The organism is Pseudomonas sp. 05N36 (assembly GCF_056397385.1).
The window spans coordinates 56,765-114,031 of record NZ_JBFTNH010000004.1 but is presented as its reverse complement, the minus strand read 5'-3'; the positions used below and the strand labels follow the sequence as shown (position 1 = coordinate 114,031).

The 57,267-nt window shown below is 60.2% G+C and carries 56 protein-coding genes and 2 pseudogenes (2 of these 58 only partly in view); 12 read left to right on the top strand and 46 right to left on the bottom strand.

What is annotated here, in order from left to right:
* Positions 1-330 carry the 5' portion of an electron transfer flavoprotein subunit beta/FixA family protein gene (locus AC1DIH_RS07185; RefSeq protein ID WP_477771161.1) on the bottom strand. The gene continues 420 nt to the left of window position 1, outside the view, so 330 of the gene's 750 nt are visible here — the first part of the coding sequence; its start codon is at positions 328-330; its stop codon lies beyond the left edge, outside the window.
* Between the two features lie 546 nt (positions 331-876).
* Here AC1DIH_RS07185 and AC1DIH_RS07180 point away from each other — a divergent pair.
* Positions 877-2,541 (top strand): electron transfer flavoprotein-ubiquinone oxidoreductase, encoded by a 1,665-nt coding sequence (locus AC1DIH_RS07180; RefSeq protein WP_103317628.1) that lies wholly within the window; start codon positions 877-879, stop codon positions 2,539-2,541.
* Positions 2,542-2,644: 103 nt separating this feature from the next.
* Positions 2,645-2,866: pseudogene (locus tag AC1DIH_RS07175) on the top strand (NAD(P)-dependent alcohol dehydrogenase); the annotation flags it as partial.
* Between the two features lie 143 nt (positions 2,867-3,009).
* Here AC1DIH_RS07175 and AC1DIH_RS07170 read toward each other — a convergent pair.
* Complete coding sequence (locus AC1DIH_RS07170; RefSeq protein ID WP_477771160.1) at positions 3,010-3,792, bottom strand: SDR family NAD(P)-dependent oxidoreductase; 783 nt, start codon at positions 3,790-3,792, stop codon at positions 3,010-3,012.
* Between the two features lie 210 nt (positions 3,793-4,002).
* Between AC1DIH_RS07170 and AC1DIH_RS07165 the strand changes: the two genes are divergently transcribed.
* Positions 4,003-5,151 (top strand): aldose epimerase family protein, encoded by a 1,149-nt coding sequence (locus AC1DIH_RS07165; RefSeq protein ID WP_477771159.1) that lies wholly within the window; start codon positions 4,003-4,005, stop codon positions 5,149-5,151.
* A gap of 78 nt (positions 5,152-5,229) precedes the next feature.
* On the opposite strand, the gene araH is transcribed toward AC1DIH_RS07165, so the two are convergent.
* From araH to araD1, 6 genes are all read right to left on the bottom strand, one after another.
* Entirely contained in the window at positions 5,230-6,198 is a 969-nt protein-coding gene (araH, locus tag AC1DIH_RS07160; RefSeq protein WP_123583067.1) for an L-arabinose ABC transporter permease AraH, read from the bottom strand.
* A gap of 9 nt (positions 6,199-6,207) precedes the next feature.
* Positions 6,208-7,752 carry an L-arabinose ABC transporter ATP-binding protein AraG gene (araG, locus tag AC1DIH_RS07155; protein WP_477771158.1) on the bottom strand — a complete coding sequence of 515 codons (1,545 nt, stop codon included), beginning with the start codon at positions 7,750-7,752 and terminating at the stop codon, positions 6,208-6,210.
* A gap of 63 nt (positions 7,753-7,815) precedes the next feature.
* Entirely contained in the window at positions 7,816-8,826 is a 1,011-nt protein-coding gene (locus tag AC1DIH_RS07150) for a substrate-binding domain-containing protein (RefSeq protein ID WP_477771157.1), read from the bottom strand.
* 64 nt (positions 8,827-8,890) lie between these two features.
* Positions 8,891-9,766: an SMP-30/gluconolactonase/LRE family protein gene (locus tag AC1DIH_RS07145; RefSeq protein WP_477771156.1), complete on the bottom strand. Its 876-nt coding sequence runs from the start codon at positions 9,764-9,766 to the stop codon at positions 8,891-8,893.
* A 51-nt stretch (positions 9,767-9,817) separates the two neighbouring features.
* On the bottom strand, positions 9,818-11,398 hold the full coding sequence (locus tag AC1DIH_RS07140; protein WP_477771155.1) for an aldehyde dehydrogenase (NADP(+)): 1,581 nt from the start codon (positions 11,396-11,398) through the stop codon (positions 9,818-9,820).
* Positions 11,399-11,408: 10 nt separating this feature from the next.
* Positions 11,409-12,401 carry an AraD1 family protein gene (araD1, locus tag AC1DIH_RS07135; protein ID WP_477771154.1) on the bottom strand — a complete coding sequence of 331 codons (993 nt, stop codon included), beginning with the start codon at positions 12,399-12,401 and terminating at the stop codon, positions 11,409-11,411.
* 272 nt (positions 12,402-12,673) lie between these two features.
* Between araD1 and AC1DIH_RS07130 the strand changes: the two genes are divergently transcribed.
* Together AC1DIH_RS07130 and AC1DIH_RS07125 are read left to right on the top strand one after the other, a co-directional pair.
* Positions 12,674-14,410 carry an IlvD/Edd family dehydratase gene (locus AC1DIH_RS07130; RefSeq protein ID WP_477771153.1) on the top strand — a complete coding sequence of 579 codons (1,737 nt, stop codon included), beginning with the start codon at positions 12,674-12,676 and terminating at the stop codon, positions 14,408-14,410.
* 90 nt (positions 14,411-14,500) lie between these two features.
* Entirely contained in the window at positions 14,501-15,223 is a 723-nt protein-coding gene (locus AC1DIH_RS07125; RefSeq protein ID WP_477771152.1) for a FadR/GntR family transcriptional regulator, read from the top strand.
* Between the two features lie 12 nt (positions 15,224-15,235).
* On the opposite strand, the gene AC1DIH_RS07120 is transcribed toward AC1DIH_RS07125, so the two are convergent.
* From AC1DIH_RS07120 to AC1DIH_RS07095, 6 genes are all read right to left on the bottom strand, one after another.
* Positions 15,236-16,039: an IclR family transcriptional regulator gene (locus AC1DIH_RS07120; protein ID WP_477771151.1), complete on the bottom strand. Its 804-nt coding sequence runs from the start codon at positions 16,037-16,039 to the stop codon at positions 15,236-15,238.
* Positions 16,040-16,099: 60 nt separating this feature from the next.
* A complete protein-coding gene (locus AC1DIH_RS07115; RefSeq protein WP_477771150.1) occupies positions 16,100-17,410 on the bottom strand; it encodes an MFS transporter in 1,311 nt (436 codons plus the stop codon).
* A gap of 178 nt (positions 17,411-17,588) precedes the next feature.
* On the bottom strand, positions 17,589-18,737 hold the full coding sequence (gene dgoD / locus AC1DIH_RS07110; protein ID WP_427528436.1) for a galactonate dehydratase: 1,149 nt from the start codon (positions 18,735-18,737) through the stop codon (positions 17,589-17,591).
* Positions 18,738-18,800: 63 nt separating this feature from the next.
* A complete protein-coding gene (locus tag AC1DIH_RS07105) occupies positions 18,801-19,421 on the bottom strand; it encodes a 2-dehydro-3-deoxy-6-phosphogalactonate aldolase (protein WP_427528438.1) in 621 nt (206 codons plus the stop codon).
* Positions 19,422-19,430: 9 nt separating this feature from the next.
* Positions 19,431-20,432: a 2-dehydro-3-deoxygalactonokinase gene (locus AC1DIH_RS07100; protein WP_477771149.1), complete on the bottom strand. Its 1,002-nt coding sequence runs from the start codon at positions 20,430-20,432 to the stop codon at positions 19,431-19,433.
* A 221-nt stretch (positions 20,433-20,653) separates the two neighbouring features.
* On the bottom strand, positions 20,654-21,136 hold the full coding sequence (locus AC1DIH_RS07095; protein ID WP_477771148.1) for an N-acetyltransferase family protein: 483 nt from the start codon (positions 21,134-21,136) through the stop codon (positions 20,654-20,656).
* 107 nt (positions 21,137-21,243) lie between these two features.
* Here AC1DIH_RS07095 and AC1DIH_RS07090 point away from each other — a divergent pair, with 107 nt between their 5' ends.
* On the top strand, positions 21,244-21,891 hold the full coding sequence (locus tag AC1DIH_RS07090) for an HD domain-containing protein (RefSeq protein WP_477771147.1): 648 nt from the start codon (positions 21,244-21,246) through the stop codon (positions 21,889-21,891).
* A 138-nt stretch (positions 21,892-22,029) separates the two neighbouring features.
* Positions 22,030-22,902 (top strand): esterase/lipase family protein, encoded by an 873-nt coding sequence (locus tag AC1DIH_RS07085; RefSeq protein WP_427528452.1) that lies wholly within the window; start codon positions 22,030-22,032, stop codon positions 22,900-22,902.
* A gap of 63 nt (positions 22,903-22,965) precedes the next feature.
* On the opposite strand, the gene AC1DIH_RS07080 is transcribed toward AC1DIH_RS07085, so the two are convergent.
* The 4 genes from AC1DIH_RS07080 to AC1DIH_RS07065 all read right to left on the bottom strand — a co-directional run bounded on the left by AC1DIH_RS07080 (position 22,966) and on the right by AC1DIH_RS07065 (position 26,145).
* Positions 22,966-23,526: a DUF1285 domain-containing protein gene (locus tag AC1DIH_RS07080; protein WP_477771146.1), complete on the bottom strand. Its 561-nt coding sequence runs from the start codon at positions 23,524-23,526 to the stop codon at positions 22,966-22,968.
* A gap of 17 nt (positions 23,527-23,543) precedes the next feature.
* A complete protein-coding gene (locus AC1DIH_RS07075) occupies positions 23,544-24,149 on the bottom strand; it encodes a DUF4823 domain-containing protein (protein WP_477771145.1) in 606 nt (201 codons plus the stop codon).
* Between the two features lie 248 nt (positions 24,150-24,397).
* Positions 24,398-25,366, bottom strand: coding sequence for a GTP 3',8-cyclase MoaA (locus AC1DIH_RS07070; protein ID WP_427540496.1), 969 nt, complete (start codon positions 25,364-25,366; stop codon positions 24,398-24,400).
* Positions 25,367-25,506: 140 nt separating this feature from the next.
* Complete coding sequence (locus AC1DIH_RS07065; RefSeq protein WP_019689364.1) at positions 25,507-26,145, bottom strand: TetR/AcrR family transcriptional regulator; 639 nt, start codon at positions 26,143-26,145, stop codon at positions 25,507-25,509.
* Positions 26,146-26,224: 79 nt separating this feature from the next.
* Between AC1DIH_RS07065 and AC1DIH_RS07060 the strand changes: the two genes are divergently transcribed.
* Positions 26,225-27,358 (top strand): aminotransferase class V-fold PLP-dependent enzyme, encoded by a 1,134-nt coding sequence (locus AC1DIH_RS07060; protein WP_477771144.1) that lies wholly within the window; start codon positions 26,225-26,227, stop codon positions 27,356-27,358.
* A gap of 238 nt (positions 27,359-27,596) precedes the next feature.
* Here the strand turns inward: AC1DIH_RS07060 and AC1DIH_RS07055 are convergent, their stop codons facing one another.
* The 13 genes from AC1DIH_RS07055 to AC1DIH_RS06995 all read right to left on the bottom strand — a co-directional run bounded on the left by AC1DIH_RS07055 (position 27,597) and on the right by AC1DIH_RS06995 (position 37,786).
* Entirely contained in the window at positions 27,597-28,385 is a 789-nt protein-coding gene (locus tag AC1DIH_RS07055) for a TatD family hydrolase (protein ID WP_477771143.1), read from the bottom strand.
* Positions 28,386-28,397: 12 nt separating this feature from the next.
* The gene (locus AC1DIH_RS07050; protein WP_103317654.1) at positions 28,398-28,754 is read right to left on the bottom strand and encodes a PilZ domain-containing protein; all 357 of its coding nucleotides are present in this window, start codon (positions 28,752-28,754) and stop codon (positions 28,398-28,400) included.
* A gap of 42 nt (positions 28,755-28,796) precedes the next feature.
* Complete coding sequence (locus AC1DIH_RS07045; RefSeq protein WP_477771142.1) at positions 28,797-29,783, bottom strand: DNA polymerase III subunit delta'; 987 nt, start codon at positions 29,781-29,783, stop codon at positions 28,797-28,799.
* On the bottom strand, positions 29,776-30,408 hold the full coding sequence (gene tmk / locus AC1DIH_RS07040; RefSeq protein WP_477771141.1) for a dTMP kinase: 633 nt from the start codon (positions 30,406-30,408) through the stop codon (positions 29,776-29,778). The genes AC1DIH_RS07045 and tmk overlap by 8 nt, the downstream gene beginning before the upstream one ends.
* A gap of 19 nt (positions 30,409-30,427) precedes the next feature.
* Complete coding sequence (gene mltG, locus AC1DIH_RS07035; protein WP_477771140.1) at positions 30,428-31,618, bottom strand: endolytic transglycosylase MltG; 1,191 nt, start codon at positions 31,616-31,618, stop codon at positions 30,428-30,430.
* A 3-nt stretch (positions 31,619-31,621) separates the two neighbouring features.
* Positions 31,622-32,437, bottom strand: a complete 816-nt coding sequence (gene pabC, locus AC1DIH_RS07030) for an aminodeoxychorismate lyase (RefSeq protein WP_477771139.1) — start codon at positions 32,435-32,437, stop codon at positions 31,622-31,624.
* Positions 32,437-33,681 carry a beta-ketoacyl-ACP synthase II gene (gene fabF / locus AC1DIH_RS07025; RefSeq protein WP_477771138.1) on the bottom strand — a complete coding sequence of 415 codons (1,245 nt, stop codon included), beginning with the start codon at positions 33,679-33,681 and terminating at the stop codon, positions 32,437-32,439. Before fabF ends, pabC begins: the two co-directional genes overlap by 1 nt.
* A 110-nt stretch (positions 33,682-33,791) precedes the next feature.
* A complete protein-coding gene (gene acpP, locus AC1DIH_RS07020; RefSeq protein WP_003175607.1) occupies positions 33,792-34,028 on the bottom strand; it encodes an acyl carrier protein in 237 nt (78 codons plus the stop codon).
* A 197-nt stretch (positions 34,029-34,225) separates the two neighbouring features.
* Positions 34,226-34,966 (bottom strand): 3-oxoacyl-ACP reductase FabG, encoded by a 741-nt coding sequence (gene fabG, locus AC1DIH_RS07015; RefSeq protein WP_007997043.1) that lies wholly within the window; start codon positions 34,964-34,966, stop codon positions 34,226-34,228.
* A 17-nt stretch (positions 34,967-34,983) separates the two neighbouring features.
* Positions 34,984-35,922 carry an ACP S-malonyltransferase gene (gene fabD / locus AC1DIH_RS07010; protein ID WP_477771137.1) on the bottom strand — a complete coding sequence of 313 codons (939 nt, stop codon included), beginning with the start codon at positions 35,920-35,922 and terminating at the stop codon, positions 34,984-34,986.
* A gap of 126 nt (positions 35,923-36,048) precedes the next feature.
* On the bottom strand, positions 36,049-37,059 hold the full coding sequence (gene plsX / locus AC1DIH_RS07005; RefSeq protein WP_477771136.1) for a phosphate acyltransferase PlsX: 1,011 nt from the start codon (positions 37,057-37,059) through the stop codon (positions 36,049-36,051).
* A 3-nt stretch (positions 37,060-37,062) separates the two neighbouring features.
* Positions 37,063-37,245 (bottom strand): 50S ribosomal protein L32, encoded by a 183-nt coding sequence (gene rpmF, locus AC1DIH_RS07000; RefSeq protein WP_003179396.1) that lies wholly within the window; start codon positions 37,243-37,245, stop codon positions 37,063-37,065.
* Between the two features lie 13 nt (positions 37,246-37,258).
* A complete protein-coding gene (locus AC1DIH_RS06995; protein WP_008152342.1) occupies positions 37,259-37,786 on the bottom strand; it encodes a YceD family protein in 528 nt (175 codons plus the stop codon).
* Between the two features lie 105 nt (positions 37,787-37,891).
* On the opposite strand from AC1DIH_RS06995, the gene AC1DIH_RS06990 reads away from it, so the two are divergent.
* A complete protein-coding gene (locus AC1DIH_RS06990; protein WP_477771135.1) occupies positions 37,892-38,470 on the top strand; it encodes a Maf family protein in 579 nt (192 codons plus the stop codon).
* 50 nt (positions 38,471-38,520) lie between these two features.
* Here AC1DIH_RS06990 and AC1DIH_RS06985 read toward each other — a convergent pair whose 3' ends face one another.
* From AC1DIH_RS06985 to rluC, 3 genes are read right to left on the bottom strand one after another with little or no spacing between them, the layout of a single operon-like run.
* On the bottom strand, positions 38,521-39,510 hold the full coding sequence (locus AC1DIH_RS06985) for a S49 family peptidase (RefSeq protein ID WP_477771134.1): 990 nt from the start codon (positions 39,508-39,510) through the stop codon (positions 38,521-38,523).
* 21 nt (positions 39,511-39,531) lie between these two features.
* Positions 39,532-40,194, bottom strand: coding sequence for an HAD-IA family hydrolase (locus tag AC1DIH_RS06980; RefSeq protein WP_477771133.1), 663 nt, complete (start codon positions 40,192-40,194; stop codon positions 39,532-39,534).
* Positions 40,184-41,143 (bottom strand): 23S rRNA pseudouridine(955/2504/2580) synthase RluC, encoded by a 960-nt coding sequence (gene rluC / locus AC1DIH_RS06975; protein WP_477771132.1) that lies wholly within the window; start codon positions 41,141-41,143, stop codon positions 40,184-40,186. Before rluC ends, AC1DIH_RS06980 begins: the two co-directional genes overlap by 11 nt.
* 740 nt (positions 41,144-41,883) lie before the next feature.
* Here rluC and rne point away from each other — a divergent pair.
* Positions 41,884-45,054, top strand: a complete 3,171-nt coding sequence (gene rne / locus AC1DIH_RS06970; RefSeq protein ID WP_477771131.1) for a ribonuclease E — start codon at positions 41,884-41,886, stop codon at positions 45,052-45,054.
* A gap of 47 nt (positions 45,055-45,101) precedes the next feature.
* Here the strand turns inward: rne and AC1DIH_RS06965 are convergent, their stop codons facing one another.
* From AC1DIH_RS06965 to AC1DIH_RS06915, 11 genes and pseudogenes are all read right to left on the bottom strand, one after another.
* Positions 45,102-45,707: a nucleotidyltransferase family protein gene (locus AC1DIH_RS06965; RefSeq protein ID WP_477771130.1), complete on the bottom strand. Its 606-nt coding sequence runs from the start codon at positions 45,705-45,707 to the stop codon at positions 45,102-45,104.
* Complete coding sequence (locus tag AC1DIH_RS06960) at positions 45,707-48,022, bottom strand: xanthine dehydrogenase family protein molybdopterin-binding subunit (RefSeq protein ID WP_477771129.1); 2,316 nt, start codon at positions 48,020-48,022, stop codon at positions 45,707-45,709. Before AC1DIH_RS06960 ends, AC1DIH_RS06965 begins: the two co-directional genes overlap by 1 nt.
* Positions 48,019-48,489, bottom strand: coding sequence for a (2Fe-2S)-binding protein (locus AC1DIH_RS06955; protein ID WP_347927556.1), 471 nt, complete (start codon positions 48,487-48,489; stop codon positions 48,019-48,021). The genes AC1DIH_RS06960 and AC1DIH_RS06955 overlap by 4 nt, the downstream gene beginning before the upstream one ends.
* A gap of 136 nt (positions 48,490-48,625) precedes the next feature.
* The gene (gene murB / locus AC1DIH_RS06950; protein ID WP_477771128.1) at positions 48,626-49,645 is read right to left on the bottom strand and encodes a UDP-N-acetylmuramate dehydrogenase; all 1,020 of its coding nucleotides are present in this window, start codon (positions 49,643-49,645) and stop codon (positions 48,626-48,628) included.
* Entirely contained in the window at positions 49,642-50,106 is a 465-nt protein-coding gene (locus tag AC1DIH_RS06945; protein ID WP_477771127.1) for a low molecular weight protein-tyrosine-phosphatase, read from the bottom strand. Before AC1DIH_RS06945 ends, murB begins: the two co-directional genes overlap by 4 nt.
* Positions 50,106-50,870, bottom strand: coding sequence for a 3-deoxy-manno-octulosonate cytidylyltransferase (gene kdsB / locus AC1DIH_RS06940; protein WP_477771126.1), 765 nt, complete (start codon positions 50,868-50,870; stop codon positions 50,106-50,108). Before kdsB ends, AC1DIH_RS06945 begins: the two co-directional genes overlap by 1 nt.
* The gene (locus AC1DIH_RS06935; protein WP_019689343.1) at positions 50,867-51,052 is read right to left on the bottom strand and encodes a Trm112 family protein; all 186 of its coding nucleotides are present in this window, start codon (positions 51,050-51,052) and stop codon (positions 50,867-50,869) included. Before AC1DIH_RS06935 ends, kdsB begins: the two co-directional genes overlap by 4 nt.
* Before the next feature lie 24 nt (positions 51,053-51,076).
* Complete coding sequence (gene lpxK / locus AC1DIH_RS06930; protein ID WP_477771125.1) at positions 51,077-52,087, bottom strand: tetraacyldisaccharide 4'-kinase; 1,011 nt, start codon at positions 52,085-52,087, stop codon at positions 51,077-51,079.
* Complete coding sequence (locus AC1DIH_RS06925; RefSeq protein ID WP_019689341.1) at positions 52,087-52,515, bottom strand: ExbD/TolR family protein; 429 nt, start codon at positions 52,513-52,515, stop codon at positions 52,087-52,089. Before AC1DIH_RS06925 ends, lpxK begins: the two co-directional genes overlap by 1 nt.
* A complete protein-coding gene (locus tag AC1DIH_RS06920; RefSeq protein ID WP_019689340.1) occupies positions 52,512-53,147 on the bottom strand; it encodes a MotA/TolQ/ExbB proton channel family protein in 636 nt (211 codons plus the stop codon). Before AC1DIH_RS06920 ends, AC1DIH_RS06925 begins: the two co-directional genes overlap by 4 nt.
* A gap of 110 nt (positions 53,148-53,257) precedes the next feature.
* Positions 53,258-55,492, bottom strand: a pseudogene (locus AC1DIH_RS06915) (DNA internalization-related competence protein ComEC/Rec2).
* A gap of 135 nt (positions 55,493-55,627) precedes the next feature.
* Here AC1DIH_RS06915 and AC1DIH_RS06910 point away from each other — a divergent pair.
* On the top strand, positions 55,628-56,143 hold the full coding sequence (locus AC1DIH_RS06910) for a DUF2062 domain-containing protein (RefSeq protein WP_054593363.1): 516 nt from the start codon (positions 55,628-55,630) through the stop codon (positions 56,141-56,143).
* Between the two features lie 395 nt (positions 56,144-56,538).
* The gene (locus AC1DIH_RS06905) at positions 56,539-56,913 is read left to right on the top strand and encodes a DUF6124 family protein (protein WP_019689337.1); all 375 of its coding nucleotides are present in this window, start codon (positions 56,539-56,541) and stop codon (positions 56,911-56,913) included.
* Between the two features lie 290 nt (positions 56,914-57,203).
* Here the strand turns inward: AC1DIH_RS06905 and AC1DIH_RS06900 are convergent, their stop codons facing one another.
* Positions 57,204-57,267, bottom strand: the 3' end of a protein-coding gene (locus AC1DIH_RS06900) for an ABC transporter permease (RefSeq protein ID WP_019689336.1). The gene runs 716 nt beyond the window's last position; the window shows 64 of its 780 coding nt (coding positions 717-780); its start codon lies off the right edge, out of view — the gene reads right to left on this strand; its stop codon occupies positions 57,204-57,206.

Sequence of the window (57,267 nt, the reverse complement as noted above, 5' to 3'; positions counted from 1 at the left end):
AGGCTGTTCCTTGTCGACAACAGCCTTGAGCAGCTTGGCAACGGCCAGGGAAGTCAGGTCTTCGGCGGATTCGACGAGGATGGCGCGGTCGGCACCCAGAGCCAGCGCGGTGCGCAGTTGCTCTTGAGCGGAGGACGGGCCGATGGAGACGACGACGATTTCAGTCGCAACACCTTTCTCTTTCAGGCGTACGGCTTCTTCCACTGCGATTTCGCAGAAAGGGTTCATCGACATCTTGACGTTAGCGAGATCGACGCCGGAGTTGTCCGCTTTGACGCGAACCTTGACGTTATAGTCGACCACTCGTTTGACAGCTACAAGAACCTTCATGGATTCCTCGTTACTCTCCGGTGAAAAGAAAGTCGCCTAGGCGAACCTGGCGGTTGATGCTCATCGGGCACAAGGGCACCTCTAAAAACGCCGGCATTTGTAATGGTGACCCAGCTCACGAAGCGTGATGACCGTTCGTCAGTGGTGACTAACGAGTCATTCTGTGTCGCGACGTGTAAACTTCGCGCCAAACTTGCGCTGCGCGTCACCTTGTACTGCCTTCGCCCTGTTTTTAGAGATGCTCTTGAAACCAACAGTCAGCCTACGGCGAGCGCAAAACCGCCCGTATCTTGACCGGAACACCTATTCCGGTCAATACGCCAAAATGGCCAGTCATAAGCCGCGCTTCTTTGATTTCTCTGGGCTGGAGCAAATTCAAACAAACGTTTGTATTGGACGCTAAGAGTGGTGTAGATATAATGCGCCGCCTAGAGAGAAAGGTGGCTCATCGATTGTCCTCTCCCAGCGTTGTGCAGGGATTCATGGATGCGACACCAAACCTCCAATTAGAAAAAAAACTGTTGAGCCTTGAGTAGGAGATAACCTGTGGAACGCGAATACATGGAATTCGACGTGGTCATCGTCGGTGCCGGCCCCGCTGGTCTTTCCGCCGCCTGCCGATTGAAGCAGAAGGCCGCCGAAGCCGGTAAGGAAATTAGCGTCTGCGTGGTCGAAAAAGGCTCCGAAGTCGGCGCTCACATTCTGTCTGGCGCGGTGTTCGAACCTCGGGCGCTGAACGAACTGTTCCCGGACTGGAAAGAACTCGGCGCACCGCTGAACACTCCGGTCACTCGCGATGACATCTTCGTTCTGAAGAACGCCGATGGCGCGATCAAGATTCCAGACCTCTTTGTGCCCAAGACCATGCACAACGAAGGCAACTACATCATCTCCCTGGGCAACCTGTGCCGCTGGCTGGCCCAGCAGGCCGAGAACCTGGGCGTAGAGATCTACCCGGGCTTCGCCGCTCAGGAAGCACTGTTCGACGAAAACGGCGTGGTTCGCGGGATCATCACCGGCGACCTGGGCGTTGACCGTGAAGGTAATCCGAAAGAAGGCCTGTACACCCCAGGCATGGAGCTGCGTGGCAAGTACACGCTGTTCGCCGAAGGCTGCCGTGGCCACATCGGCAAGCAACTGATCAAGCGCTTCAACCTCGACACCGATGCCGACGCCCAGCACTACGGCATTGGCCTGAAAGAAATCTGGGAAATCGATCCGGCCAAGCATCAGCCAGGCCTGGTGGTACACACCGCCGGTTGGCCGCTGGACATCATGGGCACCGAAAACACCGGTGGCTCGTTCCTCTATCACCTGGAAAACAACCAGGTTGTAGTCGGCCTGATCGTCGACCTGTCCTACAGCAACACTTACCTGTCGCCGTTCGACGAGTTCCAGCGCCTCAAGCATCACCCGGTGCTCAAGCAGTACCTGGAAGGCGGCAAGCGCATCAGCTATGGCGCCCGCGCCATCTGCAAAGGTGGCCTGAATTCGCTGCCGAAGATGGTCTTCAAGGGCGGCGCACTGATCGGTTGCGACCTCGGCACCCTGAACTTCGCCAAGATCAAAGGCAGCCACACCGCGATGAAGTCCGGCATGCTCGCCGCTGACGCCGTGGCCGACGCCCTGTTCGCAGGTTCCGAAGGCGCTGATGAACTGAACAGCTACGTTGAATCGTTCAAAGCCAGCTGGCTCTACGAAGAACTGTTCGCCAGCCGCAACTTCGGCCCGGCGATCCACAAGTACGGCGCTATCGTCGGCGGTGGTTTCAACTGGCTCGACCAGAACATCTTCGGTGGCAAACTGCCGTTCACCTTGCACGATACCAAGCCGGACTACGCTTGCCTCAAGCTGGCTGCCGACAGCAAGAAGATCGACTACCCGAAACCGGACGGCAAACTCAGCTTCGACAAGCTCAGCTCGGTGTTCATCTCCGGTACCAACCACGAAGAAGAACAGCCTTGCCACCTTAAGCTGGCCGACGCGAGCATCCCGATCAGCAAGAACCTGCCGCTGTACGATGAGCCTGCTCAGCGTTACTGCCCGGCTGGCGTATATGAAGTAATCACCAAGGAAGACGGCGAGAAGCGCTTCCAGATCAATGCCCAGAACTGTGTGCACTGCAAGACCTGTGACATCAAGGACCCTGCGCAGAACATCACCTGGGTAACCCCGGAAGGTTCTGGCGGCCCGACTTACCCGAACATGTAAGTCGTAGACTTGAACATCAAGGCTCCCGAACGGGGGCCTTTTTGTTGCCTGGAGCAAACGACACCGCCCTCTGTAGCAGCGCCTGAACCGGATTACGCTCAAAGTCCACGCCGCCAAACTGGTGTTGGGTTGTGGGGTGCTGGCCGGTTCGTTGATCGGCGGTATCGCAGAAACCCAGGAAGTGCTGGATTTCTGCGCCGAGCACAACATCACCTGCGACATCGAAATGCTCGACATCCGCCAGATCAACGAGGCTTACAGCCGCATGATCGCCGGTGACGTGAAGTACCGCTTCGTCATCGACATGGCGACCTTGAAAGTCTGAACAGACTTTAGCGGCCTAGCCCTTCAAGCCGAGCTCCCCCGACAGCCGAGCCGTGCCCCCTTTGACCAGGGGATCAGCTCGGCCATTTTTCCAGCGGCATGTACGGCACGGTGCTGGTGCTTTTTTGAGGCTGCCCCAAACGCCTAGACCCAACCACCATCGACGATGAAGTTTTGCGCCGAACACATGGAAGACGCCTCGGAGGCCAGGAAAAGCGCCATGTTTGCGATATGGAAAGGTTCCACGTTACCCGGCAGGCATTGGCTGCGGCTAATCAACTCCCTGGCGGCATCGTCAACCCAGAACGCGAGCTGCTTTTCTGTCATCACCCATCCTGGAACCAGGGTGTTGACCCTGATGCGCCATGGCCCCAACTCCCGTGCCAACGCCCTGGTCATGCCGTGGGTTGCCGCTTTACTGGCCGCGTAGACCGGGTATCCACTGGAGGCCATCATCCAGCCAATGGAGCCCAGATTGATGATCGCGCCCTCCCCGGCGGCCTTCATCATGGGGACCACCGCCCGGGCGGCAAAAAAAGCATGCTTCAAATTGACGGAAATCAGTTTGTCGAAAGTCTCCGAGTCAACTTCATCCAAGGTGTGCCTGACATCATTGGCGGCATTGTTCACCAGGACATTCACAGGCCCCAGGGTCTGCGCAAAGCGTCCAATCGCCTCCTTATAAGCGCTCTCGTCAGTGATATCACAGTGAGCGAACCCGACCCTATGGCCCTCAGCCAACAACTGGGCCGCCAACTGCTCACCTTGGCTTTTGGCCATGTCCACGAACGCAACCTTTGCTCCCTGCCGGGCAAAAGCGCAAACCATGGCTTCACCGATCCCCGAGGCACCGCCGGAAATCAATACGGTTTTATCTTTGAGGTCGGTGTACACGGCCGGCACGCCGGCGCCCGTTTCATTAGTCATATGACGGTTACTCCACAGTAGGCACTTCGATTCAAGCAGCGGGACTCAAGGTGCGCTCGGGCACTCATGGATCATCTTCGCCAGCCACCAAATTAGTCTTACTTTATATTGAAAATTCAGTCTTTCAGACTATAAATTTACTGCTGTTTCGACAAAATATCGCTAATTAGTAGAACTATTAAACTCAAAACAACAAAAGGACGTTCAACCATGCCGCAATCCCGACACCTGCTTTCCGGCCTCGGCCTTTCCCTGATGATGGCCAGCCTCGGCGTCCAGGCCGGTGGCCTGTCCAGCGAACACAAGGCGTTTGGCAAGACCCATGATGGAACCGCCATCGAGCAATATGTATTGCGCAACAGCCATGGCATGCAAGCCACGGTCATTACCTACGGCGGCGTCTTGCAATCGTTGAAAGTGCCGGACAAGAACGGCAAGTTCGAAGACGTGGTACTGGGCTTTGACGATGTCCAGGGTTATCAGAGCGGCAAGGCATTCTTCGGCGCGACCATCGGACGCTACGGCAATCGCCTGGCTCAGGGTGCCTTCGAACTGGACGGCAAGCGTTACCAGATGCCGCTCAACGATGGCCCCAACTCGCTGCACGGTGGTGCGCTGGGTTTCGACAAGCGCGTCTGGAAAGCACAACCGCTCAACAGCAAGGACTCGGTCGGTGTGACCTTGAGCTACCTGTCGCCAGACGGTGAGATGGGCTTTCCCGGCAACCTGAAGGTCGAGGTCACCTACAGCCTCAACGACCATAACGAGCTGCGCATCGAGTACAAGGCCTCCACCGACAAACCCACGGTGCTGAACCTCACCAACCACAGTTACTTCAACCTCGCCGGGGCCGGTAACGGTGACGTGCTCAAACAGCTCGCCACCTTGCACGCCAGCCATTACACACCGGTCAACGGCACCTTGATTCCAACCGGTGAACTGGCCCCGGTAGCCGGCACACCGATGGACTTTCGGCAACCGACCGCCATCGGCCAGCGCATCAAGGATGATCATCCGCAACTCAAATTCGCCGAGCCTAAACAAGGCGGTTTTGACTTCAACTGGGTCCTGGATGCCAAGGGTGATGTCAGCCAACTCGCCGCCGATGTGCGCGACCCGCAATCCGGCCGTCGCTTGCAGCTCTACACCAGCGAACCCGGGGTGCAGTTCTACACCAGCAACTTCCTCGACGGCTCGGTCAAGGGCAAGGCTGGCAAGGCCTACGGACACTGGAGCGCATTCACCCTGGAAACCCAGCACTACCCCGACTCGCCGAACCAGCCGGGCTTCCCCAGCACACGGCTGGATCCAGGCCAGACGTATGCCCAGAACACCGTCCTGAAGTTCTCGGCCGACTGAACCTGACCCGGAACCTCGCCTTGCAGGAGCTGTCGAGCTTAGGCGAAGCTCGACATCTCCTACATTGAACAACAGCGATCAGCGTTGTTTCATGCGGTCGATCACCACGGCCAGCAGCAGGATGGAACCCCGAATCACGTACTGGTAAAACGTGTCGATGTTTTTCAGGTTCATCGCATTCTCGATGATCGCCAGAATCAACACCCCGGCAATCACGTGCCGAATCATGCCGATCCCGCCGCTCAACGACACCCCACCCAGCACGCAGGCGGAAATCACCGTCAATTCGAAACCCTGGCCGATCATTGGCTGGCCGGAGGTCATGCGCGAAGCCAGGATCACCCCGGCCAAGGCACCGATGACCCCGTGCACGGCGAAGATGATGATCTTGGTCCGGTCGACATTGACCCCGGCCAGCAGCGCCGCTTCCTGGTTGCCGCCAATGGCCATGGTGTTGCGCCCGTAGGTGGTGTAATTGAGCAGCCAACCAAAAAACAGGAAACAGCCGATGGTGATCAGGATCGGCACCGGCACGCCGAACAACTGGCCATTGCCATAGATGAAGAACTGATCCTGGGACACGCCGACGGCCTTGCCGTTGGCAAAGATATAGGCCAGGCCACGCACGATTTGCATGGTCGCCAACGTGGTGATCAGCGCGTTGATCCGCAGCTTGGCAATCACGATCCCGTTGATCAGCCCGACCAGCAGCCCCAGCAGCAGCGCCGCGCCGATACCGAGCAACACGCTGTCGGTGTCGCGCATCACCACCGCGGCAACGACCCCGGCACAGGCAATCACCGAGCCCACCGACAAGTCGAAATGCCCGGACGCCAGGCAATACAACATGGTGCACGCGGCGATGCCCGTGGTGGAAATCGCCAGCCCCAGACCGCGCATGTTCAGGGGCGAGAGGAAGTTGTCGATGAGCAGGGTGCAGAGCACAAAGATCCCCAGCGCCGCCAACAGCATCGCCCAATTATCGAGCAGAGCGCGCACATCCAGGGGTTTGTGCGTCGTCGGCAACGCGTTGTTTTGGGTTGTCATAGTCACCTCTCAGTTCACCTGGCCGTCAGCGCGTTGGCGCGGCAAGGCCAGTTGCAGCAAGTTGGATTCATTGGCCTGTTCGCGGCTCTTCTCGCCGCGCATCACGCCTTCGCAAAGCACCAGGACGCGGTCGGAGACGCCCATCACTTCCATCAGGTCGCTGGACACGACGATCACCGCAATCCCGCTGGCGGCCAGGTTATGGATAATCTGGTAAATCTCGGCTTTCGCGCCGATATCGATACCGCGCGTCGGTTCGTCGAGCAGCAGCACCTTCATCGGCATCGATAGCCAGCGACCCAGGATGGCCTTCTGCTGATTGCCCCCCGACAGGTACATGATTTTCTGCGCCGCATGGGGCGTTTTCACTTTCAACGCCTTGATCTGCTTCTCGGCGTTGCTCTTCTCCCAACTGTCGTGCAACAGCCAGCCAAACCGGGAATGAGCACCGCGTGCGCTGATGTTGATGTTCTCGGCAACGCTTGCAAGCGGCACGATGCCCTCTTTCTTGCGGTCCTCGGGACACAGCAGGACCCCGGCGGCAATGGCATCGCGCGGCGAGCGCAGCTTCAGTTCCTCACCGCACAACTGCAGGCTTCCGGCCGTACTGCGCTCAAGACCACCAAGCAGGCGCAGCAGCTCGGTGCGCCCGGCACCGACCAGCCCGAACAGGCCGAGAATCTCGCCTTGATACGCCTCGAAACTCACCGCAGAGCGCAAGCCAGGCCCCAACAGACCATCGACCTTGAGCGCCACCTCGCCCCGTTGACGAGGGCGGTAGTCGTAGATGTCCTGAATGTCGCGACCGACCATGCAGGTGACCAACTGATCGTGGGTCAGCTCGCTCATGTCCTCGAACGTGCGCACGTAACGACCGTCCTTGAACACGGTCACCGCATCGCAGATACGGAACACTTCCTCCATGCGATGGGAAACGTACAGCACCACTTTGCCCTCATCCCGCAGGCGTCCGATGATCGCCATCAAGCGCTCGATTTCCCGGGCCGACAGGCTGCTGGTGGGTTCGTCGAAGGCAATCACATGGGCGCCACGGGACAACGCCTTGGCGATCTCCACCAACTGCCGTTGCCCCAGGGACAGACGGCCGAGCTTTTCCAGCGGATCGATTTCATCGGCCAGGCCCTTGAGACAGGCCAGTGCCTGCTCGCGCAACGCACGGCGGTTGATCACACCGAAACGGGTCGGCAAATGCCCGAGAAACAGATTTTCCGCCACGGTCATTTCCGGCACCAGGTGCAACTCCTGGTGGATGACCGCCACCCCGCAGGCAATGCTGTCGGCGGCGCACTTGAAGACCATCGTCTGCTCGCCGATCTGCAGGCTTCCGCTGCTGGGGCTGTAGGCACCGCCGAGGACTTTGAGCAAGGTCGACTTGCCTGCGCCGTTTTCGCCCATCAGGGCATGCACCCGCCCCGGGTGGGCAGTAAAGCTGATAGCGTCCAGCGCCTTGACCCCGGGAAAGGTTTTGCCAATACCGTTGAAGCACAGACTGCCGCTGGCACTGTGCTGTTGTTTGTTCAATTGCGCATGCATAACCACCTCATCACACCGATCAGGCAGCCTTGTCACCAAGGCCGCCGAGGAAAACAACCGACCTCAGTTCCACAGACCGATCTTTTCCAGTTCCTGCTTGAAGTTGTCGCGCGTGATCAGTGTCACCTTGTCCATCGCGGTGTATTTCGCGGGTTCCTTGCCGGTGGTGACCCACTCGAACATCATGCTCGCGGTGTTGTAACCCTCAAGGTGCGGACTGGGCAGCATCGAGCCGAAGAAGCCACTGTTGGGCTTCTTCAATTCGCCGATGGCGTCGGTACCATTGATACCGATACCAATGACATTGGCGGCGGCAAAACCGGCGCTTTCGGTGGCGCGCACGGCGCCCAGTACGCTGTTGTCGTTCATGCCGCCGACGATCAGTTTTTTCGCCGTACCCGGCAGCTTCACCAGTGCCGAGTTGGTGGCGTCCATGCTGCCCGGCACGTCGAGGGTCTTGAGTGGCGCAAACAGGATGTGGTCTTTCGGCAGGCCGGCCTCTTCAAGGGATTTGACTGACCCATCGATACGTTTCTTGCCGGTGTCGAGTTCGTTGTAGGTAGTGATCACCGCGTAGGTGTCTTTCCAGTCCCAACCGCGCTTCTTCGCTTCGCCAGCCATGGCGGCGCCCTGCTGCTGGCCCACTTCGAAGGCGGCCATGCCGAGGTAGGGCACGTCCTCCATGAACTTGCCGCCGGCATCGACGAAGCGGTCATCCACCGCAATCACTTTCAAATCATTGGCCTTGGCCCTGGYCACGATCGCCGGGCCCAGGGACACATCCGGCGCGCAAATCACGAAGCCCTTGGCGCCGTTGGCGGCGAGGCTGTCGATGGCCGAGAGGGTTTTCTCGCCATCCGGCACGGCGATTTTGATCACGGTAAAGCCCTTGTCCTTACCGGCCTTTTCAGCGAAAGCCCATTCGGTCTGGAACCAGGGCTCCTCCGCTTGCTTGACCAGAAACCCGATCTTCGCGGGCTCGGCGGCGGCCAGCAACAGGCTGCTCATGCTGACGGCCGATGCCGCCAGGGCGATACTGCACAGGGAACGGATTACACGATGACGACGATTCATAAGATGACTCCTTGTTTTTGTTGTGAGTGCGAGCTGTGAACCAGTGCAGCCTGATGCTTGAAATTTATCCTGCAAATCGGTGACAGATTTTCCCGGCGATATCGACCTCAATGGCCAGCACCGCCCCGTCCAGCGGATGATTGAGCGGGCTTGCGGCGCTGGTGATGTACAAGGTTCGCAGATCCTTGCCACCGAACACGCAACTGGTGGGTCGGCTGACGGGGAGCTCGATCACGCGGTCGACCTCGCCGTCGGGCGCCAACCTGAGCAGGCAACCGCCGTCCCAGCGGGCGTTCCAGAGATAGCCTTCGGCGTCCATGGCCGAGCCGTCCGGGACGCCGCGCGGGTGCGGCCCGAACCACTTCCGGGGCGGATCGAGCTGGCCGTCGATACCGATCGAATACCGATACAGCGTGCCGTCCAGGCTGTCGCCCAAATACACCTGCGTGGCGTCCTCACTCCAGAGCAAGGTATTGGGAATACCCAGGCCGCGCAGTAGCGGCGTGACTCGCGCATCGGCGTCGATACGGAACAAGCCACCGGAACGCCGCAGGACCGGCAGGTCTTTGCCCTGCTCCCCGATGTTGTTCTGCATGGTGCCCAGCCAGAGCCTGCCGCCGGCATCGCAACGGGCCTCGTTGGGACGATTGCCCGGTTGCGAATCGGCGACGCAGAGCAAGGTCAGGCGCGGCGCCGCTTGCGTGGAGCTCAGGTCAAGGCGATACACGCCGCTGCTCAGGGTCACCAACGCATCGCCGCTTTCGCAGGGAATGAACGCCGACACAGGCTCCGGCAATTGCCAGACCTGCAGGTTTTCACCACTCAGGCGTAATGCCTGTTGGCCGGCAATATCGACCCAATACAGGGCCTGGCCGGGCGCGTCCCAAAACGGACCCTCGCCCAGTTGCGCACGGTGTTCGGTCACTGCGGTCCACACCATGAAGCCTCCTGGATCGTTACTGTTTTTCGGGCGCTGACGAGCTTGCTCGCGTTACAGCCGGTCACGCGATGGCTGTCCATCCACCAGACGTTGAATGCGCAACGGGTTGGCATTTTTCAAGGCGTCCGGGAGCAAACTGTCGGGGTAGTTTTGAAAGCACACCGGGCGCAGGAAACGGTCGATGGCCAGGGTCCCCACTGACGTGCCACGGGCATCCGAGGTCGCCGGAAAAGGCCCGCCATGCACCATCGAATCACAGACCTCGACACCGGTCGGATAACCGTTGAGCAGGATGCGACCGACCTTCTGCTCCAGTAACGGCGTCAGCTCGCTGAACTGCGCGAAGTCCGCGGTTTCGCCAATGATCGTCGCCGTCAGTTGGCCGTGCAGCCCGTGCAATGCGGCGCTGAGTTGCGCCTGATCGGCCACTTCAACAAACACGGTGGTTGGACCGAACACTTCTTCCTGCAGCACTTCATCGCCATTGACCAGCAAACTCGCATCAGCCTTGAACAACTGTGGCTGCGCCTGATTACCMGCTTGTGGATGGCCGGCCAGGTGCTCGATGCCAGGGTGCGCAAGGAGCCTTTGCAAGCCTTTGCCATAACTGCTCAAGGTGCCGGTGTTGAGCATGGTCTGGGCGGGCTGGTCGCCGATCAGTTGCGCGACCTGCCGAGTGAACGCAGTGAACTGCGGTGAACCGATGCCGATCACCAGGCCCGGGTTGGTACAGAACTGACCGCAGCCTTGCACCACCGAGGCGGTCAGGTCACGGGCGATGGTATCTGCCCGCGCTTGCAGCGCCTGGGGTAATACGATCACCGGGTTGATGCTCGACATCTCGGCGAACACCGGGATCGGTTGCGGGCGTGCCGCCGCCATATCGCACAGCGCTCGACCGCCCTTGAGCGAGCCGGTGAAACCGACCGCCTGGATTGCCGGATGCTTGACCAACGCCTCACCGACCCCGGCGCCATAGATCATGTTGAATACGCCGGCGGGCATTCCGTTTGCCTCGGCCGCCCGGATGATCGCATCGGCGACCCGTTCGGCGGTCGCCATGTGCCCGCTGTGCGCCTTGAAGACCACCGGACAGCCGGCCGCCAGCGCCGCCGCCGTGTCGCCGCCGGCAGTGGAAAACGCCAGCGGAAAATTGCTCGCGCCAAACACCGCCACCGGCCCCAGGCCGATGCGGTACTGACGCAGATCCGGGCGCGGTAACGGTTGGCGATCAGGCAGCGCCCGATCGATGCGCGCCCCGTAGAAATCGCCACGACGCAGCACGTCGGCGAACAGGCGCATCTGGCCACTGGTACGCTTGCGCTCGCCCTGGATGCGGGCAACGGGCAGCGCGGTTTCACGGCAAACCAGGGCGATGAACTCATCGTCCAGCGCATCCAGTTCATCGGCCACTGACGCCAGGAAATACGCGCGACGCTGCGCACTCAAGGCTCGATAGGCCGGATAGGCCGTCGCGGCAGCATTGGCGGCGGCATCGACCTCCTGCGCCGTCGCCTGGTGGAAAGCATGGGGCAATGCTTCGCCAGTCTGCGCGTCGAAGCTCTGCAGGGTCACGGTGCCAGTCGCACTGCGCCGGCCGCCGATGTAGTTGTGACCAAGAATCCGAGTCATGCCTGTCTCCTTAAAGTGTGCCTACTTGACCGGGGGCCAGCTCCGCGTCGTCGCTGGCGATACCGTTGATCAAGGGCGCGCCGAACTCCGCCTGGCTGATTTCGAACACATCGCCCGGCTGCGTACGGATACCGTCTGCGAAAGACAGGGTCGCGGTGCCGAAGAAGTGAATGTGTACATCCCCCGGTCGCAGGAACTGACGGTATTTGAAGTGGTGGTATTCAAGGTTTTCCAGGCTGTGGCACATATTGGCTTCGCCACTGAGGAACTCGTTCTGCCACACGACCTCGCCATTACGCAAAATGCGACTGCTGCCGGCCAGGTGCCGGGGCAGTTCACCGACCCGCAGTTCAGGGCCATAACTGCAATTGCGTAATTTGGAGTGGGCCAGGTACAGGTAATTCCTGCGCTCCATGACGTGATCGGAGAACTCGTTGCCCACGGCAAACCCCAGGCGATAAGGCTTGCCGTCGTGGCCGATGACATACAGGCCGCCGATTTCCGGCTCTTCGCCGGCGTCTTCGGCGAATGGCGGCAGCGCGAATGCCTGCCCCGGACGCACGACAGTGCTACCGTCGCCCTTGTAGAACCATTCCGGTTGCACACCGACCTGACCGGCAGCGGGTTTACCGCCTTCCACGCCCCACTTGAAGATCCGCATGGTGTCGGTCATCGCGCTGTCGTCACCGGCCTGCTGATGCATCTTGTCCCGTGCCGCCGCGCTGCCCAGATGGGTCAGACCGGTGCCGCTGACCAGCATATGCGCCGGGTCCGGGTGATCCAGCGGCACCAGTATCCTGAGCTCGGCCAGCAATTGCGCATAATCGTGACTCCTCCCCAGACCGAGGCGCTGGACCTGCTGCTGCAGATCGACGCCCGTCTCGATGGCGGCCAGCGCCAGCTCGCGCACCGTGCGTACGGACTGCACTTCACGGACCAGACCGTCCTCGACCACGCCGACCCGGCGCTCGCCGTTACTCAATTCGAACTGAACTAAACGCATGAACCTTCTCCTGATCGCGGGCTCAGGAAAAGCTTTGGCTTCAGCGTGATGCGACGAATCGGTCGCAGCTCCTGACCCATGGGATCGATCTCCAATTGTTGTTTTTATGGAAGCTCGGGGACGCCTCTCGCGGAAAACCGCCAGGGTCATACCTCAGTTGCAAACGACTATATAGTATTACTATTTACTCAACAAGACTTCCAAACCCGAGAATTTACGCTTATGTTAGCGCCAGAAAAGAACAATATAGTCTTACTATAAGAGATCTAGCCATGTCTGATAAAAAACCCGACCTGCGCTCCGCCCAGTGGTTTGGTACCGCCGACAAGAACGGCTTCATGTACCGCAGCTGGATGAAGAACCAGGGTATTGCCGACCATCAGTTTCATGGCAAGCCCATCATCGGGATCTGCAACACCTGGTCGGAGCTGACCCCGTGCAACGCGCACTTTCGCCAGATTGCCGAGCACGTCAAACGCGGGGTGATCGAGGCCGGCGGCTTTCCCGTGGAGTTCCCGGTGTTCTCCAACGGTGAGTCGAACCTGCGCCCCACCGCCATGCTCACCCGAAACCTGGCGAGCATGGACGTCGAGGAAGCCATTCGCGGCAACCCGATCGACGGTGTGGTGCTGCTGACCGGCTGCGACAAGACCACGCCGGCGCTGCTGATGGGCGCCGCAAGTTGCGACGTTCCCGCCATCGTCGTCACCGGCGGGCCGATGCTCAACGGCAAGCACAAGGGCCAGGACATCGGCTCGGGTACCGTGGTGTGGCAACTCAGCGAACAGGTCAAGGCCGGCACCATCAGCCTCGACGACTTCCTGGCGGCCGAGGGCGGCATGTCTCGCTCGGCGGGGACCTGCAACACCATGGGCACCGCCTCCACGATGGCCTGCATGGCCGAGGCACTGGGCACTTCCCTGCCCCACAACGCGGCGATTCCGGCGGTGGATGCGCGCCGTTATGTCCTGGCGCACATGTCCGGGATGCGCGCGGTGGAGATGGTTCGCGAGGACCTGAAACTGTCGAAGATCCTCACCAAGCAAGCCTTCGAAAATGCCATTCGCGTCAACGCCGCCATCGGCGGCTCGACCAACGCGGTGATTCACTTGAAAGCCATCGCCGGGCGCATCGGCGTCGAGCTTGAACTGGATGACTGGACCCGCATCGGTCGCGGCATGCCGACCATTGTCGACCTGCAACCGTCCGGGCGTTTCCTGATGGAAGAGTTCTACTATGCCGGGGGCCTGCCGGCCGTCCTGCGCCGCCTCGGCGAAGCCAACCTGATTCCCCATCCCGATGCCTTGACCGTCAATGGCAAGTCGATCGGCGAAAACACCAGAGAGGCACCGATCTACGGCCAGGATGAAGTGATCCGCCCCCTCTCCAACCCGATCCGCGCGGACGGCGGCATCTGCGTGCTGCGTGGCAACCTGGCCCCTCTCGGTGCCGTGCTCAAGCCTTCCGCCGCCAGCCCCGAACTGATGCAGCATCGCGGCCGTGCGGTGGTGTTCGAGAACTTCGACATGTACAAGGCGCGGATCAACGACCCGGAGCTGGACGTCGATGCTCACTCGATCCTGGTGATGAAAAACTGCGGCCCCAAGGGTTATCCCGGCATGGCGGAAGTAGGCAACATGGGCTTGCCGGCCAAATTGCTGGCCCAGGGCGTCACCGACATGGTGCGGATTTCCGACGCGCGCATGAGCGGCACGGCGTACGGCACGGTGGTCTTGCACGTCGCCCCGGAAGCAGCTGCCGGCGGACCGTTGGCCGCCGTGAAAGAAGGCGACTGGATCGAGCTCGATTGTGCCAATGGGCGTCTGCACCTGGATATCCCGGACGCCGAGCTGGCGGCACGCATGGCCGACCTGCAAGCGCCACAGAAACTGATCGTGGGCGGCTATCGCCAGCTGTACATCGACCACGTGCTACAGGCGGACCAGGGCTGCGACTTCGACTTTCTGGTGGGTTGCCGCGGTGCCGAGGTGCCGCGTCATTCACACTGATAGTGAATCGGTTCAGGCGTACAGGAGCGCCTGATTGAGGCGGCAGCGATGTTATGATGCCGTGTATTTCGTCAGAGCAGCGCCCCTGTCATGGATCAGCAGTCCCCCAAGCCACGCAAGAGCATGCATGCCCAGATCGTCCAGGAACTGGGCATGCACATTGTCTCCGGACGCCTCAAGCCGGAAGAACGATTGCCCCAGGAGGCAACGCTGTGTGAGACCTATCAGGTCAGTCGCTCGGTGCTGCGCGAAGCCACCCGGGTGCTGAGCGCCAAGGGGCTGGTGTACTCCAAGCCACGGGTCGGCGCGCTGGTGCGCCCACGCTCGAAATGGCACTTGCTGGATCCCGACGTGCTGTCCTGGCTGATGCAGTCCACACCTCACAGCGAGTTCTTCAACACCTTGTCGGGCGTGCGTCGAATCCTTGAGCCGGAAATCGCCGCCATGGCCGCCACCACGGCGACCGACGCCGACATCGCGATCATCGAAAAAGCCTACCAGGCCATGGAAACGGCTCAGACCCACGAGAACCTCTTGCAGGCGGACCTGGATTTTCACCATGCGATCGCCGACGCGACCCGCAACGACTTGCTCGCCTACATGTGCAACATGCTTTCGCTGCCGCTGCGCGAGTCAATCAGCATCACCAACCGGCGCCCCGACATTCAAAGGCTCAGCCTGCCCCGGCACAAGGCGATACTGACCGCCATCAAGAATCGTGACGCCCTCGGTGCCCGGCATGCCTCGCTGGTGCAACTTGACGACACCCGTGTCGCCCTCGATACCGTGATGAACGTCCTCACCCCGCTGTAACGCAGGCCCGGTTCAGGCCTTGGCCCCCAACTCGGCGGAAAGCCGGGCGGCGACCTGCTTGATCAGCGGAATCAGCTCGGCCATTTTCTCCAGCGGCATATAGGGTACGGTGCTGGCGATGCTGATCCCGGCGACGATTCGCCGGCTGGCATCGCGTACCGGCGCCGCGACACAGCGGATCGACGGTTCATTGTCTTCCAGGTCAAAGGCATAGCCGCCCGCCGAGTACTCCAGCATGCGCTGCTGGAATTGCTCCCAGGTTGGCTCCGGGCGCTGTGGCCATAACTGGTTTTGCCCGCCCACCGGCAAGCTGATCCGATACAGGCGCTGCCACTCCTGTGGCGAGTCATCGAGCATGAGCGCCTTGCCGATCCCGGTGCGCGCCAAGGGCATGCGATGGCCGACCCGCGAACGCATTTCCGGACCATTGCGCCCGGGATTCTTGTGCAGGTACAGCACGTCGTCGTCTTCACGAATCGCCAGGTGAATGGTATCGCCGGTCAACGCCGACAACTCGTCCAGATACGGACCGGCCAGGGTCACCAGCGGCAGCGCTTCGCGCGCCTGGAAACCCAGCTCGATCAGCTTGGGCCCCAGCAAGTAACCGATTTGCGGCACGACCCGCAGATAGCGCTCCTCCACCAGGCAACTGGCCAGCCGATGGGTGGTGCTGCGGGTGGTGCCGATCAGCCGGGCAATTTCCTTGAGGTCGCGCGCGCCACTGGCCACGGCCTGAACTACACCCAGGCCGCGTAGCAGCGTCTGGGTACCCGTCGGCGCGGCGTCCTTGGCGTTTTTTGCGGCGTCTTCCTGCATATCCAGCCTTCAACAATGAGCGGGGGAACGGGCGGCATTATGGTCGCCCGTCCCTCAGGACTACAACTTGATACGCTCAACCTTTCCTACCAACAAGACGTAGGAAAGTGCGCCAATCAACGCCAGCGCGGCGATGTAGGTGATCGCCGGGGCGAAGGAGTCGCCGCTGGCGAGAAAGCCGATCACGATCGGCGTGGCGATCGCCGCCAGATTACCGATGCAGTTGAACACCCCGCCCGTCAGCCCCAACAAGCGTGCCGGTGCCAAGGTCGAGACCAGCGACCAGCTGATCGAAGCCAGCCCGTTGCCGAAAAACGCCAGCGCCAGGAAGGCGATCACCCACGGCGTCGACTCGACAAAGTTGGCACCGATGATCGAGGTGGAAATCAGCAACCCACCAATGATCGGCAACTTGCGGGCGAAACCGATCGTCGCGCCGCGGCGAATCAGCCAGTCAGAGAAGAACCCCGAGCAGAGCACACCAATGAACGCCGCCAGAAACGGCAGCGACGCCAGCAGGCCGGACTTGATGAAGTCCATGCCGCGATACTTCACCAGGTAGGTCGGAAACCAGGTCAGGAAAAACCACAACGTCGAATTGAGGCAGAACTGTCCGAGGTAGATGCCCCACAACTTGCGTTGGCTCAACACAGTGCCCAGGTCCGTCCAGCTGAACGGTGCCTTGCGCCGAGCCGTCTCGGCCTGGATATCGACCAGCCCGCCGCCCTTACGGATGAGTTCGACTTCCGCCAGATTGGCCCCCTTGAAATCCCGTGGCTCGCGATACACCGCGTACCAGACGGCCGCCCAGAGAATCCCCACCACACCGGTGCTGACGAACACCATGTGCCAACCGTATTGATGTTGCAGCCAGGCCAATACGGGCGTCAGAAAGGCCAGCCCGACGAACTGCCCGGAGGTGTAGAAGCCGATAGCGGTCGCGCGCTCACGCTCGGGAAACCAGGTGGTCACCACCCGGCTGTTGATCGGATAGGCAGGCGCTTCCAGCGCGCCCACGGCCATGCGCAAGACGAACAGCGCGATGAAGCTGGCGGCGAAACCGAGCATCACCGTGGCCACCGACCACAGCAGCAGCGCAACGCTGTAGAGGATGCGCGGCGGCACCCGGTCCACCAGCCAGCCACCGGGGATCTGCATGGCGGCGTAGGTCCAGCCGAACGCCGAGAAGATCAGCCCGACATGGATCGGATCGATACCCAGTTCGCTGGTCAGCGCCGGAGCTGCAATCGACAGGTTGCTGCGGTCCAGGTAGTTGATCACCACAGTGATGAACAGCAGGACCATGATGAAAAAACGCTTGCGGCTCGGCGTCACCAACGACGCCTGCCCGGTGAAAGTCTCGGGATGCATGGGGGTGCCTCTTCTTATGATTATTGAGGGCGATACAAAGACTAGTGTTGATACCTTGTGGGAGCGAGCCTGCTCGCGATTGGGCCGACGCGGTATGCCTGAACATCCTCGCTGCACATGCCGCCGTCTTCGCGAGCAAGCTCGCTCCACAGGGGAACTGTGTTGGGTCAGACCACTATCACCACTCGGCAAAACTGCCATCGGCATGGCGCCAGATCGGGTTGCGCCAGCGGTGGCCGATGGCGGCGCGCTCGGCAACGTATTCCTCGTTGATCTCGATGCCCAGGCCCGGGCCGTTCGGGATCTTCACGAAGCCCTGGTCATAGTCGAACACCCGCGGATCCTTGACGTAATCGAGCAGGTCATTGCTTTCGTTGTAATGGATGCCCAGGCTCTGCTCCTGGATAAACGCGTTGTAGCAAACCGCGTCCAGTTGCAGGCACGCCGCCAGGGCAATCGGGCCCAACGGGCAATGCAACGCCAGCGCCACGTCGTAGGCTTCGGCCATGTTGGCGATCTTGCGGGTTTCGGTGATACCGCCGGCATGAGAGGCATCCGGCTGGATGATGTCGACATAGCCTTCGCTGAGCACCCGCTTGAAATCCCAACGGGAAAACAACCGCTCGCCCAGCGCAATCGGCGTGCTGGTCAGCGGCGCCAATTCTTTCAAAGCTTCGTAGTTTTCGCTGAGCACCGGCTCTTCGATGAACATCAGCTTGTAGGCGTCCAGTTCCTTCATCAGCACCTTGGCCATCGGTTTGTGGACCCGGCCATGGAAGTCCACGCCGATGCCGACATTCGGCCCCACCGCATCACGCACGGCGGCGACGTTGGCCAGCGCCAGATCGACTTTCTCGAAGCTGTCGACGAATTGCAGCTCTTCGGTGCCGTTCATTTTCACCGCGGTGAAACCCCGCTCGACAGCGTCCCTGGCAGCCCTCGCGGTGTCGGCCGGGCGGTCGCCGCCGATCCACGAATAGACGCGAATCCTGTCGCGAACCTGACCGCCCAGCAGATCGCTCACCGACACACCGAGGGCTTTGCCCTTGATGTCCCACAGCGCCTGATCGATCCCGGCCAGGGCACTCATGTGAATCGCGCCACCACGGTAGAAACCGCCGCGATAGAGCACGGTCCAGATATCTTCGATATTGCGCGGGTCTTTACCGATCAAGTAATCCGAAAGTTCTTCCACCGCCGCAGCGACGGTATGGGCGCGCCCCTCGACCACCGGCTCGCCCCAACCGGTCACGCCCTCGTCGGTTTCGACCTTGAGGAAGCACCAGCGCGGCGGAACGATGAAGGTCGTCAGTTTGGTGATTTTCATCTTCTGCTCTCTTTTTATTAATGCAGTCTTGATGGATGCAGCGCACGCGGCGCCAGACAAATCTCAGCGCAGCGCGTTCCAGGCCGCGACATACGCCCTGGCCCGAACGGCTACTTCCTCAGGCGTGAGTCCCGGCTTGAACAACCCGGAACCCAGGCCAAAGCCTTTGACGCCCGCCTCGACAAACGCCTGCATGTTGTCTGGAGTAATCCCGCCTACCGGCAGCAGCACGGTCCCGGCCGGCAGCACCGCCAGCCAGGCCTTGACCACCGCCGGGCCCATTTGTTCTGCCGGGAACATCTTCAAGACATCCGCGCCTTCGGCCAGTGCGGCAAAGGCTTCGGTCGGCGTGGCAACGCCAGGCGACAAGTACAAACCCGCCGCCCTGGCCGCACGCAACACCTTGGGATCACTGTGGGGCATGACGATCACCTGACCGCCGGCCGCCTTCACTTGCAGGACCTGTTCCGGGGTCAACACCGTACCGGCGCCGATCAGGCAATCGGCGGGCAAGATGCTGCGCAGGATGCGGATGCTTTCGTACGGTTCGGGGGAGTTGAGTGGCACTTCAATGACGCGAAAACCTGCCTGATACAACACCTCCCCAATGGCCGCCGCCTCTTGCGGGCGCAGACCGCGAAGGATTGCGATCAGACCGTTTTTCGCCAGTGCTTGCTTGAGCATGTCAGACCTCTAGTCGGGTTGAACGGAAGTAGTTTTACCGAGCAGCCCGGCCGCGACCGCCAGTTGCCACAAACCGCGTTCGGTGGCTTGTTCGGCCAAGGTCACATGAGAAAAACCGCAGGTAGCGAGGGCTCGTTGATAGCGGGCACAGAGTTGGGCATTGCCGATCAGAACGATCGACGGAAGCTTTGCGCTGTGGCGGCGATGACGATGCACCGTTGCCAGCGCGGACAACTCATGACCAATCAACAGGCCAGACAAATAGTCCGGCTGTGCTGTGGCACTGAGCTCGCCGGTCAGGCCAAGGCTGCGTGCACTGAACAGCGTCGACAGCGGGCCGATCTCACCGTCCGCCGACAACGCCACCTGAACGCCGCGATCAAAGGCCTCGCTGTCGAAGGCTGCGTCGCGCTGTTGCGTGCGCCCGAGAATGCTGTGCTCGCTGAGCACTGCGAATAGCTCGCCAGTCATGAACGTGTCGAAATGAGTGATACAGCCTTCGACCACTTCGACCCATTTCGAATGGCTGCCCGGGAGGCCGATCAACAGGTTGTCACCAGCCCCGGCTGGCAGGTTCTGCAGCACACCAAGGACCTGGGTCTCTTCGCCACGCATCACATTCGGCAGCCGCGAGCGCTCAATCACACCGGGCACGATATGCACATCAACATCGCGCAGGCTGCGCACGGTTTGCAGGGACGTGCCGAGGTTGGCGACATTCGCCGGCGTATCGCAGTAAGCCGCTTCACGCCAGCCCTGTGCACTGCCGACCATGCCGCAGGCGATCACCGGAAGACCGGGCTGCGCATCGAGCCAGTCACCGCAGGCTTCATCGAACGCCAGTTCAAATCCGTCGGTGCACAACTGGCCGGCAATCACCCGCGACGCTTTCGGCAACTGCATGATCCCCGACGCCAGCGAGCGCTGATCGAGGACACAACCATTCGGGCCGAGCTTGTACGCACGAAGGGACGTCGTCCCCCAATCGAGCGCGATCAATTGCGCCAGCATCGCTTCACCTGTTTTGTTTTTGGCAGTGAGTGAGCTGGACTATAAACCTGGATACACACATATCTCAATATATAAATATCACTCCCATATATTGGGACTTATTGAATTCAAATATGGTTTTGAGCGCTCTCGACCCAAAAAAAATCGCAGCCTTCGGCAGCTCCTACGAATCGGTATAGGAGCTGCCGAAGGCTGCGATCTCTAACAAATGCTGCGAGCGATCAATTGCCCTGGGCAAACTCCCGCAACACCTCCCCATCCATGCGATAACGCACCCACTCTTCCTGCGGCTGGGCGCCGAGGGACTTGTAGAAGTCGATGGCCGGGGTGTTCCATTCCAGCACGCTCCATTCGAAGCGGCCGCAGTCGTTGGCGCAGGCAATTTTTGCGAGGTGGCGCAGCAGTTGTTTGCCGGCGCCGCCACCGCGTTGCTCGGGGGTGATGTAGAGGTCTTCAAGGTACAGGCAGTTGCTGCCCAGCCAGGTTGAGTAGCTGAAGAAAAACACCGCGAAACCAATCGGCAAGCCGTCGCGCAGGCAGATCAGGCCATGGGCGGTGGCGCCTTCGCTGAACAGGCTGCGCTCGATGTCGGCGACACTGGCGATGACTTCATGCCGGGCGCGCTCGTAGTCGGCGAGTTCGGTGATGAACGCGAGAATTTGTGGCGCATCGCTGGGGGTGGCCGGGCGGATTTCGATCGACATGGACGTGCCTTGTGAACAGTTGAAACCGCCATACTATGTCGGCGATCAGCGCTCGTCACATGCCACTTCAAAACTTAATCTACGGACGTCGCCACAAAAGGATTGTTATGAGCCTCGTTGCCTTCGCCCCACTGCAAAACCTCGCCTCAACCTTGCTGCCCCACGCGCTGGAACCGTCCGAGGATGGCGCCCACGATCTGTCGCACTTGCAACGGGTGTGGTGCAACGTTCAGCGGATTCAAACCGAAGAAGGCGGTGACCTTGAAGTGCTGCTGGCCGCGGTGTTGCTGCACGACTGCGTGGCGGTGGAAAAAAATTCACCACTGCGCTCTCAGGCCTCGCGACTGGCGGCGGAAAAAGCCTCGTCGATCCTCAACCAGCTGGATTGGCCCACGCATAAAAGCGCGGCAGTCGCTCACGCCATCGAGGCCCACAGTTTTTCAGCGAACATCGCACCGACCACGCTTGAAGCAAAAATCCTCCAGGACGCCGACCGCCTCGACTCCCTCGGCATGCTCGGCGTTGCGCGCACGTTTTACATCGCCGGACGCATGGGCAGCACGCTGTATGATCCGCAGGATCCCACGGCGACATCTCGAGAGTATGACGACAAGCGCTTCTGCCTCGACCACTTCCAGACCAAGTTGTTGCACCTCGCCAATGGCTTCCAGACACCGACTGGCAAGCGCTTGGCCGAGCTGCGTCATGCACGCCTGAAGCGTTTCATGGACGAATTCATCGAAGAAATCAGCTGACCGTCCAGCACGACCTGAAGTCATTGCCCTGCCCGGAGCAATTTGTACCATCGTGCTTTGTAAACTACGGTTAGCCGCGACAGATCAAGCAGTCAATAGCATCTGTTCCACTTGAATCCGCTATCGACAGGTATAAGCATGAACATGGATGCGTCTACGCAATACCCGATTGTTTTGGTTCACGGCCTTTTCGGCTTCGATACGATTGCCGGTTATCCGTACTTCTTCGATATCAAGGAAGCCTTGGAACACGCTGGCGCGCGGGTGTTTACAGTCAATATTCCAGCCGTCAACGGCAATGAAGAGCGCGGTGAAAAACTGCTCGAACAGGTCAACCGCATTTTGCAGGAAACAGGCGCGGCCAAGGTCAATCTGATCGGCCATAGCCAAGGTCCCCTGGCCGCACGCTACGTAGCAGCGCTGCACCCGGAAAAGGTCGCGTCGGTCACCTCTGTCAGTTGCCCCAATCACGGCTCCGAGATTGCCGACCAATTGCATAAGGCGCTGACACCCGGAGAGTTGCCCGAAGCGTTCGTGCTGGCCTTGTTCAGCGCAGTCGGCACGTTCATTTCGCTGATCAGCGGCCACCCGCAAAACCCTCAGGACCCTCAAGCAGCTTTCGAATCGCTGACCAGCGCAGGGTTGGCTGAATTCAATCGCAAATACCCGCAAGGGGTACCGAAAGTCTGGGGCGGTGAAGGCAACGAAATTGAAAACGGCGTGTATTACTACTCCTGGAGCGGGATCCTGCAGAACTTCCAAACCCCGCAAATACTCGATCCAACCCACATCAACTGCATTGTGCTGTCGAAGTTATTTTATAAAGAGAAAAACGCCAACGATGGGTTGGTCGGACGATACAGCTCGCACTTGGGGAAAGTGATTCGCTCGGATTACCCCATGGACCATTTTGACGCCGTCAATCAAATGGCCGGGATCACCAGCTGGAACGTGAGCCCGGTCAGTCTCTATCTGGAACATGCCGCCCGGCTCAAGAGCAAGGGCTTGTAAGCCCATCGGCCATGGTCCGGTTTGAATACCGGGCCATTTTCCAGCGTACAGAAGCTCGGCGCGTTACGGCTCAAGGCCGATAGGGAAAAACTCGCCGCCGCTCCAGACACCCAACCAGCGCTGCCCGTCGATTTCGCGGGTCACGGCCAGTTCGACCAGTTGATAAAACACGTTGCGATGGATCAGCGCTTCAAGGTTGGTGCGCACATGCACGTAAGGCGCAGGCTCCTGGGTAACGGGATCGATCACTACCCGCAACGGATGCTCGGCACCCGCCTCGGATTGCTCATCAACATTGGTGGTGAAGCGCAACAACTGGGCTTCACCCTCACCTTCCACCTCCAGCGTCACGGCAATGAAAGGCGCGTCATCGACCTTGATCCCGACCTTCTCGACCGGAGTAATCAGGAAGTAATCATCGCCGTCGCAGCGAATGATGGTGGAGAACAGCTTGACCATCGGCTTGCGCCCGATCGGCGTGCCCAGGTAATACCAGGTGCCGTCGCGGGCGATGCGCATGTCGATATCGCCGCAGAAGTCGGGGTTCCACAAATGGACCGGCGGCAAGCCTTTGGACTTGGGGATTTGCCCCAACAGATCGTTAGCTTTTTGCGGACCATTCATGCGGCTCTCCTGGTGAACTATTGATCGCTCATGCCCAGCAGGCTGCGAGCGTATTGCGCCAGCGGCTGAGCGATCAAGTCTTCTGGTTTGTTGTCGTGGAACGTCAGTAAACCGCCACGGCTCTTGATTCGTGCAGTATCGATCAAATACTGGGTGCTGGTCTCGATCAGCATGATCTGAATCACTCCACTGTCGATCCCCAGGCGATCCACGGCGCCCTGATCAAGCAATTCATCCGAGTTGCCGATACGGTCGTCGGCCTTGGCAAAACGAGTGTAGAGCAGGTAATGCGCACCAGCCGCACGCGCCTCGCCCATCGCAGTGTCGAGGCCTTCGGGGGCGCGAGCACGGCGAACCATCGGGAAATATTCGATGAAACCGTTGAAGGCTTCTTCAGCGACCACGTTCGGCCGCGGATAGGCACTGCCCGGCGGTGCAAAAGCGCCTTGGGCGATATAGATAAACGAGTCTGGCTGAATGCGCAGATTATTCACACGACGGCTGTCGCTGTGATCGAGCAGACCAGAGTCGCTCATGTGGTAGCGAACCCCTTCGCCCATGTCGCTGACATTCATGCAGCCGCCAAGCGCCAAAACGGCCAGCAGCAAAACCAGGCTACGCATCCTACCCTCCAGAGGCCGGTGACGGAAAACCGGCGAATGTCGGCAGGATGCAGCTTCCGCGCCAGTCCTTGAGGACTTGAACATTTCCAGATTGAGAATGAGGACCTGTGGCGAGGGAGCTTGCTCCCGCTCGGCGGCGCAGCCGTCGTAGAACGGATAAATGCGGTATGCCCGACAGGTCGCGGGGATATGTTTTCAGGGCCGCTTCGCGACCCGGGGGGAGCAAGCTCCCTCGCCACAGAGATTTATCAACCGCCGATGATCTTCATCACGGTCGCACCACCGGAAAATGCCACTTCCTGCTTGTCGCCCAGAGCTTTCACCAGCAGACGCTGGAGCGCCGGCAATGCTTGATGACGGGGTTTGTCCAGCAAGTCACCGACATAGTGGCGGTTACTCGACGACAGGCAGCCATGCAGCCAGCCAGTGGACGATAGGCGCAAGCGCGAGCACGTGCGGCAGAACGGCACGCTTTCATTGGCGATCACGCCGAAATAGCCGCGCCCCGGAATTTCGTAACGCACAGCCGTGGCATCCACCGGCGCGTCGGCCTGCAGGTACTCATAACGCTCACCGATCAGGCCCAGCAACTGCTTGAGGCTGACAAACTGCTGCAGGAATGCGTTTGAATCGCTGGCCAGATGCCCCATGCGCATCAGCTCGATGAAGCGCAATTCATAACCGCGCTCCAGGCAATAATCGAGCAACGGCATCACTTGATCGAGGTTCTGCCCGCGCAACGGCACCATGTTGACCTTGATCTTCATGCCCGCTGCGCGAGCCTGGTCCATGCCGTTGAGCACCGTCGCCAGATCACCACCGCGCGCAATGCTGCGGAACGCATCGGCGTCCAGGGTATCGAGGGAAACGTTGATCCGCCGAATGCCGGCGTCCACCAGCAAGGGCAGTTTTTTCGCCAGCAACTGACCGTTGGTGGTCAGGCTGATGTCGGCAAGGCCCATCTGCCCGACAGCCGTCATGAAGGTTTCCAGCTTCGGGCTCACCAGCGGCTCGCCACCGGTGATGCGCAAGCGCTCGATGCCCGCGGCTTCGATCAGGTAGGCAACGCCGCGCGCCATGGCCTCGGCCGACAGTTCATCCTGCGCAGCCACCAGTCGCTTGCCATTGGGCACGCAATAGGTACAGGCGTAGTTGCAGGCGGAGGTCAGACTGACCCGCAAATTGCGGAACTGCCTGCCTTGTCGGTCAACGATCATGGATCACTCCGGCGGAAGTAGATTCGGACGCGCTAAAACTTGACTCACAAATCAAGTTTTAGCAATACCTAAGCCTGAGTATATTCCTGGGGCACTGCGCCATACAGAGAAAACATGGCGCAATAAGGCATCTGAATGGTTCAGCTGCTCGGCGTGTCGGTATCGCGCTTGCGCTTGTTGCCCATGCGCACGCCGATGTCCATCAGGAACTGGAAGAAACCTTCCTGATCTTCCAGCACGTTGCTCCAGAACGGCGAGTGATACAGCGCGACAGCGCCGTGCACCAGCGCCCAGGAAGCACAGTAGTGGAAATACGGCGGCACGTCTTCAAGCTTGCCTTCGCTGATGCGGCCCTTGATCAACAAGGTCAGGCGTTCGAAGTTGGAGGCGCGAATCTTGTGCAACTCCTCGACCATCTCCGGCACCTGATTGCCCTTGACCACCTTCTCTTCCAGGCGATCGAACAACCGGTAACGTTGCGGATCGCGCATGCGGAATTCGAAATAGGCCCGGGACAGGGCTTCCTTATCCTTATCGACATCGGCAGAGTGCAGCAGCTCGTTCAGGTCACGCTCGTAATCGAGCATCAGGCGCAGATAGATCTCCGCCTTGGACTTGAAGTGCTTGTAGATGGTGCCTTTGCCGATACCCACGGCATCAGCGATCATCTCGACGGTGACACTGTCTTCACCTTGTTCGAGGAACAGCTTGAGCGCGGTGTCGAGAATTTCTTGCTCGCGGCGACGAAACTCACGGACCTTACGAGGTTCTTTATGCATAAGAAAAGGTCTGTAGGGGTCAAAATACGAAGCCGCGTATTATGCCTAACTTGCGCCAAATTGCACGGATCATCCGACCATGACTATGTTTCTTGATGAATTTGTACAGGCTCCGGGCCTGCGTTATTTGAATCATGCAGCCGTTGCACCCTGGCCAAATCGCGCCGCCACGGCGGTGACACGCTTCGCTCAAGAGAACGTTTTACTGGGCGCACGGGACTATTCGGACTGGATGGAACTTGAACAACGCCTGCGTGAACGGCTGATGCGCCTGCTTAATGCTCCGTCGACGGATGACGTCGCACTGGTCAAAAATACTTCTGAAGCATTGTCTTTTGTCGCCTTCGGACTGCCATGGCAAAGCGGCGACCAGATCGTTATCAGCGATGAAGAATTCCCTTCCAATCGCATCGTCTGGGAAGCATTGGCGGCACAGGGCGTGGAAGTGGTGCAGGCCAGCCTCACCGGCGATGACCCGGAAGGCGCCCTGTTGGCAGCCTGCGGACCGCGCACCCGGTTGATGTCGGTGAGCGCGGTGCAATTCGCCAGCGGTCTGCGCCTCGACCTGCAACGCCTGGGTGCCGGCTGCAAACAACAGAATGTGCTGTTTTGCATCGACGCCATCCAGCAACTGGGCGCCCTGCCCTTCGACGTCCAGAGCTATCAATGCGACTTCGCCATGGCCGACGGTCACAAATGGCTGCTCGGACCAGAAGGCCTGGGAGTGTTCTATGTGCGCAGCGAACTGCGTGAACAACTGAAACTGCACGAATTCGGCTGGCACATGCTTGAACACATGGGCGATTACACTCGCACCGGGTGGGAACCGGCCAAGAGTGCACGACGCTTTGAATGCGGCAGCCCGAACATGCTCGGGGCGATGGCGCTGGAAGCCAGCCTGTCGTTATTGGAAGAAGTCGGCATGGAGCAAGTCGCCGCATTGATCGCCGAGCGCGTGAAATGGCTGCAGGACGGCCTGAGCGCAATTCCCGGCGTCAGACTGCATAGCCCGCTGAATCCGGCCCGGCGCGGGGGGATTTTTTCGTTCAGTATCGATGGCATCGATAATCAGGCTGTTTACGAGGCGCTGAAAGCCCAACAGGTGGTCTGCATCCCGCGCGGCCCAGGCATTCGCTTTTCACCGCACTTCTACACCGAAAAGCGCGTGATTGACGAAACTGTCGCCATTGTCGCGTCGATCGCCAAGCAGTGAGAACCCAAGCGAAGCGCCTGTATTCCAAATATGTTTAAGAAACAGCAGGGGCAAACTGGACTCGGCGCAATAGTGATCAATACTTGAACTGTCGGCGTGACATCTCCCCCAAGTGTTGCGCCGATGAAGGTACCAAAGGACCGCGTACCTTTGTTTTACTCCTAATGGTCTTAACCCGGATTCACCCCCCAGAACCCGGGTTTTTTTTGCCTGCGATTTGAGCCAGCGGCTCAACCTGTCAAATCGACTTGACGTGCGCCAACGGGAACAGCCGCTTGAAGTTCTCCGTCGTCTGCTCGGCAAAGCGATCGTAGGATTCGCCCCGCAACATGGCCAGGAACTCCGCCACATCCCGCACGTACTGCGGAAGGTTCGGCTTGCCGCGATGAGGAATCGGCGCCAGGTACGGCGAGTCGGTTTCCACCAGCAGGCGGTCTGCCGGCACTTGCCGGGCCACATCGCGCAAGGCATCGGCATTGCGGAACGTCACGATCCCCGACAACGAAATATAGAACCCCAGATCCAGCGCAGCCTTCGCCATGTCCCAATCTTCGGTGAAGCAATGCAACACCCCCGCCTGCGGCAATGCTGCCTCACGCAATAACGCCAGCGTATCGGCGCGGGCGCCACGGGTGTGGACAATCACCGGCTTGCCGGTCTGCCGGGCCGCTTGCAGGTGCAAACGGAAAGACTCCTGCTGCAACTCGGCCGCTTCCGGCTCGTAGTGGTAGTCCAGACCGGTTTCACCGATCGCCACCACCCGCGGGTGATTGAGCTCCTGCAGCAGCCAGTCCAGCGCCGGCGCGGCGCCCGGCTGCACATCCAGTGGGTGCACGCCCACCGAACAATCGACGTCGTCGTAACGCTCGGCAAGGGCCTTGACGTCCTTGGCGTTTTCGACACTGACGCCGATACACAGAAAGTGCCCCACCCCGCGCTGACGAGCAGCGGCAAGCGCCGCATCCAGCGAGCCGTCGTGTGCGGCGAGGTCGAGACGGTCAAGGTGACAATGGGAATCTACGAGCATAAAAGACGGCAACTACATCGTATGAGTGGGACGATCGGACTTCAGGGCTCCGACCAGGTAGGTTTCGATTCGGCTTCGGGCGGTGTCATCGCCTTCATTGAACTGCACGCCGACACCGGCGGCGCGATTCCCCTGAGCACCTTTGGGGGTAATCCAGGTCACGGTACCGGCCACCGGAATTTTTTCCGGCTCATCCATCAAGTGCAGCAGCATGAATACCTCGTCGCCCAACTTGTAGCTTTTGTTGGTCGGGATAAACAGACCGCCGTTCTTGATGAACGGCATGTAGGCCGCATACAGCACGGATTTGTCCTTGATGGTCAGGGACAGGATGCCGTTACGCGGGCCCGGGCTGACGAGTTCATTCATGCTGACCTCCATGGCTGATGATCAGAGTCTAGGCACAGATGCTCACTTCGGGGCAGGCAAGGACACCCATTGCACCAACAGCGCTTCCAGCAACAACGCCGGATTGAGATTGGCCTTGCTCATCACTTTCTGCCGCTGGGCGAGAATCCAGTCCTGAATATTCAAGACTTTCTCCTGGGCGGTTTTCTGCGCCAGGTACTGAATCACTTTGCGCATGTCCGCCAGTCCGAGCCCGGCTTCGTCCTGAGTCAGCTGATAACGCAGAATCAGGCTCGACCAGTCGCAGAACCAGTCGAACAGCTGCAACATCGGGATGGATTTCCACTCTTCGGCCAGTTGTGTCGGCGACTGTTGCTGCTTGAGCAACTTCTTCACGCCCTCGACAACCAGCGCACGCTGTTCACGCACACCCTGCCCTTGCAACTTGACCGCCGCCAGCGGCGAACCTGCGGCCAGGGTCAACAGCTCGGCACGCTCGTCTTCGGTGCAATCGGGCAGGGCCTTGGCCAGCCATTGCAGGCTCATCGCTTCGCTCGGCAACGGACAGGCCTGTTGCACGCAACGACTCTTGATAGTCGGCAGCAGACGGCTGGACTGGTGACTGACCAGCAGCAACACGGTATCGCCCGAGGGTTCTTCGAGACTTTTCAGCAAGGCGTTGGCGGCGTTGATGTTCATCGACTCGGTGGGCTCGATCAACACGACTTTGCGCCCGCCCATCTGCGCGGTCTGGACCACGAAGCTGACCAGATCACGCACCTGATCGACCTTGATTGCCTTGTCGGCTTCTTCAGGTTCCAGGATGTAGTTGTCGGGGTGGCTACCGGCCTTGAGCAGCAGGCAGGATTTGCACTCGCCGCAGGCGCCCTCTGCGGTTGGATGCTGGCAGAGCAAACTGGCCATCAGCCGCTCGGCCAACGCACGCTTGCCGATCCCGGCCGGACCATGCAGCAAATAGGCATGGGCGTGCTGGGCGCGACCGGCCAGTTGCTGCCAAAGGCTGTCTTGCCACGGATAGGCTTCAGCCACGGGCCAGCTCCAACAGACGCGGCAGCAAGGCATCCAGCGACTGCTGAACCTGTGCCAACGGCTGCGAGGCATCCACCAACAGGTAACGCGCCGGATCAGCCTCGGCACGCTTCAGGAACGCGCTGCGCACCGCCTCGAAAAACACTCGCCCTTCCAGCTCGAACCGGTCCAGTCGACCGCGAGCACTGGCACGCGCCATGCCGATTTCAATCGGCAAGTCGAACACCAGCGTCAGGTCCGGGCGCAGATCGCCTTGAACGAAGGTTTCCAGGGTCGCGATACGCTCAAGCGACAATCCGCGACCACCGCCCTGATAGGCGTAAGTCGAATCGGTAAAGCGGTCGCACAACACCACCGCGCCCCGCGCCAGCGCCGGGCGAATGACCTCGGACAGATGCTGCGCGCGCGCTGCGAACACCAGCAACAGCTCAGTATCCGGGTTCATGACCTCATCGACCGGAGCCAGCAGCACGTCGCGGATCCGCTCGGCCAGCGGCGTGCCGCCAGGCTCGCGAGTCAACACGACTTCGATACCCTCGGCGCGCAGACGCTCGGCCAGGTATTCACGATTGGTGCTCTTGCCCGCGCCTTCCGGGCCTTCCAGAGTAATAAACAAGCCAGTCACAGGCAGTCCTTAGTCAGAGTCATTGCGGGCTTTGCGGCTCATCGGCACTCGGTGCCGGAGTGGCAGCTGGAGCCGGAGCCGATTGCGATGACGGCAGTTGCGGTGTCGCCTCCGGAGCCGTGTCGGGCGATGCCGGAGAAGTCGGTGCCTGCGCATCGGGCGCTACGGCCCCATTGGCCGGCGCCGGGCTGGAACGGTAATCGGCGCGGCGCTTGATCTGGAACTCGCGCACAGCACTGTTGTGGGCATCCAGGTCGTCGGAGAACACGTGACTGCCATCACCGCGCGCCACGAAATATAAACTGGTGCCGGACACCGGATTCAGCGCCGCGTGAATCGCCTCACGGCCGACCATGGCAATCGGCGTCGGCGGCAACCCAGCGATCATATAGGTATTGTAGGGTGTCGGTTCTTTCAGGTGGGCGCGGGTCAATTTGCCGTTGTAGCGATCACCCAGGCCATAGATCACCGTCGGATCGGTTTGCAACAACATGCCGATCTGCATGCGCCGCACGAACACCCCGGCAATCTGCCCTCGCTCTTGCGGCACACCGGTTTCCTTCTCGACCAGCGAGGCCATGATCAGCGCCTGATAGGGTTCGGTATAGGGCGCGTCAGGGGAGCGCTTGTTCCACTCTTTTGCGAGGACGTCGTCGAGGCGCTCATAGGCTTTTTCCAGCAGCTCGGCATCGGTCATGCCCCGCACAAAACGATAGGTGTCCGGGAAAAACCGGCCCTCCGGAAACACTCCGGCGTGACCGAGCTTGTCCATCACATCGCTGTCGCTCAGCCCCGCAAGGGTTTGTTGGAGTTTGTCATTTTTTGCCAGCGCCGCCCGGACCTGATGGAAGTTCCAGCCCTCGACCAGCGTCAGGCTGTATTGAACCACCTCACCGCGCTGCCAAAGACCGATCAAGCCCTGTGCATTCATCCCCGGCAGCATGCGGTATTCACCGCTGTGCAGCGGCTGCGCGGCAAGGTTCAAGCGCCAGTACAGGCGTAGCCAAAAGGCGTCCTGAAGCACACCGTCGGTTTCGAGGCGATTGAAGGTCCCGGACGGTGTCGCACCGCTCGGCACATCCAGTAACTCTTCCTGAGTAATCTTGAGTGGCTGCTCCAGCGCCGAGTTGATCTTCCAGGCCGAAGCGCCCAGCAGTAGCCCCGCCAGAACCAGTCCGGTTTCCAGCAGCAGCAAGAATTTACGTCTCACGAATCAAGCATCCAGTAGCGCGCGGGCAATGCCTTGCAGTTTACGGGTGAGCGGCCCAACCGGCCAGCTCAGTGCAGCATACGCGCGTACCGGCCAGATGCCGTACACGCTGTTGCAGACGAAAACTTCATCAGCCTGTTGCAGCTGATCAAGGCTGATGTCAGTGACCTGCGTGACAATCCCCAGCCTCTCGGCCTGGGACAAGAGTTCGGCGCGCATCACCCCGGCAACGCCGCAACGGCTCAGATCAGCCGTCAACAACGCGCCATCACGCACCAGGAACAGATTGCTGAAAACGCCCTCGATCACCCGCCCCTGAAGATCCAGCATCAAGCCTTCGGCGTGCTCGGTATCCTGCCATTCGGAACGGGCAATGACTTGTTCGAGACGATTGAGGTGCTTGAGGCCGGCCAGTAGTGGCTGCTCGGAAAGTCGGGTAACGCAGGGAAACAGCTGAATACCTTGCTGCGCGTGCACAGCAGGATAAGCCGCTGGAGGATTGCCTAGAAGAATACGTCGCGGCGACACCGATGGATCGGCCGCGTAACCTCGCAGGCTGTCGCCACGGGTCAGCATCAGCTTGAGCACACCTTCGCCAAGGGCGGCGGCGTACATCAGTAGCTCGCTGCGAATCAATGCATGATCCGCGTTGATCGCCAAGCGCGAGCAGCCATCGGCCAGACGACTCAAATGTCGATCCAGCAACACTGGCTGCCCACCCTTGACGGCGATGGTCTCGAACAGACCATCGCCATACGCCAGGCCGCGGTCTTTTAGCGACAGTGCGTCAGCCGGCTGACCGTCGACCCAGCTTTCCATCAATCAGCGAACCGACGGAACACCAGCGAGCCATTGGTACCGCCAAAACCGAACGAGTTGGACAGCACCACATCGATCTTCGTATCACGCGCCGCGTGTGGCACGAAGTCGAGGTCGCAACCTTCATCCGGCTCATCGAGGTTGATGGTCGGTGGCGCCACCTGGCCGTTGATTGCCAGCACACTGAAAATCGCTTCAACCGCGCCCGCCGCACCCAACAGGTGACCGGTCATGGACTTGGTCGAGCTGACCGCCAGCTTGTAGGCGTGATCGCCAAACACCGACTTGATCGCGCAGACTTCGGCGAGGTCGCCGGCCGAGGTCGACGTACCATGGGCGTTGATGTACTGGACCTGGTCGACGTTCAGCTTGGCGTCACGCAGTGCGTTGACAATGCAACGTGCAGCGCCTGCGCCATCGGCCGGCGGCGAGGTCATGTGGTACGCATCGCCACTCATGCCAAAGCCGATCAGCTCGGCGTAAATGGTCGCACCACGCGCCTTGGCGTGCTCCAGCTCTTCAAGCACCAACGCACCGGCACCGTCGGACAACACGAAGCCATCACGGCCCTTGTCCCATGGACGGCTGGCGCGGGTCGGCTCGTCATTGCGGGTCGACAACGCACGAGCAGCACCAAAGCCACCCATGCCAAGACCGCAAGCGGCCATCTCGGCACCACCGGCAATCATCACGTCGGCTTCGCCGTAGGCAATGTTGCGTGCCGCCATACCGATACAGTGCGTACCCGTGGTACAGGCTGTCGAAATGGCGTAGTTAGGCCCCTGCGTACCCAGATGGATGGACAGGAAACCGGAAATCATATTGATGATCGAGCCCGGCACGAAAAACGGAGAAATCCGCCGTGGCCCCGATTCATGCAGCGTGCGGCTGGTTTCTTCGATATTGGTCAGACCGCCAATACCCGAGCCCATGGCCACGCCGATGCGTTCACGGTTGGCGTCGGTGACTTCCAGGCCAGCATTACGCACCGCCTGAAACCCTGCAGCCAGACCGTATTGAATGAACAGGTCGAGTTTGCGAGCTTCCTTGGCCGACAGGTATTCCTCGACATTGAAGCCCTTTACCGAGCCGCCAAAATGGGTGGAATAGGCAGAAAGGTCGGTGTGTTCGATCAGACCAATGCCACTGCGGCCAGCCAGAATACCCTGCCAGCTGCTCGGCACATCCGTGCCCAGTGGCGACAACATACCCATACCGGTGACTACGACGCGTCTACGCGACACAGCACTCTCCTTTTTTCAAATGACGACTTTGCATCAGGCCTAAAGGAAAAAACCGCACGCCGTGATGGCAGTGCGGTTTTTCCATGACAGCTAACAACGACTACAAACTATTACGCCTGATGGCTAGTAACGTAGTCGATGGCGGCTTGTACAGTAGTGATCTTCTCAGCTTCTTCGTCAGGAATTTCGGTCTCGAATTCCTCTTCCAGAGCCATCACCAGCTCAACGGTGTCAAGGGAGTCGGCACCCAGGTCTTCAACGAAGGAAGCAGTGTTCACAACTTCTTCTTCTTTAACGCCCAGTTGCTCAGCAACGATTTTCTTGACGCGCTCTTCGATGGTGCTCATACCTTGTTTTCACTCCTAATGGACAAATTCAGGCAGCTGGCCAGTGGGTAAGTGTATAGAAAGGCTTTTCAGTTTTTCAACTGAAAGCTTCACTCCTCAAACCCTGACGACCCTCTGCCTATAAATAGATTGCAGCTTTATAACGGATTTTAGACAGCTCGTATGACATTTTTTTGAAGCAATCCGTCACATTTGAATTACATGTACATCCCGCCGTTCACCGGGATTGTAGCCCCAGTAACGTAAGCCGCACCGTCCGACGCAAGAAAAGCGACCACGGACGCGATCTCTTGAGCTTGCCCCAGACGGCCCAGCGGAATTTGCGTCTGCAAGGCTTCACGCTGCGCTTCTGGCAATTCGCGGGTCATATCGGTATCGATGAACCCTGGAGCCACCGAGTTGACCGTAATCGAGCGCGAACCCACTTCACGCGCCAGAGCACGGCTGAAACCTTCCAGACCTGCCTTGGCGGCTGCATAGTTTACTTGGCCTGCGTTGCCCATGGCACCCACAACCGAACCAATACTGATAATTCGACCCCAACGCGCCTTGGTCATGCCACGCAAAACGCCCTTGGACAGGCGAAACAGGCTGTTCAGGTTGGTATCGACGACATCATGCCACTCGTCATCTTTCATGCGCATCATCAGGTTATCGCGGGTGATACCGGCATTATTCACCAGAATCGCCGGCGCACCGAACTGCTCCTGAATGCTCGCCAGCACAGCCGCTACGGACTCGTCGCTGGTGACATTGAGCTCAAGACCGGTGCCTTGAATACCGTTTTCTTTCAGGGTGGCCGCAATGCGCTCAGCGCCCGAAGCGGAAGTCGCGGTACCCACCACGATAGCGCCCTGACGACCCAGTTCCAGTGCGATAGCCTGGCCAATACCACGGCTCGCGCCGGTAACCAGTGCAACTTTACCTTGCAGACTCATGCAGGCTTCTCCTAAGTTCAGGCCAACGCTGCACGAGCAGCAGCGAAAGCATCCGGGGTGTTCAGGTTAGAGGTCGACACGCCTTCGGCGCAGCGCTTGTTCAGGCCAGCCAGGACTTTGCCCGGACCGCATTCAACCAGTTGAGTAGCACCTTTGGCGGCCAGCGTCTGGACCGACTCAACCCAGCGAACCGGCTTGTAGAGTTGCTCAAGCAGATCGCGCTTGAGGGTTTCCAGGTCCGGCGCCACATCAGCGCTGACGTTCTGCACCAACGGGATTTGCGGAGCCTGCCAGTTGATCGCAGCAATCGACTCGGCAAAGCGCTCGGCAGCCGGGCGCATCAGTTCGCAGTGCGACGGCACGCTGACCGGCAGCGGCATGGCGCGCTTGGCACCACGCGCCTTGCAGCCTTCAATGGCGCGCTCGACAGCCGCCTTGACACCGGCGATCACCACCTGGCCCGGCGAGTTGAAGTTGACCGCGCTGACGACTTCGCCTTGCGCCGCTTCGGCACAGGCAGCCAGCACATCAGCGTCATCCAGGCCGAGAATGGCGGCCATACCGCCCTGCCCGGCCGGCACCGCTTCCTGCATCAGCTGACCGCGACGCTCCACCAGCTTCACGGCATCACCCAAACTCAGGCTGCCGGCCGCGACCAGCGCGCTGTACTCACCCAGGCTATGACCGGCAACGTAAGCCGGACGTGCGCCGCCCTCAGCCAGCCACAGACGCCACAAGGCAATCGAAGCGGTGAGAATCGCCGGTTGGGTTTTGTCGGTTTGATTGAGCTGCTCTTCCGGCCCTTGCTGGGTCAGTGCCCACAGGTCGTAACCCAGGGCATCGGAAGCTTCTTTGAAAGTTTCGAGGATCAACGGATGTTGCGCGCCCAACTCGGCCAGCATGCCGAGGGACTGCGAACCCTGTCCTGGAAAGACGAATGCGAGGGAAGCAGACATGTAACAAGCCCCTAATGATCTTGTCGTCGGAGAATTGACGTCCTGTACTGCTGGACGCAAGAAACTGACAGTTGGATGGCTAATTGAACTGAGCGGTCACATTTAAGCATTGTCGAGCGAAAATGCCTAAAGCAACAAATCCTCGAGGCGACCGTGAAGCCTCTGCGGCAGGTTCTCCTGAATCTCGATCAAGGCGCGCTGAATGGCACTCTGAAAGCCCTGCACACCGGCCGAACCGTGACTTTTAACGACGATCCCCTGCAAACCGAGGAAGCTTGCGCCATTATGTCGGGCAGGCGCCAGATCGGCCTGCAAGCGCTTCATCAGCGGCAACGCCAGAGCCCCGACTATTCTCGACGCCAGGTTTTGCTTGAACAACGCCTCGATCCGCCCGGCAATCATGGTCGCCAGCCCTTCGCTGGACTTGAGCAGGATGTTGCCGACAAAACCGTCGCACACCACCACATCAGCCTCACCGCGGTATACGCCATCACCCTCGACGAAGCCGATGTAATTCAGCCCGCGAGCGTTTTGCAGCAGCGTCGCCGCCAGCTTGACCTGTTGATTGCCCTTGATGTCTTCGGTGCCAATGTTCAGCAACGCGACCTTCGGACGAGCAATGCCCAGGGTTTCAGCCGCCACCGAGCCCATCACCGCGAACTGGAACAGGTGCTCGGCACTGCAATCGACATTCGCCCCCAGATCGAGCAACTGGCAATAACCACGCTGCGTCGGGATCGCCGCCACCATGGCCGGCCGATCGATACCCGGCAAGGTCTTGAGCACATAACGCGACAACGCCATCAGCGCACCGGTATTGCCGGCACTGACACACGCCTGAACCTTGCCATCACGCAACAACTCGAGCGCAACCCGCATTGAGGAGTCCGGCTTGCCACGCAGGGCCTGGGAAGGCTTTTCGTCCATGCCGATCACGTCGCTGGCCGGCGCAATCGTCAGGCGCGCGCGATCCACAGCCGACTGGCTGGCGATCAATTCTTCTAAAAGGGAGGGTTGACCGACGAGGGTCAGGTGCAGCGAGGGCGTAGCTGACAGACAAGCAAGGCTGGCCTGAACAATGCTGCGGGGACCGAAGTCCCCGCCCATTGCGTCAATCGCGATGACTTGAGCGGACAAGGATTACTCGTCAGCGCCCTTGTCGATCACTTTACGGCCACGGTATACGCCTTCTGGCGATACGTGGTGACGCAGGTGAACTTCACCAGTGGTTTTTTCTACGGACAGGGTGCTTGCCTCGAGAGCATCGTGCGAACGACGCATGTCACGGGCGGAGCGGGATTTTTTGTTCTGCTGAACAGCCATAATTGATTAACTCCTAAACGTTTGGGTCACGCTTTAACTGCGCCAATACACTGAACGGGTTGGACCGCGTTACCTCGTCCTCGCTCGGTTCGGGCTCATCGAGACCCGCCGGCTGCTGGCATTCTTCCGGATGATGAGCAGGCACAATGGGCAAGGCGAGCAGAAGCTCCTCCTCGATCAGTGACTGCAGATCCAAAGGATCTTCGCCCAGTTCCAGCACGTCATAACCTTTCGGCAACGACTGGGTATTCGCACCCTCCTTTACCACAGCATAACTGCATTCGCTGTGAATCGGCAGGGTGACCAGCTCAAGACAACGCTGGCAAACCATTTTGACTTCAGTGTCGATAAAGCTGTGGATAACCACAGATTTACGTTCATCTCGTTCAAAAACGAATTTAGCCTGCACCGTACCGACAGTGTCGGAAAGCGGGTCGCAGAGTCTCTCCAAATCGGCCAGCAGCATTTCACCTTGAAGGGTGGTGCCACGATCAGCCAATTTGCGCGGGTCAACGTGAGGTGGAATCGGGTCATTCAACATAGGCGCAGCATTATAGGGATGCCCCCAGCCATGTCAAAGGAAATTCAGCCCTGTCCGTCACTTGGAAGCCCCGCTAGAATTTGCGACTGACTTTTGGAGAGCCGTATGCTGCCTTTATTACTTGCTTCAAGCTCGGTCTATCGCCGCGAATTACTGACCCGCTTGCAACTGCCATTTACCTGCAGCTCACCGAATATCGACGAAAGCCATCAACCGGAAGAGTCAGCCATCGAACTGGTAAAACGCCTGGCCCGCGAAAAAGCCCAAGCGTTGGCGAGCAGTCATCCCGCCCATTTGATTATCGGCTCGGACCAGGTCGCCATGCTCGACGGACGGATTATTGGCAAACCCCACACGTTCGAGAAGGCTCGCGATCAATTATTGGCCGCCAGCGGCGCCAGCGTGACCTTCCTGACCGGCCTGGCGGTGCTCAACAGCCAGACGGGCCATTGCCAGCTCGACTGCATCCCCTTCACCGTCCACATGCGCACACTGGATCAGCCGCGCATTGAACGCTACCTGCGCGCCGAACAGCCCTACGACTGCGCTGGCAGCTTCAAGGCCGAAGGATTGGGCGTGAGCCTGTTTCAAAGCACCGAAGGCCCCGACGCCACGAGCCTGGTCGGCCTGCCGCTGATTCGCCTGGTGGACATGCTGCTGGCTGAAGGCGTGCAGATTCCCTAAAGATAAAAAACCGGCCACGTGGGCCGGTTCTTTTTTATGTCACACAACGATCAGCGCAATGCCGGCCCATGAAAGCCCATCCACATGGCCAACTGCTCAGCCACGCTGGCGCCGAGCTTTTTCGAGAAGCGGTCGAATGCCGACTCTTGAATCGTGAAGTCGACCAGCTCTTTCTCGCCGATCACGTCACGCGCCACCGAACTGGCACTGCCCAAACCATCGATCAAGCCCAATGGCAGCGCCTGCTCGCCCGACCAGACCAGCCCGGAGAACAGCTCCGGATGCTCTTTGTCTTTCAGGCGATCACCGCGGCCCTTTTTGACACTGTTGATAAATTGCTGGTGAGTGGTATCCAGAACGCCCTGCCAGAACTTGATTTCATCCGGCTTTTCCGGCTGGAACGGATCGAGGAACGACTTATGCTCGCCCGACGTATAGGTCCGACGCTCGACTCCGAGCTTTTCCATAGTCCCGACAAACCCGTAACCGGCCGCCGTCACGCCAATCGAACCCACCAGGCTCGCCTTGTCGGCGTAGATCTGGTCCGCCGCACTGGCGATGTAGTACGCCCCCGAAGCCCCCAGATCGGAAATCACTGCATAAACCTTGATCGCCGGATGCAGGGCACGCAGACGACCAATTTCATCGTAGACATAACCCGACTGCACCGGACTGCCGCCCGGGCTATTGATTCGCAGCACGATGCCCCTGACCTTCGGATCCTCAAACGCGGCGCGCAAACCGCCGACGATGTTGTCGGCACTGGCCGATTCCTTGTCGGCAATCACCCCGGTCACTTCGATCAACGCGGTGTAGCTCGACCCGCGAGTCGCGCTTTTTTCAATATCCATCAGCGGCGTGAAGAGGACCAACGCGATGAGCAGATAAACAAAGGTCAGCAGCTTGAAGAAAATCCCCCAACGCCGTGAGCGACGCTGTTCTTGCACCCCCGCAAGCAGGGTTTTCTCAAGCAGCTTCCAGCTCTTGTCTTCGCCCTCTTCGGCACTGGCCTTGGCTGGCGCCTTCCATTCGTCGGTCATTCCATCCACCCCAACAAAAACTTAATTGGCCCGCTGACCCAGCCAGGCGTGCAATTGCGAAAAATGATCAATGGCCAGGCGCGGTTCGAACATACGCAAGGCTTCCATCGATTGAGCACCATAGCTGACGGCAACCGAATCCATCCCGGCGTTGCGCGCCATCTGCAGATCGAACGACGAATCCCCCACCATCAACGCCTGCTCCGGGCGGACGTCGCAATGGGCCAGAATCTGCTCGAGCATCAGCGGATGCGGCTTGCTGGCGGTTTCATCGGCAGCGCGGGTGATATCGAAATAATTTTCCCAGCCGTGGGACTTCAGCACGCGATCCAGCCCGCGACGCGCTTTGCCGGTAGCCACCGCCAGGTGATAACCCTCGGCACGAAATGCCTCAAGCGACTCGACAACACCGCCAAACAACGGCGAAGGCACGGCCTCCGAGGCGATGTAGTGATCCGCATAGTGCTGACGGAATGCCACCAGCTCATCATCGCCAATCTCCGGATACAGCGTGCGAATCGCTTCCGGCAACCCCAGGCCAATGATGCCTTTGACAGCAAGATCATCGCGCAGCTGAAAACCGGATCGCTGCGACGCCACATGCATCGCCTCGACAATCCGACCAATGGAGTCGGCCAACGTGCCGTCCCAATCGAAAATCAGCAACTTGTAATCAGGGTGCACTCAGGCGCTCCACGGTCTTGGCCCACATTTCATCCACCGGTGCCTGAAGCTTGAGCTCACCGCCATCAGGCAGCGGCACGGACAGCATGTAGGCATGGAGAAACAGGCGCTTGCCGCCCAGGTCACGAATTTCCTTGCTGAAGTCATCATCACCGTACTTGGTGTCGCCGGCGATGCAGTGCCCGGCGTGCAAGGTGTGGACGCGAATCTGGTGAGTCCGGCCAGTGATCGGTTTGGCTTCGATCAGGGTGGCAAAGTCGCCAAAGCGACGCAGGACCTTGAACACGGTCACGGACTCCTTGCCCTCCTCCTCGTCGACCTCGACCATGCGCTCGCCGGAGCGCAGATTGCTCTTGCCCAGCGGCGCACGGACTTGCTTGATCGAGGCAGCCCAGTTACCGCGGACCAGCGCCATATAGCGCTTATCGACGCCATCGCCGCGCAATGCGGTGTGCAAGTGACGCAGCATGCTGCGTTTTTTGGCGATCATCAGCAGGCCGGAGGTGTCACGATCGAGACGGTGAACCAGCTCAAGCTCCTTGCAATCCGGACGCAACTGACGAAAGGCTTCGATCACGCCGTAATTCAAGCCGCTGCCGCCGTGAACAGCGATGCCACAGGGCTTGTTGATCACGATCAACGCCTTGTCTTCGAAGACAATCGAGGCCTCGAGGCGTTGCAACAAACCTTGCGCCAATGGCACGGGCTCGTCGCGCTCCGGCACACGCACCGGCGGCACGCGCACGATGTCGCCCGCCTGCAGCTTGTATTCGGGCTTGATCCGACCTTTGTTCACTCGCACTTCGCCTTTACGCAAAATGCGGTAAATCAAGGTCTTGGGCACGCCTTTGAGCCGAGCGAGAAGGAAGTTATCAATACGTTGGCCGGCATATTCCGGCGAGACCTCAAGCAGTTGTACGCCTGGGGTCGAGGGGGCAGTAGTCGTCATGGCGCGAATGATAACAATTTTTTATGGAATTGAAGCACTTAATCATTGCTGCTATAGTCGCGAACGCCGCCAAAAGCGGCCTGGACAGAGGACAAACGGCAAACTGCCGGCCCTGACCAACGCAATTCATCAGGACGCGAGGCCGTCCTACGGGGCTTTCGCAACGATTGGAAGGTTCGTGATTGTAACAAGCGCAGGTGACATGAGGCCTGAAGCGAGCGCAGCAACAGAGCAACCACTCGTCTGATGCGCCGATATTTACGGCCAGTTCACAAAGTGCAGTCAGTCCCGAACCAGCCCTTGAGCGAATGCTTCGGAAACAACGCCTGTTACAAGCTGAGTGTTAGCCAAACAGCTCTCGCCCAGTCTTGTGTAGCCATGAGCGTGAACTCCCCATTGGAGAACACGGTAAATGCCAACCCGCTGCGGATTCTGCGCGCGGCAGCACCCGAATTATCAGGGATACGTGTAGGGTGGAGATGCACAACCGTCGGACTGTGTAGCACTAGGCTTATATTTAGACGCTTCATCTCGTCCACAGTCGCCGGTTGATTCCTCCTCCTGACTGAGTGCTTAAGTAGCCACAGCAAGCAGGACGCGTACGTCGCGACTCCGGCCCAATTGGTCGAACCTCGCTAGACACTGGAGTGGCCAACCACTCCTGACGCACCTGACACCGACCGTGAGAAGTCGTGTGTGCCGAACGCCGTTTCCGGCAGCCCGGAAACCGACGGTACTACATGAAAAGAATGCTGATTAACGCAACTCAACCCGAAGAGTTGCGTGTTGCACTGGTAGACGGCCAGCGCCTCTACGACCTGGACATCGAGTCCGGTGCACGCGAGCAGAAGAAGGCCAACATCTATAAAGGCCGGATTACTCGCATCGAACCAAGCCTTGAGGCTGCCTTTGTCGATTTCGGCTCTGAGCGCCACGGCTTCCTGCCCCTTAAAGAAATCTCCCGCGAATACTTCAAGAAAGCCCCAGAAGGCCGCGTCAACATCAAGGACGTCCTGAGCGAAGGCCAGGAAGTCATCGTTCAGGTCGAAAAAGAAGAACGTGGCAACAAGGGCGCCGCCCTCACCACCTTCATCAGCCTGGCCGGTCGTTACCTGGTGCTGATGCCGAACAACCCGCGTGCCGGCGGTATCTCCCGTCGCATCGAAGGTGAAGAGCGCAACGAACTGCGTGAAGCCCTGAACGGCCTGGTTGCCCCGGCCGACATGGGTCTGATCGTGCGCACTGCCGGCCTTGGCCGCAGCAGCGAAGAAATGCAGTGGGACCTCGACTACCTGCTGCAACTGTGGACCGCCATCAAAGAAGCCTCGCTGGATCGTTCCGCGCCATTCCTGATCTACCAGGAAAGCAACGTGATCATCCGCGCGATCCGCGACTACCTGCGCCAGGACATCGGCGAAGTGCTGATCGACAGCGTTGAAGCCCAGGACGAAGCCCTGACCTTCATCCGCCAGGTGATGCCGCAGTACGCCAGCAAGATCAAGTTGTACGAAGACAGCGTTCCGCTGTTCAACCGCTTCCAGATCGAAAGCCAGATCGAGACCGCTTTCCAGCGCGTCGTTGAACTGCCTTCCGGCGGCTCCATCGTTATCGATCCGACCGAAGCCCTGGTGTCCATCGACATCAACTCGGCGCGCGCCACCAAAGGCAGCGACATCGAAGAAACCGCCCTGCAAACCAACCTTGAAGCCGCCGAAGAAATCGCCCGTCAGTTGCGCCTGCGCGACATCGGCGGCCTGATCGTCATCGACTTCATCGACATGACCCCTGCCAAGAACCAGCGCGCCGTGGAAGAGAAAGTCCGCGAATGCCTGGAAGCCGACCGCGCTCGCGTGCAAGTCGGTCGCATCTCGCGCTTCGGCCTGCTGGAAATGTCCCGTCAGCGCCTGCGTCCATCGCTGGGCGAAAGCAGCGGCATCGTCTGCCCACGCTGCAACGGCACCGGCATCATCCGTGACGTTGAATCGCTGTCGCTGGCGATCCTGCGCCTGATCGAAGAAGAAGCCCTGAAAGACCGCACTGCCGAAGTTCGCGCACAAGTGCCGATCCCGGTTGCTGCGTTCCTGCTGAACGAAAAACGCAACTCGATCACCAAGATCGAACTGCGCACCCGCGCCCGCATCGTCATCCTGCCGAACGACCACCTCGAAACGCCGCACTTCGAAGTTCAGCGCCTGCGCGATGACAGCCCGGAAGCCCACATCAACCAGTCCAGCTACGAAATCGCTGCTGCCGCTGCTGAAGTGGAAGAAGTTCAACCGGCCGCCGCCACCCGCACCCTGGTTCGCCAGGAAGCCGCCGTGAAAACCGCTCCTGCCCGTGCCAACGCTCCGGTTCCGACCGAAGTCGTTGCTGCCCCGGTTGCCGCTCCGGTCGCAGCGCCAGAACCAAGCCTGTTCAAAGGCCTGGTGAAGTCGCTGGTCAGCCTGTTCGCCACCAAGGAAGAGCCTGCGGCTCCGGTTGTGGTTGAAAAACCAGCCGTCGAGCGTCCGGCACGCAACGAAGAGCGTCGTAACGGTCGCCAGCAGAGCCGCACCCGTAACGGTCGCCGCGATGAAGAACGCAAACCACGCGAAGAACGCGCCCCTCGTGAAGAACGTGCACCGCGCGAGCCTCGTGAAGAGCGTCAACCACGCGAAGCCCGCGAAGAGACTCCAGCAGTCGCTCGCGAAGAACGCGCACCGCGCCCTCCGCGTGAAGAGCGCGCACCACGCGCCCCTCGTGAAGACCGCAAGCCACGTGGCGAGCGTGAAGAGCGCCCGGTTCGTGAACTGCGTGAACCTCTGGATGCCGAGCCAGCCGCTGCCGCCGCTGTAACGGCTGTTGCCGAAGAGCGTCCGGCTCGTCAGCCACGTGAAGAACGCGCTCCACGCCCACCGCGTGAAGAACGTCAACCACGTGCCGAACAAGCCGCTGCCGCCGTTGCTGAAGAAGAGCTGCCAACCAGCGAAGAGCAACTGCAGGAAGATGGCCAGGAAAACGCCGAAGGCGATCGTCCACGCCGCCGTTCCCGTGGTCAGCGTCGTCGCAGCAACCGTCGCGAGCGTCAACGCGATGCCAACGGCAACGTGATCGAAGGCTCGGAAGAGTCCGAAACCAGCGAAGAGCCAACCGGCGCTGAACTGGCTGCCGGCCTGGCCGTTACCGCCGCTGTTGCCAGCACTGTGATCAGCGCTCCCGCTGAAGCCCAGGCTCATCAGCAAGCTGAACGCGCTACTGCTGCCGTGACTGAAGAAGCTGTTCAGGAAGTGGCTCAGGTTGAAGCGCCAGTCGTGGAAGCCACTACTCCGGTCGAAGCGCCAGTCGCTCCTGCCGTCGAAGTAGCTCCCGTTCGTGAAGCACAGCCTGAAGTTCACGCGGCTGTTGAACCAGCCGTAGTCGCCGAGCAGCCAGTAGTCGCTGCAGAGCCTGTGGTTGAAGCCCCGGTCGCTGAAAAGGCGCCTGAGGTTCGCGAAGAGCAAACTGCATTCAACTGGGTTGCAGAAACTGCAGCTGTCGAAGCGCCAGCACCAGTCGCTGAAGCCCCGGCTGTTGTTGCCGAGCCTGCTCCGGTGGTTGAAGCTCCGGTTGTCGCCGAAGTGGCTGCACCGGTTGTCGAAGCCGCCCCGGTCAGTGCCCTGACGCCAAGTGGCCGCGCGCCAAACGACCCACGTGAAGTGCGTCGCCGCAAGCGTGAAGAGGAGCGCCTGCAGAAGGAAGCCGAACTGGCTGCCGCTGCTGCACCGGCCGTTGCTGCCGAGCCAGCCCCGGTTGTTGCTGAAGTTGTCGAGGCAGCCCCTGCCCCGGCCGCCGAAGTGACTGCCGAGCCTGCTGCCCCAACCTTCGACGAAAACCTGCGTTCCGTCGAAGAAGTCGATAGCGGTGGATCAGCTTGCATCAATACTGAATGTTAAATCGCTATCGCGAGCAGGCTCGCTCCCACACGTGATCTGCGCCGGAGCTACTTGAAGACCAACGCCTCAGGCACATCCACATCCCACAACACGCCCGGATCCTCCACCGCCACCTCTACCACTTTCGCCGAGGCAAACAACGGTTTGGCCCCGCGGTCGCCGGACAACGCCATCAGCGCCGCCCCCAGCGAACGCCCAAACCCCACCGGATGCCCAAACTCGCCACCCTGCACGGGCACGCTGATGGTATCGACCGCTATCCCCTCGGCAATCCGCTCGATACTCGACGGCAAGATAAACGGCATATCCCCCAACACCACCAGCCAGCCATCCAGCGCCGGACACGCAGCGACCGCCGCCGCAATGCTGTCGCCCATGCCCGCCGACGCCAATAGCAGCACTTGGCAACCATAGGCCCGGGCCAGCCGTGCAACCTCTGGACGATCCGGCGTCGTCACCAGCAACCGGGTGTCTATGCCCATCGGCAGATTGCATAGCACCTGCTCGATCACCGGTCGCACACTGCCGTCGCGCCCTTCGCACATCGCCAGCAACTTGTCCTGATCGGCACCTGCCACTAGTCGATAACGACTGCCCTGCCCCGCCGCAAGAATGATCGCGCCCAGCTTGATACCCTGCTCGACGCTGCGCATCAGGCTTTGGTCTGCTGCCAGCCTTGCAACTGGTAACGAACTGGCAAGCTGCGAATACGCTTGCCGGTGGCAGCGAAGATCGCATTGCACAACGCCGGAGCGATGGGCGGCACACCCGGCTCACCGACACCGCCCAGCGGCACGTTGCCCGCCGGCGTGACCAAATGCACCGTCACCTCTTTCGGCGCCAGGGACATGCGCGCCACTTCGTACATATGGAAGTTGTCCTGCTGGACCTTGCCGTCCTTGAAGCTGATTTCACCCAGCACCGCGTTACCCAGACCCATAACGCAGGCGCCTTCGAATTGCGAGCGAATCCGTTCCGGGTTGATCTGCGGACCGCAATCGACCGCGATGTCGGCCTTGTGCACGATCAACGTACCGTCATCCTTGACTTCAACCTCGATGACCGCCGCCACATAGGTGACGAAGCTGTAATGCACCGCCAGGCCCAAACCACGACCCTTGGGCAGTTTTCGCCCCCAGCCGGCACCCTTGGCCGCCGCTTCCAGAACGCCACGCAGGCGCGCCGTATCGATCGGATAACGCTCAGGGGATTCGCCGTAGTTCCACTCTTCGCTCAGGGTTCGCGGATCGATCTGACGGTCCGGTCCCAACAGCTTGATCTGGTACTTCAGCGGGTCTTGTCCGGCCTTGTGTGCCAACTCATCGACAAAGCTCTGAATCGCGAAACCGTGAGGAATGTTCGACACCGAGCGATACCAGCCAACCCGGGTATGCGCCGCCGCGTCAGGGTTTTCCAAGCGTACATTGGGAATCGCGTAGGCCATGTTGGTAAAGCCCATGCCCAACTCGAAGGCCGCCTCGTGATTCATGCCTGGCGCGAACAACGCGGTGATGCTGGGCGCTACGGTGCGGTGCAACCAGCCGGACGGCATGCCGTCCTTGTTCAGGCTGGCCTTGAGGTATTCCGCCGAGACGGTATGGAAGTACGAACAATGGATGTCGTCTTCACGGGTCCATTGCACGCGCACAGCCTTGCCGGGAAACTCCTTGGCCAGGATCGCTGCTTCCAGAATGAAGTCCGGCTTGGACTTGCGACCGAAACCGCCGCCCAACAAGGTGACATTGACCGTGACCTTGTCGAATGGGATACCCAAACGCTCGGCGATGCGCTCCCGGGTCACTTGCGGGGCCTGACTCGGCGCCCAGGCTTCGCAATGGCCATCCTTGAAACGCGCAATGGCAACCATCGGTTCCATTGGCGACTGCGCCAGATGCGGCAAGTAGTAGGCGGCTTCCAGACTGCTGTCGGCGCTGTTCATGGCCTCCTCGATATTGCCGGTGCTGCGCACCACTTTGCCCGGCTTCAGGGCGGCGGCTTCCAGTTCCTTGCGGTAGGCAATCGAGTCGTAACCGGCATTGGCGCCGTCATCCCACTCGATCTTCAACGCCTCACGACCCTTGATCGCCGCCCAGGTATTGCTGGCAATCACCGCCACCCCGCCCAACGGCTGGAATTCCGAGGGCAATGGGCGACTTTCAATCTGGATGACCTTGACCACGCCCGGGACCTTCAGCGCCGCACTGGCATCGAAGGACTTGACCTTGCCGCCATACACCGCCGGCCGCGCCACGGTGGCGAAGAGCATGCCGTCAAAGTGCACGTCGGCACCGTAGACCGCACGACCATTGACGATGTCCGCACCGTCAATCGCCTTAGTCCCTTCCTTACCGATATAACGGAATTCCGACGGCTGCTTGAGCCGCAGGCTTTCGCGAGCCGGCACGGCCAGCGCCCCCGCAGCGACGGCGAGTGCACCGTAACCGAGTTCGCGCCCGGTAGGCTGGTGGATAACTTTGTGCAATTGCGCGCGGCATTCGCCAACCGGGACTTTCCACTGATCGGCTGCGGCTTGTTCCAGCATGGTTCGTGCAGCGGCACCGCAACGGCGCATCGGCTCGTACCAATGGCGCATGCTGCGCGAACCGTCGGTGTCCTGGTTGCCAAAGCGCACCTCATCACCCGGCGCCTGCCGGACCAAGACCCGCGCCCAATCGGCGTCCAGTTCATCGGCGACCACCATGCTCAAGCTGGTGCGCACGCCCTGGCCCATTTCCGAACGGTTACAGACCACCGTCACGCTGCCGTCGGCGGCAATGCTCACGTAGACCTTGGGATCATCGATCCAGCCATTGGGCATGCCCGCAGCGCCGAACTTCTTCTCTTCAGCGAACGCGTCCTGCCAGCCCCAACTGGCGGCGAGCACCAGCGCACTGGTCGCACTCACGCCTTTGAGAAAACCGCGACGACTGAGATTACTCAGGGCGAAATCATTCGGTAGCTGGCTCATGCCTTGCGCTCCTGCAGATGAGTGGAGGCCTGGCGGATCGCGGTCTTGATGCGGTTGTACGTGCCGCAGCGGCAAATATTGCCGACCATCGCCTGTTCGATCTGTTCATCGCTGGGATTGGGATTGGTCTTGAGCAACGCAGTGGCCGACATGATCTGTCCGCCCTGGCAAAAACCGCACTGGGCGACTGCCGTGTCGAGCCAGGCTTGCTGGACGACCTGGCCGACCGGATCGCTGTGCAAGTTGTCGATGGTGCTGACGTCCTGCCCGATCACCGAACCGATAGGCGTGATGCAACTGCGCGCCGGGGCGCCGTCGATATGAATCGTGCAAGCGCCACACAGCCCCATGCCGCAACCGAATTTGGTGCCGTTGTAACCGGCCACATCGCGGATTGCCCAGAGCAGCGGCATGTCCTCGGTGACGTCGAGTTGATGATCTTGACCATTGAGCTTCAGGGTAATCATGGGCACGCCCGCATATAGGTAGAGTTATGGAGCAAATGATTGCATCGTTAGCAGGCTAAGTTAACTCAGCATTAACAAAAAAGCCCTGCAACCAAGGAAGGTGTGCAGGGCTCTGGATTCAGCGATCAAGCGTAGCTCAATACTGATTCGGCTCCATCTCCAGCTCGACATTGAAGCGCTCGGCGATGTCTCTCTGGATCCGCTGTGCCAGGTTGAGCAACTCAAGCCCGGTGGCCGTGCCGTAGTTGACCAGCACCAGCGACTGCAAACGATGCACGCCGGCGTCGCCGTCACGAAAACCTTTCCAGCCCGCCTGCTCAATCAACCAGCCAGCCGCCAGTTTCACCCGGCCATCCGCTTGTGGATAACCAACCAGGCCCGGATACTCAAGGCGAATTTGTGCCGCCAGAGCTGCCGATACCAACGGGTTCTTGAAAAAGCTGCCGGCATTACCGAGCACCGCCGGGTCAGGGAGTTTCTCATTGCGAATGCTGCAAATCGCCTGGCTGACATCGGTCGCAGTGGGATGATCGATGCCTTGCTCGGTCAGGCGCTGACGAACCGGGCCATATTCCAGATGCAGATGCTCGACGCGGTTCAGGGCGAAACGTACCCGCAGGATCAGCCAGCGACCGACCTGCTGCTTGAACAGGCTGTCGCGGTAGGCAAAGTTGCACTCGGCCAGCGTGAAATCCCGCAGCTCGCCGGTCTGGCGGTCCAGCGCGGTCAGACCGGCGAACACATCCTTGATCTCGACCCCATAGGCCCCGATGTTCTGCATCGGCGCGGCACCGACGGTGCCAGGAATCAGGCTGAGGTTCTCAAGGCCAGACAGGCCCTGCGCCAGCGTCCATTGCACAAACGGGTGCCAGCTTTCACCGGCCTCGGCTTCGATCACCACCTGACTGCCGTTGTCGCTCAACACCCGAACACCACGGGTGGCCATGCGCAACACCAGCGCGGCAATGTCTGCGGTCAGCAACAGGTTGCTGCCACCGCCAATCACCAGCAGCGGCATGGCGTGCGCGGCCGAATACGCCAGCGCTTCGCGCACATCGGCATCACTGTGGGCTTCGGCGAACAATTGCGCACGCACATCCACGCCAAAGGTGTTGTACGGCTTCAGCGAAACCTGCGATTGCAGGTGCAAAGTCATAAGCGTCCCTTCAATTCAATCACCAGCAAATCACTGGCACGCTCGATCAGGTCCAGCACCTGCTCGAAACCTTGATCGCCGTCGTAATAAGGATCCGGCACTTCATCCACGCTCGACTCATAGCGGCGCAGGAACAAATCCAGCTCCGCCCTGCCCTTGGCCGGTTGCAACGCCTTGAGGTTGCGCAGGTTGCTGTGGTCCATGGCGAGGATCAGGTCATAGCGGGAAAAATCGGCGCGCGTGACCTGTTGGGCACGTTGCGCGGACAGGTCATAACCACGGCGCAGCGCGGCGGCCTGGCTGCGTTTGTCCGGCGCCTTGCCGACGTGCCAGTCGCCGGTGCCCGCAGAAGCCACTTCGACCTGATCGACCAAACCGGCTTCACGCAGTTTGTGTCGCAGCACCCCTTCAGCCGTGGGTGAACGGCAGATGTTGCCCAGGCAGACGAACAGAACCCGCATCAGGCCTCCAGCAGGCGACGAACGCGCTCGAGGTCTTCAGCCGTGTCGACACCCGGTGGCGGTGCAATCAGTGCATCGGCAACGTGAATCCGCACACCATGCCAGAGCGCACGCAGCTGCTCCAGAGACTCAGTGTTTTCCAGCCAGCACGGGCCCCAGCTGACAAAGTCATGCAGGAAACCGGCGCGATAGGCATAGATACCAATGTGCCGACGGTAAGGAACGCCAGCCGGCAATTGCTCGCGGCTCTTGGCGAAGTCGTCCCGCGCCCACGGCAAGGTCGCGCGGCTGAACGTCAGCGCCAGGCCATTCAGATCGCTGACAACCTTGACCACGTTGGGGTTGAACAGGGTTTCAACGTCTTCGATCGGTTCGGCCAGGGTCGCCATGCGCGCTTCGGTATGGGCCGCCAGGTTGACCGCAACCTGATCGATCACACTCGGCGGAATCAACGGCTCATCGCCCTGCACATTGACCACGATAGCGTCCGGTGCCAGGCCCAGTTGGGCAGCAACTTCAGCCAGGCGATCGGTGCCGGAGTTATGGTCCTCGCGGGTCATCACCACTTCAGCGCCAAAGGCCTTGCAGGCCTCGACAATGCGCGCATCGTCCGTGGCAACCACCACCCGCTGCGCGCTGCTTTTACTCGCCTGTTCCCAAACGTGCTGGATCATCGGCTTGCCGGCAATCATTTGCAGAGGCTTGCCCGGCAGACGGGTGGAAGCAAAACGCGACGGAATCACGACGGTGAAGGCAGTGCTCATTTATCCAGACGCTCTTCTGCCGTCAGGGTGCGCGCTTCGCTTTCGAGCATCACCGGAATGCCATCACGAATCGGATAGGCCAGACCGGCGCCTTTGCTGATCAGCTCGGTTTTATCGGCGCTGAGCTTGAGCGGACCTTTGCAGATCGGGCAAGCGAGGATGTCGAGCAATTTGGTGTCCATGAGCATTCCCTGGATAAAAGCGTTTTAAGGCAAAAGACGTGCGGGCAACAGCCGCATCAACTGCGTGTCGAACCAGGCCACGAAGGCCGGCGATGGCGCAGCATCGACCGTCAGATACCACCAGTCAGCGGCCGCGAAGGTTCGGCATTTCACCGCATCCTTCTCGGTCATCACCAACGGTAGCGACGGTGTGAAATTCAAGGCCGCCGCGCTGTATTCGGCGTGGTCGGCAAAAGCATGTGGAACAGGCTGCCAGTGTAGCGTTTCAAGGGTGTTGAAGAAACGTTGCGGATTACCGATTCCGGCCACCGCGTGCAAGGCCTGGCCAGCGGGGAAATGCTCAAGCGAGCGGCGTTCGCCCGTCAGCAGGTTGACCAGCGCAGTCGGTCGCAGCTGGAAGGCAAAGCCGTCGTCGCGATCTGCCGTGGCACCGTTGTAGAGCAGCGCATCGACGCTTTGCAGGCGTTCGACCGGCTCACGCAGAGGACCGGCCGGCAGGCAGCGTTTATTGCCCAATCCGCGTGCGGCATCGATCAGCACCAGCTCAAGATCGCGTGCCAGACGGTAATGCTGCATGCCATCGTCAGACAGGATCAGATCCAGCGGCTCAGCGGCCAACAGCGCCTGCACGGCGCGACTGCGATCAGGGTCAATCATCAACGGCACGCCGGTGCGCTGGACGATCAACAACGGTTCATCGCCCGCGATGGCTGCGCTCTGCCCGGCGTCGACCCGCCAGGGCAATTGCGGCGGTTTGGCGCCATAACCGCGACTGACCACGCCCACCCGCAGGCCACTGCGCTGGCAGTGGTCGATCATCCACAGGATCAACGGCGTCTTGCCGGTTCCGCCCACGGTAATGTTACCGACGACGATCAGCGGCACCGGCGGCTGGTAGATCTCACCTTGGCCGGCCAGAAACCGTTCGCGCTTGGCCGTGACCACGCGCCGGTACAGCCACTCCAGTGGCTGCAACAGTTTCAGCGCCGGATGACCGGCATACCAGGCGGCGAGCAAACGATCGGACATGGCCATCAGGGTGCCGGCGCCGCCTCAACGGTGGTCATGCGCAAGTGGGTGAAACCCAGCTTGCCCGCGGCATCCATCGCCGTGACGACGGCCTGATGCTGGGTTTTGCCATCGGCGCTGATCGACAGCGGCGAGTTGGTGTCGCCATTCGACTCCTTCTTCAAGGCGTCGATCAGGCTGGCCAGATCGTTCTTCGGCAACAACTGGTTGTTGACCGAAAACACGCCGTCGGCGCTGATGGCGATGTCCAGTTGCTTGGCCTGCTGGTCTTCGGCGGGCGACCCGCTGACGGCTTCCGGCAGGTCGACGCGCAGCTGGGTTTCACGGGTAAAGGTGGTGGTCACGACGAAAAACAGCAGCAGGACAAACACCACGTCGATCAGCGACACAAGGTTGATGTCCACGTTCTCCCGTTGCTTGCGGCGGAATTTCACGCTTTGCCCTCAGCCAGATCGACGTCACGGTCGCCCTGCACCACTTCAACCAGCTTGATGGCTTCCTGCTCCATGCCCACGACGAGTTCATCGATGCGCCGTTGCAGGAACCGGTGGAAGAACACCGACGGGATACCGACGATCAGGCCCGAAGCCGTGGTGATCAAGGCTTTGGAAATACCGCCGGCCAGCACCGCAGCGTTGGTGGTCATGCCGGTGCTCATGAACGAACTGAAGATATCGATCATGCCCAACACCGTGCCGAGCAGGCCGAGCAATGGCGCCATGGCGGCGATGGTGCCCAGCGCGTTGATGTAGCGCTCCAGCTCATGGATCACCCGGGCAGCGGCCTCTTCGATGCACTCTTTCATGATCTCGCGACCATGCTTGGAGTTGGCCAGGCCCGCGGCGAGGATCTCGCCCAACGGCGAATTGGCGCGCAGTTCCTTGAGTTTTTCCTTGTTGAGTTGCTTGTCCTTGATCCAGACCCAGACCTGCCCGAGCAAGTGCTCCGGGGTCACACGGCTGGCGCGCAAGGTCCAGAGACGCTCGGCAACGATCGCCATTGCCGCGATGGAACTCAGAATGATCGGCAGCATCATCCAGCCGCCGGATTTGACCAATTCCCACACAGTGACAGTCCCCTCGAAAAAGTGCGCCACTTTAACATACAGACTCGTCAGAGAGACCCGACACGCCACAGACCGTGTGTCGCATGGCGCGCCGCGCTGATGACCGGTGGTTATTGGCTGACCAACGGCGGTGCACGCCAGAAACGTGGTTGCTGGCGCAGAGACTCGGGCGCCTCGAACGCCCCCAGACGCAAACGCAAGGCGCCCTGCTCGGCGCTGTCATAAACCTGCATGCCCAACCGGCGATAACGCGCCAGCACTTGCGGATGCGGATGACCGAACGAATTGTCGTGCCCACGAGAAATCAACACGGCCTTGGGTGCCAACGCCGTGAGAAAGGCCATCGACGATGAGCTGCGACTGCCGTGATGCGGCGCTTGTAGCCAGTCGGTCGCGACCGCCAGCGGACTTTCCAGCAACGCCTGCTCGGCCCGGGCGTCGATGTCGCCGGTTAACAGCAGACGCTCACCGTTGGCTTCGATCTGCAGGACGCAGGATTTCTGGTTGCTCTCACTCGCTCCGGACCATTGCCAGAGCGTAAAACCCACACCGTCCCACTCCCAGCGCTGACCGCTCTCACAGGCTTGCGCGTGCAACTCGGCCGGCAGGGCTTCGGGATCACCGCTGAGCACCTGCGCCACCGGCAGTCCGCTTGCGACCGAGCGCGCGCCACCGGCGTGATCGGCATCGGCGTGGCTGATCAGCATCACCTCCAACTCGCGTACGCCGAGCTTGCGCAACGACGGCAACACCACCCGCTCGCCCAGATCGAAATCACCGAAACGCGGACCGGCGTCATAGAGCAACGTGTGATGGCGCGTGCGAACCACAATGGCCAAGCCCTGGCCGACATCCAGCTGCCAGATTTCAGCCATGCCGTCAGGTACGGTTCTGAGTGGCGGGAACACCATCAACAGCAGCATCGGCCAGCCCAACAACCGCATGGGCAGGCCCTTGGGCAACAACAGCAGAAAAGCGCCAAACGCACTTATCCCCCAGACCCAAAGGGGAATCACCGGGGCAACCCATGCCGGTATCCGCCCGGCCACCAACGCCAGACCGTTGAACAGCACGTCGAGCAAGCCGCCGGCCAGCCACAATAGCCCCTCGCCGACATAAGGCAGCGGCAGCAACAATGTCCCCAGCAAGGCCGGGGGCAGCACCACCAGGCTGATCCACGGCACCGCCAGCAGATTGGTCAGCGGACCGCTGAGGCTGATGGGCAAACCGAGTATCAGCAGCAACGGACACAAACCAATCGCGATCAGCCATTGCGCCCGCGTCCAGGTTTGCCACCAGCGCCAGGCGCCCAAACGGCCGCCGAAGGTAAAGATCAGCACCGCCACCGCCGCAAATGACAACCAGAATCCCGGCTGCAAACTGGCCAGCGGCTCAAGCAACAACACCGCGTTCAACGCCAGCAGCAAAGGCCACCAGGCCCCCAGATGACGAAACCGCAGGCGCCATAACAGCACCAGACCGATCATCACGCAGGCCCGGCGCACCGGCACCTCGAAACCGGCCAGCAACCCGTAACCGAGCGCCGCCGCGAAGGCCATGCCGCAGGCCCACGGCAACCAGGGAAACCTCTGCGGCTACAATCCATAACGCGCCAATCCGGCAATCAGCAGATAAACCATTCCGGCCAGCAAACCGATGTGCTGCCCGGAGATCACCAGCAAATGCACGGTGCCGGTGTCTTGCAACACGCGCCAGTCTTCGCTGCTTAGCCCGGATCCGTCGCCCAGCACCAGCGCCGCCAACGCCCCCTCTCGCCCTTGTGCATCGACCGCCAGCAAACGCTGGCGAACAGCATCACGCCAGGCCCCTTGTGCAGGCCGGAGCAACTGCCCGTCCTTGACGCTTCCCGTCGCGCCGATGCGTTGTGCCAACAGCCAGGCGTCGTAATCAAAGCCCTGCGGATTGAGCAGGCCTGTGGGGCGCTTCAATTTCACCGCCAGTCGCCAGCGCTCACCGCTGTTGACCGTCGGACCGTCGTACCAGGCCAACCGCATCAAACCCGGCAAGCGTGTGCGCCGCGACTCGCTATCGGCCAACTCGAAACGCACCACGCCTTGCGCGTTCTGCGGCAAGCCGACGACTCGTCCTTCGACCCAGCGGGTTTGCCCGTCGAGGTCCGGCGCCAAACGATCCGCCAAAGCCCAGTGCGCACTGGCGCACGCCCAGCTGAAGCCAAACAGAAAAAACGCCAGTGGATACGTGCGAAACGGCAACAGCATCAATGCCAGCACGGGCAGCAACAGCACTAACCAGACCGGTGGCAACACCGGTAAAAAACGCAAGGCCAACAGACCCAACGCGAACGCCAACATCCCTGTGCGCATTAGCCTGTCCTTGAGAGTCCCCTCTCTTGGATTAGCCGAGTGACCAAAGTCCGCATTTATTAATTGTCACAAAGTCTGAACGGGCGCTCCGTAGAATCCGGGCATACTTGCCGCTTGAACCGACCGAGAAGCCTTATGCCCCGGCGCTTATTCAAACGTTACATGCCAGACCCGACCAGCATCCGGGAACACAAATCCTTACGCTTTCTCGGCACGCTGCTGCACGACCCGAACCTCTGGCACCTCAATCGGCACTCGGTTGCGCGCGCCATGGCCATCGGCGTGTTCGCCGCATTTTTACCGATTCCGTTGCAAATGCTGGTGGCGGCAATGCTTGCCATTTGGCTGCGCGGCAATATTCCGATCGCGGTGAGCCTGGTCTGGCTGACCAACCCGATCACCATGCCCGTGGTGTTTTACTGCACCTATCAGACCGGCGCCTGGCTGATGGATGTCCCCGCCCGCAGCCTGCCGGATGAGCTGACCTGGGAATGGATCAGCGGTGAGCTGTCGACTCTTTGGCAGCCGTTTCTGCTGGGCTCGGTGGTGACTGGCCTGGTGCTCGGCGCGTTGGCCTACTGCCTGACCATGATCTACTGGCGCTGGTGGGTCGGTCGGCAATGGACGCGGCGCAGGCAGAGTCGGATGTAGAACGCAATAACGGCACCTTTGAGGTGCCGTTATTGATTCCGTTACGCGCGTTTATATTTGCCGACTCAGCCTCCGTCGGAGGCTACAGCACCTTGCGTAGCGACCTACACCTGCGCCAGAATCCGCCGGCTTGTGCGCTTTGGTCGTGGCCTCTATTGTTTCCGTACCGCTGACAATTCAGCGGTCGGGTTTAGCAGCTCGGACCAAGGCACGCCAGTACCGCCTCTCGATCAGCCAGCACTTTTCTAGCGCTAGTTGTTCTGCATTATGGCGGCTGTGCGTGGGGCACTTCGGTGCGCCGGGATACTCCTTGGTCCGGTCTGCTAACCCGCGTACAGCTGCCACCCATCGTTTAGCAGCGACAGGTAGCGGCTTCACTTCCAAGGAGCTTTACCATGTTCAAACCAACTCCAAATCCACCCGAAACCGACCCCGTTTCCCCCTACGCCTCCCTCGACTCAAAAGAACTCCACGCCGCCGCACACCGTGCGCTCGATCATTACCTGGTGCTGCCGGAAACCAAGACGTTGTTAGCCGACCGACGCCCCGGCTGCATTTTTGTCATCGCCCCCGACGTCGACTCTGAAACCCTGCTGGCCCACGCCTGCGAGACCCTCGCGTCGGTCAATGTCATGGCCAGCGACCTGGCGTTTGAGCTTGAAGGCCCCAAACGCAATACCGCGCTGGCGATTCAGCAGATGATTTCTCTGGCCGAGTTGGCGGTGAATCGGGCGCTGGATCACCTCGATCCGCCAGACTCACCGCAGTAGCACGCCAACACGCTGATCGTTCCCGCGTGGGAACGATCATCAATAAACAAAGGCCTCCACTTGGGAGCAACGCTGTTCACTTGCGCAGCAGGCCCAATTCAGGGCCGCTTCGCGCCCCAGCGGGAGCAAGCTCCCTCGCCACAACTGCGGATGTGCCTGAAACATCGGCTTAAGTGAACAGCATTATCCACTTGGGAGGCCGTTTTTTGTGTAGTGCGCATTTTTTGCAGTGCTGGCAATGACGCCTTCGCGAGCAAGCTCGCTCCCACAAGGATCGAGTTTGCCGCAGGTTAGGTGCGCATCCCGCGTCCGCTGACCAGCAACCGCGCGCAACCGATGTACAGCACTACGGTT

Coding starts and splice junctions, on each gene's coding strand:
- AC1DIH_RS07170 (WP_477771160.1), bottom strand. CDS start 3,792: ATGACTAATGAAACGGGCGCCGGCGTGCCGGCCGTGTACACCGACCTC.
- AC1DIH_RS07165 (WP_477771159.1), top strand. CDS start 4,003: ATGCCGCAATCCCGACACCTGCTTTCCGGCCTCGGCCTTTCCCTGATG.
- araH (WP_123583067.1), bottom strand. CDS start 6,198: ATGACAACCCAAAACAACGCGTTGCCGACGACGCACAAACCCCTGGAT.
- araG (WP_477771158.1), bottom strand. CDS start 7,752: ATGCATGCGCAATTGAACAAACAACAGCACAGTGCCAGCGGCAGTCTG.
- AC1DIH_RS07145 (WP_477771156.1), bottom strand. CDS start 9,766: ATGGTGTGGACCGCAGTGACCGAACACCGTGCGCAACTGGGCGAGGGT.
- araD1 (WP_477771154.1), bottom strand. CDS start 12,401: ATGCGTTTAGTTCAGTTCGAATTGAGTAACGGCGAGCGCCGGGTCGGC.
- AC1DIH_RS07130 (WP_477771153.1), top strand. CDS start 12,674: ATGTCTGATAAAAAACCCGACCTGCGCTCCGCCCAGTGGTTTGGTACC.
- AC1DIH_RS07125 (WP_477771152.1), top strand. CDS start 14,501: ATGGATCAGCAGTCCCCCAAGCCACGCAAGAGCATGCATGCCCAGATC.
- AC1DIH_RS07120 (WP_477771151.1), bottom strand. CDS start 16,039: ATGCAGGAAGACGCCGCAAAAAACGCCAAGGACGCCGCGCCGACGGGT.
- AC1DIH_RS07115 (WP_477771150.1), bottom strand. CDS start 17,410: ATGCATCCCGAGACTTTCACCGGGCAGGCGTCGTTGGTGACGCCGAGC.
- dgoD (WP_427528436.1), bottom strand. CDS start 18,737: ATGAAAATCACCAAACTGACGACCTTCATCGTTCCGCCGCGCTGGTGC.
- AC1DIH_RS07105 (WP_427528438.1), bottom strand. CDS start 19,421: ATGCTCAAGCAAGCACTGGCGAAAAACGGTCTGATCGCAATCCTTCGC.
- AC1DIH_RS07100 (WP_477771149.1), bottom strand. CDS start 20,432: ATGCTGGCGCAATTGATCGCGCTCGATTGGGGGACGACGTCCCTTCGT.
- AC1DIH_RS07095 (WP_477771148.1), bottom strand. CDS start 21,136: ATGTCGATCGAAATCCGCCCGGCCACCCCCAGCGATGCGCCACAAATT.
- AC1DIH_RS07090 (WP_477771147.1), top strand. CDS start 21,244: ATGAGCCTCGTTGCCTTCGCCCCACTGCAAAACCTCGCCTCAACCTTG.
- AC1DIH_RS07085 (WP_427528452.1), top strand. CDS start 22,030: ATGAACATGGATGCGTCTACGCAATACCCGATTGTTTTGGTTCACGGC.
- AC1DIH_RS07080 (WP_477771146.1), bottom strand. CDS start 23,526: ATGAATGGTCCGCAAAAAGCTAACGATCTGTTGGGGCAAATCCCCAAG.
- AC1DIH_RS07075 (WP_477771145.1), bottom strand. CDS start 24,149: ATGCGTAGCCTGGTTTTGCTGCTGGCCGTTTTGGCGCTTGGCGGCTGC.
- AC1DIH_RS07070 (WP_427540496.1), bottom strand. CDS start 25,366: ATGATCGTTGACCGACAAGGCAGGCAGTTCCGCAATTTGCGGGTCAGT.
- AC1DIH_RS07065 (WP_019689364.1), bottom strand. CDS start 26,145: ATGCATAAAGAACCTCGTAAGGTCCGTGAGTTTCGTCGCCGCGAGCAA.
- AC1DIH_RS07060 (WP_477771144.1), top strand. CDS start 26,225: ATGACTATGTTTCTTGATGAATTTGTACAGGCTCCGGGCCTGCGTTAT.
- AC1DIH_RS07055 (WP_477771143.1), bottom strand. CDS start 28,385: ATGCTCGTAGATTCCCATTGTCACCTTGACCGTCTCGACCTCGCCGCA.
- AC1DIH_RS07050 (WP_103317654.1), bottom strand. CDS start 28,754: ATGAATGAACTCGTCAGCCCGGGCCCGCGTAACGGCATCCTGTCCCTG.
- pabC (WP_477771139.1), bottom strand. CDS start 32,437: ATGGAAAGCTGGGTCGACGGTCAGCCGGCTGACGCACTGTCGCTAAAA.
- acpP (WP_003175607.1), bottom strand. CDS start 34,028: ATGAGCACCATCGAAGAGCGCGTCAAGAAAATCGTTGCTGAGCAACTG.
- fabG (WP_007997043.1), bottom strand. CDS start 34,966: ATGAGTCTGCAAGGTAAAGTTGCACTGGTTACCGGCGCGAGCCGTGGT.
- fabD (WP_477771137.1), bottom strand. CDS start 35,922: ATGTCTGCTTCCCTCGCATTCGTCTTTCCAGGACAGGGTTCGCAGTCC.
- rpmF (WP_003179396.1), bottom strand. CDS start 37,245: ATGGCTGTTCAGCAGAACAAAAAATCCCGCTCCGCCCGTGACATGCGT.
- AC1DIH_RS06995 (WP_008152342.1), bottom strand. CDS start 37,786: ATGTTGAATGACCCGATTCCACCTCACGTTGACCCGCGCAAATTGGCT.
- AC1DIH_RS06990 (WP_477771135.1), top strand. CDS start 37,892: ATGCTGCCTTTATTACTTGCTTCAAGCTCGGTCTATCGCCGCGAATTA.
- AC1DIH_RS06985 (WP_477771134.1), bottom strand. CDS start 39,510: ATGACCGACGAATGGAAGGCGCCAGCCAAGGCCAGTGCCGAAGAGGGC.
- rluC (WP_477771132.1), bottom strand. CDS start 41,143: ATGACGACTACTGCCCCCTCGACCCCAGGCGTACAACTGCTTGAGGTC.
- rne (WP_477771131.1), top strand. CDS start 41,884: ATGAAAAGAATGCTGATTAACGCAACTCAACCCGAAGAGTTGCGTGTT.
- AC1DIH_RS06965 (WP_477771130.1), bottom strand. CDS start 45,707: ATGCGCAGCGTCGAGCAGGGTATCAAGCTGGGCGCGATCATTCTTGCG.
- AC1DIH_RS06960 (WP_477771129.1), bottom strand. CDS start 48,022: ATGAGCCAGCTACCGAATGATTTCGCCCTGAGTAATCTCAGTCGTCGC.
- AC1DIH_RS06955 (WP_347927556.1), bottom strand. CDS start 48,489: ATGATTACCCTGAAGCTCAATGGTCAAGATCATCAACTCGACGTCACC.
- murB (WP_477771128.1), bottom strand. CDS start 49,645: ATGACTTTGCACCTGCAATCGCAGGTTTCGCTGAAGCCGTACAACACC.
- AC1DIH_RS06945 (WP_477771127.1), bottom strand. CDS start 50,106: ATGCGGGTTCTGTTCGTCTGCCTGGGCAACATCTGCCGTTCACCCACG.
- kdsB (WP_477771126.1), bottom strand. CDS start 50,870: ATGAGCACTGCCTTCACCGTCGTGATTCCGTCGCGTTTTGCTTCCACC.
- AC1DIH_RS06935 (WP_019689343.1), bottom strand. CDS start 51,052: ATGGACACCAAATTGCTCGACATCCTCGCTTGCCCGATCTGCAAAGGT.
- lpxK (WP_477771125.1), bottom strand. CDS start 52,087: ATGGCCATGTCCGATCGTTTGCTCGCCGCCTGGTATGCCGGTCATCCG.
- AC1DIH_RS06910 (WP_054593363.1), top strand. CDS start 55,628: ATGCCCCGGCGCTTATTCAAACGTTACATGCCAGACCCGACCAGCATC.
- AC1DIH_RS06905 (WP_019689337.1), top strand. CDS start 56,539: ATGTTCAAACCAACTCCAAATCCACCCGAAACCGACCCCGTTTCCCCC.